The 57671-nt window shown below is 39.1% G+C and carries 48 protein-coding genes and 1 tRNA gene (1 of these 49 running past the window's edge); 21 read left to right on the forward strand and 28 right to left on the reverse strand.

All coding sequences use genetic code 11. From position 1 onward, the window contains the following. The first annotated feature begins 18 nt into the window (after positions 1–18). Together M2R48_RS14925 and nth are read left to right on the forward strand one after the other, a co-directional pair. Positions 19–819 (forward strand): RnfABCDGE type electron transport complex subunit B, encoded by an 801-nt coding sequence (locus M2R48_RS14925; RefSeq protein WP_262086605.1) that lies wholly within the window; start codon positions 19–21, stop codon positions 817–819. Next, positions 819–1496, forward strand: a complete 678-nt coding sequence (nth, locus tag M2R48_RS14930; RefSeq protein ID WP_034612511.1) for an endonuclease III — start codon at positions 819–821, stop codon at positions 1494–1496. Before M2R48_RS14925 ends, nth begins: the two co-directional genes overlap by 1 nt. A 118-nt stretch (positions 1497–1614) precedes the next feature. Here the strand turns inward: nth and M2R48_RS14935 are convergent, their stop codons facing one another. From M2R48_RS14935 to M2R48_RS14955, 5 genes are all read right to left on the reverse strand, one after another. After that, the gene (locus tag M2R48_RS14935) at positions 1615–1965 is read right to left on the reverse strand and encodes an SH3 domain-containing protein (protein ID WP_262086606.1); all 351 of its coding nucleotides are present in this window, start codon (positions 1963–1965) and stop codon (positions 1615–1617) included. A 186-nt stretch (positions 1966–2151) separates the two neighbouring features. Further along, positions 2152–2367 carry a hypothetical protein gene (locus M2R48_RS14940; RefSeq protein WP_004823188.1) on the reverse strand — a complete coding sequence of 72 codons (216 nt, stop codon included), beginning with the start codon at positions 2365–2367 and terminating at the stop codon, positions 2152–2154. Positions 2368–2458: 91 nt separating this feature from the next. Then, positions 2459–3112 (reverse strand): adenylate kinase, encoded by a 654-nt coding sequence (adk, locus tag M2R48_RS14945; RefSeq protein WP_004717260.1) that lies wholly within the window; start codon positions 3110–3112, stop codon positions 2459–2461. An 83-nt stretch (positions 3113–3195) separates the two neighbouring features. After that, on the reverse strand, positions 3196–4512 hold the full coding sequence (locus M2R48_RS14950; RefSeq protein ID WP_004717262.1) for a hypothetical protein: 1317 nt from the start codon (positions 4510–4512) through the stop codon (positions 3196–3198). A gap of 61 nt (positions 4513–4573) precedes the next feature. Beyond that, the gene (locus M2R48_RS14955) at positions 4574–5113 is read right to left on the reverse strand and encodes a hypothetical protein (protein ID WP_004823189.1); all 540 of its coding nucleotides are present in this window, start codon (positions 5111–5113) and stop codon (positions 4574–4576) included. Positions 5114–5460: 347 nt separating this feature from the next. On the opposite strand from M2R48_RS14955, the gene mrdA reads away from it, so the two are divergent. Then, positions 5461–7530 carry a penicillin-binding protein 2 gene (gene mrdA / locus M2R48_RS14960; protein ID WP_262086607.1) on the forward strand — a complete coding sequence of 690 codons (2070 nt, stop codon included), beginning with the start codon at positions 5461–5463 and terminating at the stop codon, positions 7528–7530. A gap of 4 nt (positions 7531–7534) precedes the next feature. Then, positions 7535–8083, forward strand: a complete 549-nt coding sequence (gene rsmD, locus M2R48_RS14965) for a 16S rRNA (guanine(966)-N(2))-methyltransferase RsmD (protein ID WP_035371214.1) — start codon at positions 7535–7537, stop codon at positions 8081–8083. Between the two features lie 159 nt (positions 8084–8242). On the opposite strand, the gene M2R48_RS14970 is transcribed toward rsmD, so the two are convergent. Continuing rightward, the gene (locus M2R48_RS14970; protein ID WP_004823192.1) at positions 8243–8443 is read right to left on the reverse strand and encodes a hypothetical protein; all 201 of its coding nucleotides are present in this window, start codon (positions 8441–8443) and stop codon (positions 8243–8245) included. A 138-nt stretch (positions 8444–8581) separates the two neighbouring features. Continuing rightward, positions 8582–9061, reverse strand: coding sequence for a hypothetical protein (locus tag M2R48_RS14975; protein ID WP_262086608.1), 480 nt, complete (start codon positions 9059–9061; stop codon positions 8582–8584). 516 nt (positions 9062–9577) lie between these two features. Here M2R48_RS14975 and M2R48_RS14980 point away from each other — a divergent pair. Then, positions 9578–10339 (forward strand): 3-oxoacyl-ACP reductase, encoded by a 762-nt coding sequence (locus M2R48_RS14980; protein WP_004717273.1) that lies wholly within the window; start codon positions 9578–9580, stop codon positions 10337–10339. A 149-nt stretch (positions 10340–10488) separates the two neighbouring features. On the opposite strand, the gene sucD is transcribed toward M2R48_RS14980, so the two are convergent. The 9 genes from sucD to sdhC all read right to left on the reverse strand — a co-directional run bounded on the left by sucD (position 10489) and on the right by sdhC (position 22283). Continuing rightward, positions 10489–11379: a succinate--CoA ligase subunit alpha gene (gene sucD, locus M2R48_RS14985; RefSeq protein ID WP_004717274.1), complete on the reverse strand. Its 891-nt coding sequence runs from the start codon at positions 11377–11379 to the stop codon at positions 10489–10491. Between the two features lie 12 nt (positions 11380–11391). Beyond that, positions 11392–12558 (reverse strand): ADP-forming succinate--CoA ligase subunit beta, encoded by a 1167-nt coding sequence (sucC, locus tag M2R48_RS14990; RefSeq protein WP_004717276.1) that lies wholly within the window; start codon positions 12556–12558, stop codon positions 11392–11394. A 168-nt stretch (positions 12559–12726) separates the two neighbouring features. Then, entirely contained in the window at positions 12727–14160 is a 1434-nt protein-coding gene (gene lpdA, locus M2R48_RS14995; RefSeq protein ID WP_004717278.1) for a dihydrolipoyl dehydrogenase, read from the reverse strand. Between the two features lie 60 nt (positions 14161–14220). Further along, positions 14221–15435 (reverse strand): 2-oxoglutarate dehydrogenase complex dihydrolipoyllysine-residue succinyltransferase, encoded by a 1215-nt coding sequence (gene odhB / locus M2R48_RS15000; protein WP_004717280.1) that lies wholly within the window; start codon positions 15433–15435, stop codon positions 14221–14223. After that, positions 15435–18272, reverse strand: a complete 2838-nt coding sequence (locus tag M2R48_RS15005) for a 2-oxoglutarate dehydrogenase E1 component (protein WP_004717282.1) — start codon at positions 18270–18272, stop codon at positions 15435–15437. The genes odhB and M2R48_RS15005 overlap by 1 nt, the downstream gene beginning before the upstream one ends. Before the next feature lie 611 nt (positions 18273–18883). Further along, positions 18884–19594 carry a succinate dehydrogenase iron-sulfur subunit gene (locus M2R48_RS15015; protein ID WP_004717284.1) on the reverse strand — a complete coding sequence of 237 codons (711 nt, stop codon included), beginning with the start codon at positions 19592–19594 and terminating at the stop codon, positions 18884–18886. A gap of 14 nt (positions 19595–19608) precedes the next feature. After that, the gene (locus M2R48_RS15020; protein ID WP_004717286.1) at positions 19609–21507 is read right to left on the reverse strand and encodes an FAD-dependent oxidoreductase; all 1899 of its coding nucleotides are present in this window, start codon (positions 21505–21507) and stop codon (positions 19609–19611) included. A 12-nt stretch (positions 21508–21519) separates the two neighbouring features. Next, positions 21520–21885: a succinate dehydrogenase, hydrophobic membrane anchor protein gene (sdhD, locus tag M2R48_RS15025; protein ID WP_004717289.1), complete on the reverse strand. Its 366-nt coding sequence runs from the start codon at positions 21883–21885 to the stop codon at positions 21520–21522. Then, a complete protein-coding gene (gene sdhC, locus M2R48_RS15030) occupies positions 21885–22283 on the reverse strand; it encodes a succinate dehydrogenase, cytochrome b556 subunit (protein WP_126606943.1) in 399 nt (132 codons plus the stop codon). The genes sdhD and sdhC overlap by 1 nt, the downstream gene beginning before the upstream one ends. A gap of 1070 nt (positions 22284–23353) precedes the next feature. Between sdhC and gltA the strand changes: the two genes are divergently transcribed. The 3 genes from gltA (at position 23354) to M2R48_RS15045 (ending at position 28257) form a co-directional block, all read left to right on the forward strand. Beyond that, positions 23354–24628, forward strand: a complete 1275-nt coding sequence (gene gltA, locus M2R48_RS15035) for a citrate synthase (protein ID WP_004717293.1) — start codon at positions 23354–23356, stop codon at positions 24626–24628. Between the two features lie 261 nt (positions 24629–24889). Continuing rightward, on the forward strand, positions 24890–26458 hold the full coding sequence (locus M2R48_RS15040) for a peptide MFS transporter (RefSeq protein WP_262086609.1): 1569 nt from the start codon (positions 24890–24892) through the stop codon (positions 26456–26458). Further along, positions 26455–28257 (forward strand): aminopeptidase P family protein, encoded by a 1803-nt coding sequence (locus M2R48_RS15045; protein ID WP_262086610.1) that lies wholly within the window; start codon positions 26455–26457, stop codon positions 28255–28257. The genes M2R48_RS15040 and M2R48_RS15045 overlap by 4 nt, the downstream gene beginning before the upstream one ends. Before the next feature lie 131 nt (positions 28258–28388). On the opposite strand, the gene M2R48_RS15050 is transcribed toward M2R48_RS15045, so the two are convergent. Then, positions 28389–29057 carry a YARHG domain-containing protein gene (locus tag M2R48_RS15050; protein WP_034612492.1) on the reverse strand — a complete coding sequence of 223 codons (669 nt, stop codon included), beginning with the start codon at positions 29055–29057 and terminating at the stop codon, positions 28389–28391. A gap of 206 nt (positions 29058–29263) precedes the next feature. Between M2R48_RS15050 and M2R48_RS15055 the strand changes: the two genes are divergently transcribed. Next, complete coding sequence (locus tag M2R48_RS15055) at positions 29264–29953, forward strand: DUF2306 domain-containing protein (protein ID WP_262086611.1); 690 nt, start codon at positions 29264–29266, stop codon at positions 29951–29953. A gap of 38 nt (positions 29954–29991) precedes the next feature. On the opposite strand, the gene M2R48_RS15060 is transcribed toward M2R48_RS15055, so the two are convergent. The 4 genes from M2R48_RS15060 to M2R48_RS15075 form a co-directional block, all read right to left on the reverse strand. Then, positions 29992–31518 (reverse strand): flavin-containing monooxygenase, encoded by a 1527-nt coding sequence (locus M2R48_RS15060; protein ID WP_262087505.1) that lies wholly within the window; start codon positions 31516–31518, stop codon positions 29992–29994. 293 nt (positions 31519–31811) lie between these two features. Then, positions 31812–32657 (reverse strand): SDR family NAD(P)-dependent oxidoreductase, encoded by an 846-nt coding sequence (locus M2R48_RS15065; protein ID WP_154129208.1) that lies wholly within the window; start codon positions 32655–32657, stop codon positions 31812–31814. Positions 32658–32685: 28 nt separating this feature from the next. After that, positions 32686–33639, reverse strand: a complete 954-nt coding sequence (locus tag M2R48_RS15070) for a metal-dependent hydrolase (RefSeq protein ID WP_034612487.1) — start codon at positions 33637–33639, stop codon at positions 32686–32688. 375 nt (positions 33640–34014) lie between these two features. Beyond that, on the reverse strand, positions 34015–34971 hold the full coding sequence (locus M2R48_RS15075) for a metal-dependent hydrolase (RefSeq protein ID WP_262086612.1): 957 nt from the start codon (positions 34969–34971) through the stop codon (positions 34015–34017). A 456-nt stretch (positions 34972–35427) separates the two neighbouring features. Between M2R48_RS15075 and M2R48_RS15080 the strand changes: the two genes are divergently transcribed. From M2R48_RS15080 to M2R48_RS15090, 3 genes are all read left to right on the forward strand, one after another. Continuing rightward, the gene (locus tag M2R48_RS15080) at positions 35428–35937 is read left to right on the forward strand and encodes a hypothetical protein (protein ID WP_262086613.1); all 510 of its coding nucleotides are present in this window, start codon (positions 35428–35430) and stop codon (positions 35935–35937) included. 386 nt (positions 35938–36323) lie between these two features. Then, the gene (locus M2R48_RS15085) at positions 36324–37949 is read left to right on the forward strand and encodes an NAD+ synthase (RefSeq protein WP_262086614.1); all 1626 of its coding nucleotides are present in this window, start codon (positions 36324–36326) and stop codon (positions 37947–37949) included. A 5-nt stretch (positions 37950–37954) separates the two neighbouring features. After that, positions 37955–38998 carry a hypothetical protein gene (locus tag M2R48_RS15090; RefSeq protein ID WP_262086615.1) on the forward strand — a complete coding sequence of 348 codons (1044 nt, stop codon included), beginning with the start codon at positions 37955–37957 and terminating at the stop codon, positions 38996–38998. Between the two features lie 129 nt (positions 38999–39127). Here the strand turns inward: M2R48_RS15090 and M2R48_RS15095 are convergent. The 5 genes from M2R48_RS15095 to rlmE form a co-directional block, all read right to left on the reverse strand. Then, a tRNA-Met gene (locus M2R48_RS15095) sits at positions 39128–39204 on the reverse strand. Positions 39205–39424: 220 nt separating this feature from the next. Next, positions 39425–39739: a DUF5713 family protein gene (locus tag M2R48_RS15100; protein ID WP_004717317.1), complete on the reverse strand. Its 315-nt coding sequence runs from the start codon at positions 39737–39739 to the stop codon at positions 39425–39427. A 158-nt stretch (positions 39740–39897) separates the two neighbouring features. Further along, positions 39898–40752 (reverse strand): dihydropteroate synthase, encoded by an 855-nt coding sequence (gene folP, locus M2R48_RS15105; RefSeq protein WP_262086616.1) that lies wholly within the window; start codon positions 40750–40752, stop codon positions 39898–39900. A 131-nt stretch (positions 40753–40883) separates the two neighbouring features. Then, positions 40884–42773, reverse strand: a complete 1890-nt coding sequence (ftsH, locus tag M2R48_RS15110; RefSeq protein ID WP_004823226.1) for an ATP-dependent zinc metalloprotease FtsH — start codon at positions 42771–42773, stop codon at positions 40884–40886. A 179-nt stretch (positions 42774–42952) separates the two neighbouring features. Next, complete coding sequence (rlmE, locus tag M2R48_RS15115; RefSeq protein ID WP_004717323.1) at positions 42953–43603, reverse strand: 23S rRNA (uridine(2552)-2'-O)-methyltransferase RlmE; 651 nt, start codon at positions 43601–43603, stop codon at positions 42953–42955. Between the two features lie 198 nt (positions 43604–43801). Between rlmE and yhbY the strand changes: the two genes are divergently transcribed. Both yhbY and M2R48_RS15125 read left to right on the forward strand, forming a co-directional pair. After that, positions 43802–44125 (forward strand): ribosome assembly RNA-binding protein YhbY, encoded by a 324-nt coding sequence (gene yhbY, locus M2R48_RS15120; protein WP_004717326.1) that lies wholly within the window; start codon positions 43802–43804, stop codon positions 44123–44125. 11 nt (positions 44126–44136) lie between these two features. Next, complete coding sequence (locus M2R48_RS15125; protein WP_262086617.1) at positions 44137–44676, forward strand: DOMON-like domain-containing protein; 540 nt, start codon at positions 44137–44139, stop codon at positions 44674–44676. 113 nt (positions 44677–44789) lie between these two features. Here the strand turns inward: M2R48_RS15125 and M2R48_RS15130 are convergent, their stop codons facing one another. Further along, entirely contained in the window at positions 44790–45254 is a 465-nt protein-coding gene (locus tag M2R48_RS15130) for a hypothetical protein (RefSeq protein ID WP_004823229.1), read from the reverse strand. A gap of 319 nt (positions 45255–45573) precedes the next feature. On the opposite strand from M2R48_RS15130, the gene carA reads away from it, so the two are divergent. The 6 genes from carA to M2R48_RS15160 all read left to right on the forward strand — a co-directional run bounded on the left by carA (position 45574) and on the right by M2R48_RS15160 (position 55093). Then, on the forward strand, positions 45574–46713 hold the full coding sequence (gene carA, locus M2R48_RS15135) for a glutamine-hydrolyzing carbamoyl-phosphate synthase small subunit (protein ID WP_004823230.1): 1140 nt from the start codon (positions 45574–45576) through the stop codon (positions 46711–46713). 14 nt (positions 46714–46727) lie between these two features. After that, positions 46728–49961, forward strand: coding sequence for a carbamoyl-phosphate synthase large subunit (carB, locus tag M2R48_RS15140; RefSeq protein ID WP_262086618.1), 3234 nt, complete (start codon positions 46728–46730; stop codon positions 49959–49961). Positions 49962–50053: 92 nt separating this feature from the next. Then, positions 50054–50530, forward strand: coding sequence for a transcription elongation factor GreA (gene greA / locus M2R48_RS15145; RefSeq protein ID WP_004717337.1), 477 nt, complete (start codon positions 50054–50056; stop codon positions 50528–50530). 241 nt (positions 50531–50771) lie between these two features. After that, a complete protein-coding gene (locus tag M2R48_RS15150) occupies positions 50772–53009 on the forward strand; it encodes a TonB-dependent siderophore receptor (RefSeq protein ID WP_262086619.1) in 2238 nt (745 codons plus the stop codon). Positions 53010–53439: 430 nt separating this feature from the next. Then, positions 53440–54324, forward strand: coding sequence for a class I SAM-dependent methyltransferase (locus M2R48_RS15155; RefSeq protein WP_262086620.1), 885 nt, complete (start codon positions 53440–53442; stop codon positions 54322–54324). Between the two features lie 145 nt (positions 54325–54469). Beyond that, positions 54470–55093 carry a CatB-related O-acetyltransferase gene (locus M2R48_RS15160; protein WP_262086621.1) on the forward strand — a complete coding sequence of 208 codons (624 nt, stop codon included), beginning with the start codon at positions 54470–54472 and terminating at the stop codon, positions 55091–55093. 86 nt (positions 55094–55179) lie between these two features. On the opposite strand, the gene M2R48_RS15165 is transcribed toward M2R48_RS15160, so the two are convergent. Next, positions 55180–56568, reverse strand: coding sequence for an amino acid permease (locus M2R48_RS15165; RefSeq protein WP_004823234.1), 1389 nt, complete (start codon positions 56566–56568; stop codon positions 55180–55182). A gap of 353 nt (positions 56569–56921) precedes the next feature. On the opposite strand from M2R48_RS15165, the gene fahA reads away from it, so the two are divergent. Beyond that, a protein-coding gene (fahA, locus tag M2R48_RS15170; RefSeq protein ID WP_262086622.1) for a fumarylacetoacetase crosses the window boundary here: on the forward strand, positions 56922–57671 show its 5' portion. 558 nt of this gene lie beyond the right edge of the window; the window shows 750 of its 1308 coding nt (coding positions 1–750); it begins with the start codon at positions 56922–56924; the stop codon falls past the right edge of the window.

Raw genomic sequence — 57671 nt, forward strand, 5'->3', positions numbered from 1 at the left:
CTTTAAAGTTTTATTCACATGAATTCATCGCTTTCCTTCATTCAGCAAATAGATGCCATTTTGCCACAAACACAATGTGGACTCTGTGGTCACCGTGATGGGTGTCTACCTTATGCAAAATCTATTGTAGAAAAAGGCGAAGAAGCCAATAAATGTGTGCCAGGTGGGCAACCTGTTGCAGATGCGCTTGCGGATATACTCAATCGTAATAAACTCATTGCTGAACCAAGTGTCTGGCCAATTCAAAGCGATGGCCGTCCACAACGCATGAAAGCCATTATTCGTGAAGATGAATGTATTGGTTGTACCAAATGCATCAGTGCTTGCCCTGTAGATGCCATTATTGGTTCTGGTAAACTGATGCATACCGTACTTACAGATCTATGCACTGGCTGTGAACTATGCATTGCTCCCTGTCCAGTAGATTGCATTGATTTAGTTGAAGACATTCAGCCAATTCCAAATGACGAACAACGTCTCTTAGAACAAAATGACTTACGTGGTCGTTACTATGCACATATTCAACGTGAAGAAAAGCAACGCATCCATCGTAAAGGTCCTGTGGTTCGTGCAGAAATTGACACTGAACTCTTTGCACAAATAACACAGCAAAGTCAGGCTTTACCTACCATTGAAATCAACCAACCCACAATAAAAAATCCAATTGTTACAGATGCGAAAACCACCATTGAATTGGCTAAACTACGGACTCAAATTAAAAAACTAGAGAAACAATTGAGTGTTCGAGCAGATGAAAATAAGCAACATCAATTAAATGAATTGATTCAACAGTTATCTGTTTTGCAAGAGGATGCATAATGACTGTAAAGAATATGACCAAAAAGCAGATTCAGATTTTCTTTGAACGATTACGTGAGCAACGCCCAAATCCTAAAACAGAACTCAATTACTCAAACCCATTTGAGTTGCTTGTCGCCGTTACCTTATCTGCTCAAGCCACAGATGTAAGTGTCAACAAAGCCACTGATAAGTTATTCCCTGTCGCCAATACTCCTGAACAGATTTATGCATTGGGTGTAGACGGTTTAAAGCAATATATTAAAACCATCGGTTTATATAATGCCAAAGCTGAAAATGTGATTAAAGCTTGTAAGATTTTAATTGAGAAGCACAATAGCCAAGTTCCAGACAATCGTGCTGATTTAGAAGCTTTACCTGGCGTAGGTCGTAAAACTGCCAATGTTGTACTGAATACCGCCTTTGGTCAGCCTACAATGGCTGTAGATACCCATATCTTCCGTCTTGGCAATCGTACTGGACTGGCTGTAGGTAAAAACGTGCTTGAGGTCGAACATCGTTTAATTAAAGTGATTCCAAAAGAATTTATTATAGACTCGCATCATTGGTTAATTTTACATGGCCGCTACTGCTGTATTGCACGTAAACCCAAATGCAATGAATGTATTGTGTCAGATGTTTGTAATTGGCCTGATAAATATGAGTTTGGCGCTGCACGCGAAGTCAAAACAAAGTAACGAATAAACGAGAGATTTTAGCAAAGCATAATCATCGTTTAATTAAGATCATGCTTTGTCATTTTTCTGAGGAAGTTATTTTCTGAAGAAACAGCTAGCATCTTAAAATAGTTCTCAATCAAATCTGACTTAACACCTCTAAGGGCACCCAACCAGACTGATCATCAGATAATCTGCTACACCAAATCCAGCCATTTAGTTGTTCTTCTCCAAGTAATAGATCGCCATGATCTACATTAAGTTCTTTCGCGGTGTAATCTGCGATTGCATAGCCTTGATGCTTATTGATCCATTCAATGATTTGAGTAGGAACCCACCCCTCTAATCCATTGTCGACTGTGCAGAAATACCAATTGTCCCAATTCTCCGAGCCTTGATACTTTTCGCCTATGTTTAGCAAAGTCCCTTTTGAAAAATGAATAGGCTCTAAATATTCGCTACGATGTGCTGCTATGGCAATCAATTTCATTTAGACAGTCTTCTTATAATATGAATGCTGTGAATTTAACATGTAGATGGAAACAAAACACTTAGAATTAATTGCTTACAAATCTCAATCATACAAATTCATCAGTTAAATTCATCAATTTGGAAGAATAAATCACGATGATAGATAAGGATTAATTTATCCTCAGCATGAATCTCCCTGTTTATTTTACTTTTTATTTTCCAAATCTTTCTTTAACTTCTCAAGCCGCTTCCACTCTTCAGCCACCTGTGGATGCACTTGGTAATTGCCTGATTTTCTCATTTCACGGCGTTGCTGAAGCTCTTCTTTTTGTGCTTTGCGTAGCAATTTAAAGCTCATATACAATAAGCCCAAAAGAAGCAATATACTCAAAATGACCAAGGCAATTAATACAAACTTCACTCTCTACGCCACTCTTGCAAAAAAAAAGAGACCTAATATGAATCAGGTCTCTGTTATTGTCAAAGCTTAAAAAAATGCTCTGAATGCGGTCTTATTTATCTAAAATCGCAAATAAATCTTTTTGGACATCTTCTATTGGACGTAAACCGTTCAATTTATTATAAGTCGGTGCATTTTCCCCAGAAGCTGCACGTCCTTGATAGAAACCAACAAGCTGTTCAGTTTCATTATGATAAGAGCCTAAACGCTTACGAATCGTTGCTTCTTCGTCATCTGGACGTTGTACAAGATCTTCACCAGTTTCATCATCTTTACCTTCCACTTTCGGTGGGTTATAAATCGTGTGATAAACACGACCAGATGCTGGATGCTGACGACGACCAGAAAGACGTTTTACGATTTCTTCGTCTGGTACTTCAATTTCGATCACATGGTCAATGCTAATCCCTTCGTTCTCTAAAGCCTCAGCTTGAGGAATCGTACGTGGGAAACCATCGAAAATACAACCATTTACACAATCAGGTTGTGCAATACGTTCTTTCACTAAACCGATAATAAGCTCATCAGATACTAAACCACCTGATTCCATTACACTTTTAGCTTTAAGACCTAATTCAGTACCTTCACGAATTGCAGCACGGAGCATATCACCGGTTGAAATTTGTGGGACATTGTAGCGCTTACAGATCAACTGAGCTTGTGTACCTTTACCTGCTCCAGGTGGTCCGAGTAATATAATGCGCATAAAAAAACATCCTCATTTAAAACAATATGTATGATACCGTTTGCCATGACAAATTAAAACTTATCATCGTAATGGCATCAAATTTATAAGAAAGCCACAAATAAATGTATTAGACCAGCAAAAAATCCAGTCACACCACCGAGTACAATCAAAATCCATTCGTCTTCCTGAAATGCAGGACGTAACAGGTTTTGAAACTCTTTTGGGGTTAACTCTCTAATCCGCTCTTTAAACATCTGAAAAATTTTCTGTGCACGGCTCGCATTAAACGCAGGGTCGCAAACAGGCACCATCGTAATTTCAATTGACCGATCAATCAAGTCTGTCTTGAGTTTTGCATACTCTTTTAGTCCTAAAGACAATTGTAAAGAGGTCCGAACCAATGGAGTTTCCATAATTTCGTTAATATGACGCTTTACAATACGACGGGTTTTTTCTTTCTTAGGACCATACATCATTTCAGTCATGATTGATTTTAACGTAATCAAATCTTCAGTCACGACGCTTGCAAAAACATCTGACACTTCTTCTTGGCGTTTCATAAACGCACCCTGAACATTATAAGTGCCAATTCTTGGAATAACAGGTTTAATCCATGGAAATTTTCGATCTTTTGTCCGTTCAAAAAATTGTGGATAGCGTACGTAATGTGGCTCTACTGGGTTGAAAACCATCCAGATTGCAATCCAGTTGGTTAAAAAGCCCCAAACTGCTGCAAAGAACGGTACCGTCCAATGTTGTGGTACAAAGACATACACAAACATTTGGAAAATACCAAAGAAACTCCCGATTACAGCACTAATATGCCAAATAAAGTTAATTTCTTTTTGCCCAACTTTTAAAAACATACGGACCATCAAACGGCGATCGCCTTCCATTTGGGTCACGACCATATCCCGCATATTGACCAGTGACTCGACGTTCATGGTCAGTTCGGTCACGAGTTCTCTTAAGACACCCGGCAATTGTTTATGCGCTTGACCATAAATTCGTCGTTTAATCGAATAAGGTAAGTTTTCCCACAAAACAGCATTACGATCTAACATCACCTCATCAATCAAATGCTCAAGCTCAAAACCAACTTGTTCACCGATAATCCGAGCCATATCTTCAGGGTCCATTGCATCTAAAAATTCACGCAAAGAACCCAGTTTGGATAATGTATTGTCTGTGATGATGCCTGAAATTCGCCCAGCTTTGCGTGGCACAATCCCTTGCCAACCCACGGGTAAGGGACCAATATGAAATCCCCAAAACGTGATTGGATAAAATACCATTTTCAGTGCCATCCAAACGTGTGCCCACGTTACAAAGGCTGTCACTGGGATGATACTTAAAATGGCAAGATGATCAGGTCGAGCTGTAAAAGCGTGCCACAAACCATTAACGTATTCCAACATGCATGACTCTCGTATTTATTTCTATTTGCGGTCGAAGGATATGGATAAAATCATAAAAACTTTAGAACCCGACACTTAAGGTATAAGCAAATTGTATTTGTGGACGAGTTTCCAGGACCATATCTCCATTTTTATTATGAAGTTCACTGCCTGCACCCATCCCCACACTAAATGTACTTATACGCTCTTTATTCAATAAAACATAAGATAAATCGGCACCACCACCATATTGGACTTCATCACTTCCGTCCACTTTTTTACTTTTAAGTGTTCCGCCATAGACCCCGAGATAGAATCCATTTTTATCTTTACCATTTAATACTACAGGAATTCTATAGCCGACTTGACCAGCAAATTCATGGTCGCCATTATAAAAAACACCTAATTTAGTATACGCAATTCCATAAGGATTTACCCATTCGCCATTCGCATGGACCATCTGCTGCGTTACACCCGCACCGATATTCCATTTAGAAGCATCTTCAGGCTTAAACTTTGCCTCTGGTAAAATTCCCTTCATATCTGGCAAATAATCTTTAACATCAGCATGCGCGAAATTTCCGACAGCTACTAACATTAATAAGGGAAAGATTTTTTTCATTATTTTCTCCATTATCCCTAATCTTAACTTAGGTCGAATCTATTTATCCTTAAGGCTCGACTTTAACAGAATTATTTTGGCACTCATATACAAAACGCTATAAATTTAATGTCGCTAAGGTCAAATCCATATAGGCTCTGTTGACAATTCCTCTATGTTTACAACGATGCGTATTTTTCAGGTGAAATGTCAACGGACCTGTATAAGGCATAACAAATTTGTTGCAGAGACTGAGTTAAAATATATTTTGATGAGTTATTTGTGTTTTTTAATTTTTAAGACTCAATCTGGGGTAAAATGTTTGACCCCTAAATTCACCCATCTTTAAGTACTAAAGCCGACGACGTATGAAGCAGCAGTTTCCTCTAAAAAATGTCCAACAAGAAAAACGCATCTTTCGTAGTCGTGTCTTTTTTGCAATTGGTATTGTTTCATTTTTTATGTGCCTTCTGGTTGCACGTTATGCTTATCTGCAAATTTTCCATCACCAAGAATTTAGTGAAGCATCAGATAAAAACCGTATTCGACTCCAGCCTATCGCACCAGCACGTGGCTATATTTATGATCGTAATGGGATTTTACTGGCAGATAACTACCCTGTTTTTACTGCAACCCTCAGCAAAGCCGATGTCGAAGATATAGATGATACAGTTAAACGTTTAATTCCAATTTTAAATCTGAGTCAAGAAGATATTGACCGTTTTAACAGTCGGATTAAAGCCTCTAAAAAAACAGAACGAGTCACCTTAAAGCTTAACCTAACAGAACAAGATATTGCGCGCTTTAGTGAAGTCAAGTTTCAATTTCCGGGTGTTGATATCGAAACACAAATGACCCGCTATTATCCACATGGTGAGCTATTTGCCCATGTTATTGGCTATGTGGGTCGTATTAACGATAAAGAACTCAAGGCAATTGATAAAGATAGTTATGCTGGAACCAACCTGATCGGGAAAATTGGTGTAGAAAAATCCTATGAAGATTTACTGCATGGTGTTCCTGGTTATGAATCGATTGAAGCCGATGCACATGGTAATGTCTTACGTCATTTAGGCCGTAAAGAGTCAACTCGAGGCAATGATTTATATCTTTCACTCGATTATGGTCTGCAAACCATTGCAGCAGAACAGCTTAAAGATCGTCGTGGTGCAATCGTCGCAATTGACCCACGTACTGGTGAAATATTAGCACTGGTGTCAAGCCCAAGTTTTAACCCGAACTTATTTGTAACAGGTATTGGACATGCAGACTATACAGCCTTGCGTGACAACCTAGATCAACCGCTCTATAACCGTGCGGTCCAAGGAACTTACCCTCCCGGCTCTACCATTAAGCCGATGGAAGGCTTAGGCGGTATTCACTTTAAAACGGTGGATTGGGGAACTGCTATTTCCGATCCTGGCTATTTCCATTTACCCGGTGATTCACATAAATTCCGTGACTGGAAAAAGACTGGACATGGCTCAGTCAACTTACATAAATCCATTGTGGTTTCTTGTGATACTTACTTCTATATCTTGTCTTACCAGATGGGTATAGATCGCATGAATGAATGGATGCGCCAATTTGGTTTCGGTGAAAAAACCGGAGTAGATTTACCAAGCGAAAGTACAGGCCTATATCCAAGTCCTGAATGGAAAATGCGTACCCGAAAAAGCAAATGGCTCAAAGGTGAAACCATTTCTGTCAGTATTGGTCAAGGTGCGTTTACTGCGACTCCATTACAACTTGCGATGGCAACAGCAATTACCGCCAACCACGGTGCACATGTCACACCGCATGTATTACGTGAATCCAAAGGGGCGAAAAAGCATGAAGTACTCAATGCCCCGACAGGAAAAATCAACTTCAGTGGTACAGATGAAGACTGGATTAAAATGCGTGATGCAATGGTTGATGTTATTCAAACAGGTACAGGTCGTGGTATCCGTACACCAATGTACCAAATCGCAGGTAAAACCGGTACAGCACAGGTCAAGAGTATTGCCCAAGGCAAACGCTATAATGAAGCTGCACTTTCAGCACGCCAGTTAGACCACGGTTTATTTGTTGGCTTTGCACCTGCTGAAAACCCTGAAATTGCCATTGCCGTGATTTGGGAAAATGGTAAGCATGGTGGTTCTGCCGCTAAGATTGCTCGTCCTGTGTTTGATTACTGGTTGCTGACTCGCAAAAAGAATCCAATTGTACCGCTTAACCATCAAGTCAGTGGTGGCTTAATGACAGCAGGCATCAAACCGGGTGAACTGCCAAGTGGTGATGTTTCACTTGCAGCAGATCCAAATGCCTTGCCTAAACCTAAGCCAAATACACAGTCCAATACGGCTAGCCAAAACCGTATACCAGCTCAAGGTCATAATACGACCACAGCTCAACCCACTCCTCCACCTGTACCTGAGGCTGATATCAGTGAATAATAAAGTGAAAAACCAATTACGTATTATTGGTGGAGAATGGAAACGTCGAGTTCTTCCTTTTGCTGATATCGATGGTTTACGTCCTACCCCTGATCGAGTACGTGAAACATTGTTTAACTGGCTAATGTGGGATATTCAAAATGCCAAAGTCTTAGATCTTTGTGCTGGTTCAGGTGCTTTAGGATTTGAAGCACTTTCACGTGGTGCACGTCATGTCATCATGATTGAACCCAATGCCACGCAAGCTAAATTTTTAAAAGACAATATTCAGTTGCTTAAAGCTGAAAACTGTCAGCTGAAAATTCAAACAGCACAACAAGCCTTATCTAATTTAAATGAACAGTTTGATTTAATGTTTTTAGATCCACCCTATAGTTTGAATTTATGGGATGAATTGGCTCAAAAAGCGGATCAATACTTATCTGATCAAGCATTGATTTATGTAGAAGCGGATCGTGGCTTAAATCAACTGAATTTACCTTCAACATGGCAATTACAGAAACAAACCAAAGCTGGTGTAGTACAAGCAGGTTTATTTAAAAAAATAATCTAGGGTATTGCTCTCGTGTGGCATCCCCCTACAAAAAAGGATAGTATTGCCTACACAAATATATTTAAACTTTCAATGTAAAGTGCAACAGTGCCACCCTACAAAAAAAAATTAATTAAAAAATGGGCATAGATTGCCCATTTTCATATTTAAGATAAAGAATTAACGCCCTTTCCAATTCCAGTCACGATCATTGCGATCTCGGTCATAACGACCATCACGACGCTGATCCCAGCGATGATCCGAATCATGTCGCTGATCATAACGACCATGACCACCTCGATGACCATCATCAAATGGTGCAACAATACAGCCAGTTAATGAAATAGCAACTACACCCAACACAATAACTTTATTTAACATGATGACTCACCTCTTCATCTCATTTTGTTTAAGTTAATCTTTTAATGTGTAGTGCTAAACAAGCTTATGTTTCAAGTTGTAGTATTTCCACCATGATTTCTTCATGGTAATAAAAAATGATCGATAAGATATTTATGATTAATAGGTCAGCGTTCTAATCCAAAATAGACGCAATAATTGACCACGATCATAAGGAAAACTAGAGATGTATTCATAACCCACTTTGTTTAAAGCATTGATCTTAAATTCAATACCATAACCAAAAGAAAGATAAAGCTCACTTGACGCAGGATTATCATTTGAAGGATTGAGCAATGAGGTCTTTAATTGTTGTACATTATAAGCAGTATAATTAAACACCCGAATACGCTCATTTTCATAAAATTTATTGGTTAAAATTGAATAATCTGCCAATTCATGCTCATGCTGTTCTGCTAACTTTTTTTGCAATTGATCTTGTTCAAAAAAAATATCATTTCGCTCAGTGGTCATTTCAGTATTACTTAGGCTATTTTCTTGATTTTCAATTTTAAATAATTGCTCATCTTGCAATTGATCTGGTTGTCCTAATAATTCATCTTGATATTCTACAACTTGATTTTGTGCCTCTTCTGGCATAAGTGCCAGATCATCAAAAGCATAAACATTTGAGTTTATAAAAAATATATACATGACCATTAAATTGAACAGGTAAATAGGTCGCATGGTTGGTCTAATCAATTCATCATTTTTATCGGAGTTATACCAATCAAAAAACAAGATGGTTGTCTCCTCTATTTATTTATAAATAACTTAAATGATCAACCTAATTGTAGCCTACATATAGATCAAAATGGCTGAAGCACATCCAATATCAAATGTGCTTTGTTTGAATTATAAATAATATGATCAATATGTTAAACCAATCCACTATCATTCTTAGCCATCATTTCATCGATAGGATTTAAAAAGTTTAATTATTTGAATATTCATATGTAATTAATGCACTAAGATGCTTAAATTCCTCTAGATATTTTTTATATTTTTAATTTTGCATCGGTGCAATTGATAAACTTTGTAACTCATCTCTCAATCGAAGAGTCTGATCGATAAAAGTGCTAAAATTAAATTGATATCAAATGAGTTGATTTGAACATGGAAATACGAGATCAAATTATTCTAGTGACTGGTGGCGCACGTGGTTTAGGACTTGCAATTACCCATGCTTTGATTCGTGAAGGCGCAAGAGTTGTGGTGAATTATTTCAATAGTGAAGAATCCGCTCAACAACTTGCCAAGGAACATGCCGAACAGGTTTTTATTTACAAAGCAGATGTAACTGATGCAGATCAAGTCAACACGATGTTTAAAAAAGCAAAACTGCATTATGGACATGCAATCACCTCAGTGATTAATAATGCGCTATTGGCATTTAAATTTGATGGTGATCTACGTCCAAAAGTTGAAACACTGAGCTGGCATAGTATGCAACAACAATTGGACAGTGCGGTAAAAGCGGCTTTAAACACCACCCAAGCTGCATTAGAAGATATGAAAAAAGATCATTTTGGTCGAATCATCAATATTGGAACCAATCTTGTGCAGAATCCTGTGGTTCCCTATCATGATTATACTGCGGCTAAAGCAGCACTTTTGGCCTTTACCCGCACAACGTCACACGATTTAGGTCAGTATGGCATTAATGTAAATATGCTTTCAGGTGGTCTATTACGTAAGACTGATGCCAGCAGTGCAACACCTGATCAAGTGTTTGATTTGATCGCTGCTTCTACGCCCTTACAAGAAGTCACCACCCCTGAGCAGTTTGCAGATGCCGTGCTGATGTTTTTATCACCGTGGTCTCGCGCCGTAACAGGACAAAATTTGATTGTGGATGGTGGTTTAGTCAAAGGCTAATCACAGATCCCCCATCTTATATAAATCTCCTTTATCTTGATCACAAGATTAAACGCTAACCATCAATAAGCGACAACCAATACTCTACAACCAATAAAAATGGGAGCCGATTGGCTCCCATTTTTTAGCTTAAAAATTTAAACTTTGAATTAAACTAAGCCTTTCTTTTTTAAGACATCAAACATAGTTGAACCAAGTTCAGCTGGGCTACGCGTATATGCCATACCCGCTTTTTCAAATGCAGCAAACTTCTCTTCAGCAGTACCTTTACCACCAGAGATAATCGCTCCTGCGTGACCCATACGCTTACCTTTAGGCGCTGTTACACCCGCAATATAACCAACAACAGGTTTAGTCACATTAGATTGAATATACTCAGCAGCTTCTTCTTCCGCACTACCACCAATTTCACCAATCATGATGATTGCTTCTGTTTGTGGATCTTCTTGGAAAAGTTTTAAGCAGTCAATTTGGTTCATACCTGGAATCGGATCACCACCGATACCAATACAAGTAGACTGACCTAAACCAAGCTTAGTGGTTTGAGCAACTGCTTCATAAGTCAATGTACCAGAACGAGAAATGATCCCGATTTTACCTGGTTGATGAATATGGCCTGGCATAATCCCAATTTTACATTCACCTGGTGTGATAATACCTGGACAGTTTGGACCGATTAAACGTGCATTATTACCATAAGTTTCAAGGTAACGTTTCGCTTTTAACATGTCTAAGGTTGGAACACCTTCGGTGATCACCACGATTAACTCAATACCAGAATCTACTGCTTCAACAATTGAATCCAGTACAAATGGAGCAGGTACATAAATTGATGTTGCATTTGCACCCGTTTCTTTTACCGCTTCACGCATTGTATTGAAAACAGGTAGACCAATATGAGTTTGACCACCTTTACCCGGTGTTACGCCACCAACTACTTTTGTACCGTATGCAATTGATTGCTCAGAATGGAATGTACCATTCTTACCTGTAAAGCCTTGTACCAATACTTTTGTGTCTTTATTAACTAATACGCTCATGATTGATACTCCTTACGCTTTCACAGCAGCAACAACTTTTTCTGCGGCATCAGCTAAACCGTTCGCAGAAATTAATTTTAGACCTGATTCATCAAGTAATTTAGCACCTAATTCTGCATTGTTCCCTTCTAAACGAACAACCACAGGTACGGTTACATTTACTTCTTGAACCGCTGCAATAATCGCTTCAGCAATCATGTCACAACGTACGATACCACCAAAAATATTGATCAACACACCTTGTACAGATGAGTCCGAAAGAATAATTTTAAATGCTTCAATGACGCGATCTTTGGTCGCACCGCCACCAACATCAAGGAAGTTTGCTGGCTGACCACCATACAGTTTGATGATATCCATTGTTGCCATCGCAAGACCAGCACCATTCACCATACAACCGATATTGCCTTCTAAAGCAACATAGTTAAGGTCAAATTCAGATGCTTTTAACTCACGCTCATTTTCTTGAGATTTATCACGCATCGCAGCAATTTCAGGCAAACGATAAAGTGCATTTGAGTCGATACCGACTTTGGCATCTACACATAAGATTTCGCCATTTTCACGAACTGAAAGTGGGTTAATTTCAAATAGTGCAAAGTCATTTTCAACAAATGCCTTGTATGCACCTGTCATGATGGTTACAAATTGGCTGATTTGTTTATCTTTTAAACCCAATTGGAAGCCAACATCACGCGCTTGGAATGGCAGTAAACCAACCAATGGATCTACTTCGACTTTAATAATTTTTTCAGGTGTTTCTTCAGCAACTTTTTCAATTTCTACGCCACCCTCTGTAGACGCCATGAATGTCACACGACGACTAGAACGGTCAACCACTGCACCTAAATACAATTCACGTTCTACAGGATAAACATCTTCACAAACAAGGATACTATTTACCGGCTGACCATTGGCATCTGTTTGATACGTGACTAAACGAGTACCTAACAGGCTTTTTGCATATTCAGCTGCTTCTTCTTTTGACTTAACAACTTTTACGCCACCCGCTTTACCACGACCACCTGCATGGACTTGGGCCTTCATCACAGCGAATTTGCCACTAATTTGCTCAAAGGCAGCAGATGCTTCTTCAGGCGTAGTGATTAAAATGCCTTCTTGAACTGGCATACCATATTTTTTTAACAGCGTTTTCGCTTGATACTCATGTAGATTCATGTTTTACCTTTTACTACTTTTCACATTGTTATGACACACCAATAATTAGACTTCCATCGCAATAACTATCGGCATTTATTAAAGTTTGTTCTTTTATTTTTAGATGATTATTCAATTAAAAACAACCATCAAAAGTAAAAAGAGCGGTCGAAACCGCTCTTTTTTGTGTTATTTACGTTTACGCTGAATCGCGTGAATCGCACGCCCATCAACAGCAAGCGCTGCTTCATGAACGACTTCAGAATAAGTTGGGTGACCAAAAGTCATCAATTGTAAATCTTCAACAGAAGATACAAATTCAAGTGCAATCATACCTTGGTGAACAATGTCAGAAGCACCAGGACCAATGATATGCATACCCAATAAACGATCCGTTTTTGCATCTGCAACAAACTTCACAAATCCAGCAGATTCATTGGCAGCTAAAGCACGACCATTCACAGCAAATGGGAATTGACCAGTTTTAACGTCATGGCCTTTCTCTTTAGCTTGCTCTTCAGTCAAACCTACCCACGCAGCTTCAGGGTGTGTATAAATCACTGAAATAATGGTGTCATAATTCACTTGAGCAGCATGACCATGCATACGCTCAACTGCCATTACACCTTCTTCCATTGCTTTATGCGCAAGCATTGGACCACGTACCAAGTCACCAATTGCATATACACCGTCAACAGACGTTGCACACCAATCGTTCACTTCAACCAAACCACGTTCTGTTAATTTAATGCCTGAATCTTCAGCCAATAAACCTTCTGCATAGGCTTTACGACCAACACAAACGATTAATTTATCAAAAGTTTGAGTTTTATCTTCGCCTGCTTGGTTATATTGAACAGTCACTTCACGACCATTCACTTCAGTACCTGAAACTTTAGCGCCAATACGAATATCTAAACCTTGTTTTGTTAAAAGTTTTTGATAATCTTTTGCCAACGCTTTATCCGCCATTGGTAAGAATGCATCTAATGCTTCAAACACAACAACTTCAGAGCCAAGACGACGCCATACTGAACCAAGTTCTAGTCCGATTACACCTGCACCAATTACACCTAAACGTTTAGGCACTTCTTGGAATTCTAAAGCACCTGTTGAATCAACGATAAGGTCTTCATCAACTTTTGCTACAGGAATATTGACAGGTACAGAACCAGTTGCAAGAATTACGAATTTAGGTTCTAAAACTTGAACATCACCACCTTCTAATGGTGTGAATTCAACTTTTTTACCAGCAAGTAATTTACCCGTACCTTGTAACCACTCGATACCATTGCCTTTCAGCAATTGAGCAACACCGCCAGTTAAGTTATCTACAACTTTGTCTTTACGAGCAAGAAGCTTTTGAAGATCAAGTTGGACATTTTCAACTGTAATACCGTGAACATCTAAGCCATGAAGAGTGTCTTCATAGTGATGAGAAGAATCTAAAAGTGCTTTAGAAGGAATACAACCTACGTTTAAGCAAGTACCACCTAAAGATGGCTTACCTTTGTGTACACGTTTTTCGATACACGCAACTTTGAAACCAAGTTGAGCAGCACGGATTGCCGCTTCATAACCACCTGGTCCACCGCCGATTACCACTAAATCAAACTGAGACATGCTTATCTCCAAAAACGAGTTTAAAGGATCACTCTAAACTCGTGTTGTTATTCTAAAGAATTAAAGGTCAAGGATTAGTTTAGCTGGCTCTTCAAGTAACTCTTTAACAGTTACCAAGAAGCCTACAGCTTCTTTACCATCAATCATACGATGGTCATAAGAAAGCGCTAAGTACATCATTGGAAGAATTTCAACTTGACCATTTACAGCCATAGGACGCTCTTGGATTTTGTGCATACCTAAAATAGCAGTTTGTGGTTGGTTCAAAATAGGTGTTGAAAGTAATGAACCGAAAGTACCACCGTTGGTAATTGTGAAAGTACCACCAGTCATATCTTCAATTGCTAATTTACCTTCACGTGCTTTTGCAGCATACGCACCAATACCTGATTCAACTTCAGCATAGTTCATACGGTCAGTATTACGTAATACTGGAACCACTAAACCACGATCGGAAGAAACCGCAACACCGATATCATAGTAACCATGATAAACAATATCATCACCGTCGATTGAAGCATTTACCGCAGGATAGCGTTTAAGTGCTTCAGTTACAGCTTTAACAAAGAATGACATAAAGCCTAAACGTGCACCATGACGTTTTTCGAAAGCATCTTTATATTGCTTACGCATTTCCATCACAGGTTTCATGTTAACTTCGTTAAACGTAGTCAACATCGCAGTTTGTTGTGTAGCAGCAAGAAGACGTTCAGCAACACGCTTACGTAAACGTGTCATTGGAACACGTTTCTCGATACGCTCACCAACAGCAACGCTTAATGGTGTTACAGCTGCAGCAGCTGGTTTAGTTTGATGATTTGCAACATCTTCTTTGGTGATACGACCACCACGACCAGTACCATCTACATCCGCAGCAGCAATACCTGTTTCAGTTAAAGCTTTACGTACTGCAGGTGCTTGATCTTGTACTTGAGCACGTTCAACAACAGGTGCATTACCCGCTTGAGTTTGTGCCGCAGCTTGTTCTACTTTCTCTTCAGATTGAACTGCTTGAGTTTGAGTAGCGCCAGAAACAGCACCTTCTTCAAATGTCGCAATAACTTCAGAAGAAAGAACAGTGTCACCTTCATTTTTGATGATCGCAGAGATAGTACCATCAGCAGGAGCAACAACTTCTAAAACAACTTTATCCGTTTCAATATCACAGATGACTTCATCACGTGATACCGCTTCACCTGGTTGTTTGTGCCAAGTTGCAATTGTTCCGTCAGCAACTGACTCTGGGAACACCGGTGCTTTAATTTCGGTTGCCATTATTTAGATTCTCCTGATTGTTCAGCTACGATCGCAAGTGCGTCATTCACGAGCTGAGCTTGTTGTTTTGCATGCAAATATGGTGAGCCACATGCAGGTGCAGCTGAAGCTTCACGTCCTGCATAGCTAATTTGAACTTGTAGAGCAGACTTCATTACACCTTCGTATAAACGAGGAGCAATGAATAACCATGCGCCTTGGTTCTTCGGTTCTTCTTGACACCAAACAAGTTCTTTTATGTTTGGATATGTCGCAAGCACTTCAGCAAGACGTTTTTCTGGGTATGGGTACAATTGTTCAACACGTACCACCGCAATGTTCAAGTTTTCTTCACGACGTTTTTCAAGTAAGTCGTAATAAACTTTACCACCACAAAGTACAACACGTGTTACATCTTGTTTATTGATTTGATCCACTTCATCAATCACAGTCTGGAATGTACCAGTTGCAAGCTCTTCCAAAGTTGAGGTTGCAAGTTTATGACGAAGCAATGACTTCGGTGAAGTCACGATCATTGGCTTACGAATTGGGCGAATTGCCTGACGACGCATTGCATGGAAAATCTGTGCAGGTGTCGTTGGTGTAATCACTTGCATGTTTTCTTCAGCACATAACTGTAAGAAACGCTCAAGACGTGCAGATGAATGCTCAGGACCTTGACCTTCATAACCATGTGGAAGAAGCAATGTTAAACCACACACACGTTCCCATTTGGTTTCACCCGATGAGATGAACTGATCAATAACCACTTGGGCACAGTTTGCAAAGTCACCGAACTGAGCTTCCCAGATTACCAAGCTTTTTGGCAATGTTGTTGCATAACCATATTCAAATGCAAGCACAGCCATTTCTGACAATAATGAGTCATAAATTGCAGTACGTGGCTGGTTTTCTTTGATATGACACAGTGGAATATAAACCGAACCATCAACTTGGTTATGTAGCTTAGCATGACGGTGTGAGAATGTACCACGACCAACATCTTCACCAGTCAAACGCACCAAGAAACCATCATCAAGGATAGAAGCATAAGCTAAAGTTTCTGCTGCACCCCAGTTTAATGGCATTTCACCAGTTTGCATTTTCAAGCGTTCATCGATCACTTTAGACACTTGGCGTTGCATCACGAAACCTTCCGGTAATTCGCGCATTTTTGTACCAATTTCTTTTAAGCGTTCGATTGGGAAAGTCGTATCCCAAACATCTGTATATTCATGGCCTAGATACGGTTTCCAGTCCACAAACATTTTATCATTTGGTTCAAGCACCAGAGCATTCGCAACATGGTTACCTGCTTCAAGATCTTCACGATATTTTTCAACTAAAGCATCTGCATCAGAACGATCTAATACTTTTTCTTGTACCAATTGATCCGCATAAAGCGTACGTGTAGTCGCTTTTTTATTGATCACTTGATACATCATTGGTTGTGTTGCTGCTGGCTCATCTGCTTCGTTATGACCACGACGACGATAACAGAACATGTCAATCACAACATCTTTACGGAATGTATGACGGAAATCATGTGCCAATTGCGCAACAAACAATACAGATTCTGGGTCATCACCATTTACATGGAAAATTGGCGCCTGAATCATTTTTGCAATGTCAGTACAGTATTCTGTAGAACGTGCATCACGTGGATCAGATGTAGTAAAACCAACTTGGTTGTTGACTACGATATGAACCGTACCACCTACGGTATAACCACGCGTTTGTGACATTTGGAAGGTTTCTTGGTTGACACCTTGACCAGCAAATGCAGCATCACCATGTACGATTACAGGCAATACGTCATCACCACCAATGTCTTTACGACGTACTTGGCGTGCACGAACTGAACCTTCAACCACAGGACCAACAATTTCTAAATGCGATGGGTTAAATGCCAAAGCCAAGTGAACTTCACCACCAGGTGTCATCACATTTGATGAGAAACCTTGGTGATACTTAACGTCACCTGAACCTTTTTTAGCTAAAGTTTTACCTTCAAACTCACCAAACAAATCAGCTGGGTTTTTACCCATGATGTTCACAAGTAAGTTTAAACGACCACGGTGTGGCATCCCAATTACGACTTCTTTACAACCTACAGAACCTGCACGTTGAATAAGTTCGTTTACCATTGGAATGAAAGATTCACCACCCTCTACACCAAAACGCTTCGCACCAACATACTTATTGCCGAGGAATTTTTCTAAGCCTTCAGCAGCAGTTAAACGTTCAAGTACGTGTTTCTTTTGATCTGCCGAGAAACCGAACTGACCGCGTGCACCTTCAAGACGTTGTTGAATCCAGCGTTTTTCTTTGGTGTCAACAATGTGCATATATTCAGCACCAATAGAAGCACAGTATGTTGCCTCCATTGCGCTAACCATCTCACCTAAAGTTGCTTCAGTTTTACCAATCGCCAAATTTCCAGCATTGAAAACTGTATCTAGGTCAGACTTGGTTAAACCATGTGCAGCAAGATCTAAATCTGGCACATCTTCACGTTTAGCCAAACCTAGTGGATCAAGCTTCGCTTTTTGATGACCACGGTTACGGTATGCTGCAATCAGTTGCAAAACACCGATTTGACGACGTTCATGCTCAGTACTTACTTCACTTTGCACAACAGGCTGAACACGACTTGAATTACGACCTAATAATAAGAATTGCTCACGAATGTTTCCGTGTGGTTGGTCACCTTTAGGGAATTTATCGAAATATTGACGCCAATCCTCACCTACTGAGGTTGGAGAAGAAAGGTACTGTTCGTAAAGCTCTTCAATATACGCTGCACTATCAGCGGAAAGTTCAGTATCAAGACGCAATGCGTCAGCAACTTCTTGCATTTGTGGACCCATTTCCTATTGCAAAAACATTAGAGGGTGCTTTTTAAGCACTCCCATGATTGATAATGCCAAATCGGTAAATTGACATTCACCCATCAGATACTCATGACCAAGGGGCGTTATAAACATTAGCTTTTACTAATGCATACAATGAATCATAACGCCCTCAATGGCATCATCACTCACTTATATACTCAACCGAAGCTGAGCAATTTTTTGCAAATCGACTTAGAAAAAACAAAGGCTTTTTTGCTTTTTCTAAAGCGGTTCTAATCTTTGCTTATAAAATTATTTATAAACTGATCTGGATCACACTTATGTAGAAAAAATGTACCAAAAACATGGTGTGTTTTTCACATATAGTGGTTTGTTAAATCGTAACATGATCTGTCACTTCAATTGATTTTTTTGACACATACCACCTATAAATTAGCGAAATACATACAAGAAATAATCTATTATTATCCATCCATTTATATCGGGTCTGTTGATACTTTTTCAATGCTTAAAGCTTAGATCCCATTTGCTCGAACAAAAAACAACCATCTCATTAAAAATCCAATAAAAAAAGAGCGTACATCCCAAGATGTACGCCCTTTTTTCACATCGTATTAACCCGCTTGATCGAGCAACATGCTACGGATATGACCGATCGCTTTTGTTGGATTCAAGCCTTTCGGACATACAGACACACAGTTCATAATCCCTTTACAACGGAATAATGAGAATGGGTCATCAAGACGTGATAAACGATCTTGTGTCGCAGTATCACGAGAATCAATAATGAAACGGTATGCATTCAACAATGCTGAAGGACCCAAGAATTTATCCGGGTTCCACCAGAATGATGGGCATGATGTTGAACAACATGCACAAAGAATACATTCATACAAACCATTTAAGTGCTCACGCTCTTCTGGTGATTGTAAACGCTCTTTTGGTGGTGCAGGTTGATTATTGATTAAGAATGGATGAATTTTGTCATACTGATCGTAGAACTGATTCATATCCACAACTAAATCTTTCACTACTGGCAGACCAGGTAATGGACGAATGACGATTTTTTCAGGCAAATCGTTCAAATTCCATAAACACGCAAGACCATTTTTACCATTGATATTCACACCATCTGAACCGCAAATACCTTCACGGCAAGAACGACGGAATGTTAATGATTCGTCTTGAACTTTTAATGCTAAAAGCGCGTCAAGCAACATACGATGCTTATCCGTCAACTCTAGTTTAAAAGTCTGCATATACGGTGCTTTATCCTTATCAGGATCATAGCGGTAGATTTCGAATGTACGTGTACCTCTACTCATCTTATTTCTCCCGATTAGAATGTACGTGGTTTAGGTTCAATTGGGTCTACAGACAATGGGCTGTAACGTACTGGCTTGTATTCAAGATGGTTATCCGCTGAATACCATAAAGTATGTTTCATCCACTCATCGTCACGACGACCATATGAATAGTGCTCATCATCAGCAGGCAATTCATAATCTACAACAGTATGTGCACCACGACATTCTTTACGTGCAGCAGCAGAAATCAATGTTGCTTTCGCTACTTCGTATAAGTTTTCAACTTCCAAAGCTTCAATACGTGCAGTATTAAATACTTTAGATTTGTCTTTTAAATGAATGTTACGTACACGTGGTTCAATCGCAAGAATCTGCTTAACACCCTCATCAAGCAAGGCTTGAGTACGGAATACACCCGCGTGGTCTTGAACGATATCACGAATCGCATCCGCAACTTCTTGTGCATTTTCACCAGAAGTAGAATCATCTAAATGATTGATACGTTTCAACGTGTTCACAAGTACATCATTTGGAAGTGGTTGGTATTCATCACCGTGATGTTTAGTCACGTAATCGATGATGTGTTCACCAGCAGCTTTACCAAATACAACCAAGTCAAGTAATGAGTTTGTACCTAAACGGTTTGCACCATGTACAGACACGCAAGAACACTCACCAATTGCATAGAACCCTTTTACAGGCACTGTGTAATTCATTGTACCGTTGGTTGTGTATTCGTTTGCAGCTTTATCAAAACCTGCATAGAAATCTGCTGCATTTTTCGCTGTTTCAGGAATAACCACTTGACCATGAATATTGGTCGGAATACCACCCATTTGATAATGGATTGTTGGTACAACTGGAATTGGTTCTTTGGTGATATCCACGTTTGCGAATTTCTTACCAATCTCAAATACAGATGGTAAACGCTTCATGATGGTATCTGCACCCAAGTGAGTCATATCAAGTAGGATATAATCACCTTTAGGACCACAACCACGACCTTCTTTGATCTCTTGGTCCATAGAACGTGATACGAAGTCACGCGGAGCCAAATCTTTCAAAGTTGGAGCATAACGTTCCATGAACGGTTCGCCATCTTTGTTACGAAGGATTGCACCTTCACCACGACAACCTTCCGTTAACAATACGCCTGCGCCAGCAACACCCGTTGGGTGGAATTGCCAGAATTCCATATCTTGTAATGGAATACCCGCACGAGCAGCCATACCAAGACCATCACCAGTATTGATATAAGCATTGGTAGATGCACGGTAAACACGACCAGCACCACCTGTAGCAAACAATGTTGCTTTGGCTTGGAATACAGCAATTTTGCCTGTTTCTTGGTCAATTGCTGTTACACCGAGTACATCACCTGCTTCGTTACGGATTAAGTCTAATGCAATCCATTCAACGAAGAATTGAGTACCCATTTTCACGTTACTTTGATAAAGCGTATGAAGAAGCGCATGACCTGTACGGTCGGCAGCAGCACAAGCACGTGGAACTGGTTTTTCACCATAGTTCGCAGAGTGACCACCAAATGGACGTTGGTAAATTGTACCGTCAGCATTACGGTCAAATGGCATACCTAAGTGTTCAAGTTCATAAACAACTTTAGGCGCCTCACGACACATAAATTCGATTGCATCTTGGTCACCTAACCAGTCAGAACCTTTTACCGTGTCATAGAAATGATAGTGCCAGTTATCGTCTTGCATGTTACCAAGCGATGCACCAATACCACCTTGAGCCGCAACAGTGTGAGAACGTGTTGGGAATACTTTAGTTAGCACTGCAACTTTCAAACCTGCTTGAGCAAGTTGATATGAAGCACGCATACCTGAACCACCACCACCAACGATGACTGCATCGAAGAACTGGCTTGGAATATTTGAATAATCTTCTTTAGGGGTTAAAGCGCCCATGACATTTTCCTATCAATTCGCCCAAAAAATCTGGATTGCCCAGATCGCATATGCAATAACAGCAATAATCACTGCTGAAGTTAACACGATGCGTAAACCTGAAGCTGAAGGACCCATCTGACGAGTAGTCACATAGTCAGTGAATACTTGCCACATACCAATCCAAGCATGCGCAACAAGAGATAAGACTGCCAATAAAGATAAAATCTTCATCGGAAGTGTCATCATAAAGCCAAACCATTGCTCATAGTTAAATCCGCCATTGCACAGAATCCAACCTAATACCACAACAGTATAAACAGCTAGAACTACAGCACTTACGCGTTGGATATACCAATCACGAGAACCTGAACCCGTTAAACCTGTAGCACTTTTCATTAGAGAACGATCCATACAAATGAAGCGATAACTGATATCGCAGCCAAGATTAATGCAATAGTTGCTGCTACGCGACCGCTTTGCAACTCTTCAGCAAAGCCTAGGTCAGCAAGTAAGTGCTTAATACCCATAATGAAATGGAATAATAAACCAGCGACAAATACCCATACGATAAAACGTACAATGAAGCCACCAAAGATTGCTTGAACTTGAGCAAAGCCTTCAGGCGAAGACAAAGACTTGTCTAAAAGCCACAAAAGTACCGGTACGAGTAAAAATACGATGACACCTGATAGACGGTGTAGAATTGATGCAATAGCCACAGGGGATTTTAAGTTTACATCTAAAACTTGACCCATGGACAAATTGACAGGTCTGTTGCTTTTCACAGCGGGCATCCTGTAAGTAAAAACTCCATCCGGAGTTTGTTGGAATTAATTCGAAGGAAAGCTAGCATTGTCAGACAAATTTAATTGCCTGAACTTTAAACGACACTGAATTATAAAACGTGCACTGTCAAAATACAAACCATCGAAATTGGCTTTTTCTTTAAAAATCACTCAAATAAGAATCATTTACACCCATTTGAAAAATAAAGCAGATCCCCCACCTCTGTTTTTCAAGGCTATCTCGTTATTTTTTATGACATTTAAACATATTACTTTTACACATAATTACGACTTATATTATTTTTATAAATTTAGACTAAAGCACAACATTACGGACAAAATCGTCCTGTGGTTGATTTCTCCCTGCTGTTTTATTTTTCATCAGCTGGTTAAGCTTTAGTAGATACCCAACATGTTATTTTAAAATAGTCCTTTATTCCTATTTTAAATGGGTGCCATTTAATTCAGTGATTTGACTGAAAGCTTTATAATAAGAAAGAAAGACTTAGTTTGTGAATAATTCATAATTTAGCTGCAAGATTTTATGGTATTTGATTATTCCTAAGGCAACTAAATGCCTATTTTTATACTGATTCGATTATTTTTTATCCTTTAAAAGCTTCAATAAAAACTATTTTTTAATCAATTAAGCATTAAAATGAAAATAAATATTTCATCAACTCATTTGGGTGTTTTTTACACAAAAATAATGGCAAAAGCTATGTAAGTCGTGAAATTCAGATGGTTTTAAAACAGCAACAATGCATTTCGCAACTTACAAAAGCCACAAAATATTGGTCAAAAATGCCATTTCCTGTCTAGCAATCACAATTATTTTTCTGCACCTTCTTTAGAATTTACCTTATTATACTGACCGACTCTGAAATTTAATGATCAATCTTACTGGTTAAAGTTAGACTAACTACTGATGAAAACATTGTTTTTTCATCCATAAGTATAATTGACAAAATTTCAGTACTCACTAAGCTAAATAGCAATTTTTGATCCGTCTGACTTGTACATTACAAGATGACTCAGCAAGTTAGATAAAATATCCACCAGGACAGGAGATCTATTGAATGTCTGCAGCAACTGGCAAGAAAGCCGTTCTAGAGCTTGATGGCAAAAAAATTGAATTACCAATTTACAGCGGCACATTGGGCCCAGATGTAATCGACGTTAAGGATGTGTTGGCTTCAGGTCACTTTACTTTTGATCCTGGTTTTATGGCGACAGCTTCTTGCGAGTCTAAAATCACTTTCATTGATGGTGATAAAGGCGTTCTTTTACACCGTGGTTATCCGATTGCTCAACTTGCAACTCAAGCTTCTTACTTAGAAACTTGCTATTTATTGTTAAGCGGTGAGCTTCCAACTGCTGAGCAAAAAACAGACTTCGAAAACAAAGTCCGCAACCACACAATGGTTCACGATCAAGTTAGCCGTTTCTTCAATGGTTTCCGTCGTGATGCTCATCCTATGGCTGTTATGTGTGGTGTAGTGGGTGCGTTATCTGCGTTCTATCACAACGGTTTTGACGTTGAAAACGTAGACCACCGTGAAATCACTGCAGTTCGTTTAGTTGCTAAAATTCCTACTCTAGCTGCTTGGACTTACAAATATACAATCGGTCAACCGTTCGTATATCCACGTAACGATTTAAGCTATGCTGAAAACTTCTTGTACATGATGTTTGCTACTCCAGCAGATCGTGATTACAAAGTTAACCCTATTCTTGCTAAAGCAATGGATCGTATCTTTACGCTTCATGCTGACCATGAACAAAATGCATCAACGTCTACAGTACGTTTAGCTGGTTCTACAGGCGCTAACCCTTATGCATGTATTGCTGCGGGTATTGCTGCACTTTGGGGACCTGCGCATGGTGGTGCAAACGAAGCTGTTCTTAAGATGCTCGATGAAATCGGCTCTGTAGAAAATGTTGCACCGTTCATGGAAAAAGTAAAAACTAAAGAAGTTAAACTTATGGGCTTCGGTCACCGAGTTTATAAAAACTTCGATCCACGTGCAAAAGTAATGAAAGAGACTTGTGACGAAGTGTTAAGTGCACTTGGTATCAATGATCCACAACTTGCGCTTGCAATGGAACTTGAACGTATTGCATTAAGCGATCCGTACTTCATCGAACGTAAACTTTATCCTAACGTAGATTTCTATTCAGGTATCATCCTTAAAGCGATTGGTATCCCAACAGAAATGTTTACGGTAATCTTTGCGCTTGCACGTACAGTTGGTTGGATCAGCCACTGGTTAGAAATGCACAGCGGTCCGTACAAAATCGGCCGTCCTCGTCAGCTTTATACTGGCGAAACTCAACGCGATATCAAACGTTAATTCGTTACGCGTTCAGATCGAAAAAGAGACCACCCTTTGGGGTGGTTTTTTATTACATATTCATACCAATTGGTATAATCTATTTATTTTAAAATTCATTTAAAATCAAAACATAACAATACCAATATAAGCATAGAAAACTGAAATTTATATTTTTACTATAAAACTTACAAATCACTACTTTAAAAAACACCCAACAAATAACTTTATTTTATATATTGTTTAAAAATTTTTAATCATACATTTTCAAAGGACTTGAAGATGCCTCAATATTTATCCAAACAAGTACACGACCCAGATCAAGCTTTTTTTGGTCATCCCCAACCATTAAAAGGCTTATTTTTTACCGAGCTTTGGGAACGTTTTTCCTATTATGGTATTCGCCCTTTATTAATCCTCTATATGGCGGCTTTAGTTGCTGATGGCGGTCTCGGTTTAGATCGCCCAACAGCATCTGCAATTGTCGGCTTATTTGCAGGCAGTATGTATTTAATGACCGTATTGGGTGGATGGGTTGCTGACAATTATCTCGGTCAGGAGCGCGCTGTGTGGTACGGCTCACTGATCATCGCACTCGGACATTTATCCATTGCATTGGCAGCTTTATTTGGACATTTCTTTTTTTATTTTGGTTTAGTTTTGATTGTGATCGGTTCTGGTTTATTTAAAACCTGTATTTCCGTCATTGTTGGCACTTTATATCAGGCTCAAGATTCACGGCGTGATGCAGGATTTTCCATTTTTTATATGGGAATTAATCTAGGTTCGTTAATTGCCCCACTATTGACTGGTTTATTGGTTAAAGAACATGGTTGGCACTGGGGATTCGGAATCGGTGGCGTTGGAATGTTAATCGCCTTACTGATTTTTAAGTTAATAACTGTGCCTCAATTAAAACAATTTAATCATGTGCAAGGCAATGAAAATAACTGGGCTCGTCCTGTACATTACAATCCTAAAGCACCTCAAATGATCATAGGTTTTATTGCCGTTGTTGGCCTGATTATCGGTCTAGTTTCTCTTGGCATAATTAACATCAATCCAATTCAGATCGCCACATATTTCACGATCACAATCTGTATTTGTATTGCCTTATATTTCAGCTATCTATTGCTCTTTGCTGGTTTGAATAATACTGAGAAAAAACAAATCATCATCTGTTTTATTTTACTCATCACCGCTGCACTTTTTTGGTCAGCATTTGAACAAAAACCAACATCTTTCAATCTTTTCGCCCAAGACTTTACAGATCGCCAATTCTTTGGCTTTGAAATACCCGCAGTTTGGTTTCAATCGATTAACCCGCTTTTCATTATTATTTTCGCACCGATCATCGCATGGCTTTGGGTTAAATTAGGCAAACAAAATCGTGACCCTAGCTATATCACCAAATTCATTATTGCTTTACTTCTCGCTGCGGGTGGTTTTCTCGTGATGAGCATTGCCAGTTACTTGATCACCCAAAATGGTGGAACTGTTTCTGCATTGTGGATCGCATCAAGCCTCCTACTTTTAACACTAGGTGAATTATGCTTAAGCCCTGTTGGTCTTTCAACCATGACTAAACTTGCTCCAACCATCATTCGTGGACAAGTGATGGGGCTTTGGTTTACAGCATCTGCTTTAGGAAACTTAATGGCAGGTTTAATCGGTGGTCATGTTTCTATCCATGAAGTTGACCAATTACCCTTGCTATTTGTGCGATGTGTCATCGCTTTACTTCTTGGCGCACTCGTTCTATGGTTAATGAGAAAACCGATTCGTAAATTACTCAATCAAACATCGACCCCCTCTCAAAAATCTATTGATATGCAATTGGAAAAAGTATGAACAGTTTGTCACCTGCCAACAAATTAGAAAACCTTCGTACAATTATGAAGAAATATCAGCAGGATGCTTTTATCGCCATGAGTGCAGATCCACATATGTCAGAATATTTACCTGATTATTGGAAAATACGTCAATGGCTAACAGGCTTTACAGGTTCAGTCGGCACAATTGTAGTTACTCAAGACTTCGCAGGTTTATGGGTAGATGGTCGATATTGGGTACAAGCTGAACAGCAACTGGAAAATACAGGTTACGTTTTACAAAAGCAGACACCTGATGAATCATCAACACATTTGGCTTGGCTTTTACAACATCTACCCAAAAACACAAAAATTTCAGTCAATGGGCACACCATTTCTGCCCTACAATTTGATGCGCTAAGTCAAGTTGCTCAATCCCAGCAATTTGAAATCCGAACAGATTTAGATTTGATTGATGAAATTTGGACTAAACGCCCCACACTGCCCCTAGAACCCATTTGGCAAATGGCAGATGATTTAAATGCGCAAACACGCTTAGAAAAAATAACTGCGATCCGTCACAAACTTATTCAGAAAAAAGCAACGGGGCATTTTATTTCTGCACTCGATGATATTGCTTGGATTTTGAATTGTAGGGGGCGTGATGTTGAATATAATCCCGTGTTCTTAGCACACTTATATATTGACCATTCTCGAACTGTGCTTTTTATTGATGATGCAAAACTTTCAACTGAAATGCAGCAAAGATTTGCTTTGGATAACATTGAAATCTTAGCTTATAACGCAAGCATCGAGTTTTTGGTCGAACTTAAACAACAAAATATTTTAATTGATCCTACTAAAGTCTCAATTTCATATGCACAGGCCATTGAGCAGCAAAGTCATTTAGTCCAAGACATTAATCCAAGCAGTTTATTTAAATCACGTAAACATCCTTCAGAAATTGCACATGTGCGCAGTGCAATGACCAAAGATGGTGTTGCCCTATGTCATTTCTTTCATTGGCTAGATAACGCATTGGCTGATAAAGAATCGATCAATGAACTCACCATCGACGAAAAAATTTCAGGCTTTCGCGCACAACAAGCAGGTTTTATTGGATTAAGCTTCTCGACAATTGCAGGCTTTAATGCCAACGGTGCATTACCCCACTATCGCGCTACAGAAGAAAGCTTTAGCGAGATTAGTGGTGATGGTTTGCTGCTGATTGATTCAGGCGCACAATATGATGAAGGAACCACAGATATTACCCGTGTTGTTCCCATAGGCACCGCAAGCGCGGAACAAAAGCGCGATTATACACTTGTATTAAAATGTCATATTGCGCTTGCTCAAACTGTTTTCCCAGAAGGCATTGCATCACCTCTTTTAGATTCGATCACACGTCAAACCCTGTGGAAATATGGTTTGGATTATCGTCATGGTACAGGTCACGGTGTCGGCTATGCATTGAATGTTCATGAAGGCCCACAAGTGATTTCATATTATGCCCCAGTCACACCATCCACCAAGATGCGTGAAGGGATGATTACCTCTAATGAACCAGGCTTATACCATCAAAGCAAGTACGGCATTCGGATTGAGAATCTTGTCGTCAACAAAATTAAGCATTTTGAAGATACGACCTATGGTCAATTTTTAGAATTCGAAACACTAACACTGTGCCCGATTAACCTGACGTGTATCGTTTTAGACCTACTCAGTCATGATGAAAAAGCATGGTTGAATCAGTACCATCAAACAGTCAGAGAACGATTAGCACCTCACTTAGAAGGTGATGTTTTAAACTGGCTAAATGAAAATACCCAAGCTATTTAACATTTTCCGTAAAATTTAAAAAGCTCAAAGCACCTGACTTTGAGCTTTTTAAAGCAAAAATAATGATATAAATCAAATTAAAATGCTTTTGCTTTAGCTATCATTTAAACCAGATATGATCAAAACATTGATCAACGACCCCATTCCATTTTCGCCATATACGGACGAATTTTTTTAATACGTTGGATATTGGTCTTTTCAATCTGAGTTAATTGATTTTCAACATTGGTACTGCATGGCATATACCAATTATCGTTAGCAAATTGAGAGGCAATCTCTTTATTGGCAAATGAATAACCATGACGCGCATAAATTTCATTACGCATCCAGTCCAGTTCTTCAGGAGGAATTTGTAGATCCTCATCTTTTAATAAACGTTGTGATGCAACTGGATAATCACCGACATCTTTTTGATAGCGACACTGTTGCGGCTTTAAATCAAAATATTTTGGTTTAACCTTAGCCGTTGTAGATTCCCAACTAGACTCCAACACATTCGGCTGATTTTGTTTTACAGTAAACGTAAACACACCACTACTTGCTTTAGCACCGCTTTCTGTTGCGGTAATTTTATAGCCTTGTGAAGTCGTCTGTACTTTTCCTGAGAAATTTTGTTTATTTTTACCGAGAACACTATAGCCTTTGACCTGATTACGATCGATAGATTGGATGAAAACAGCAATTTTCTGCTCATCATATTTTCCAGACCAAGATTTTTGCAACTGTTGAATATCCAGTGCATAACTATTCTGGAAACCAATCATTCCTAATCCGACGAGTGCGATTAAACTTTTATTCATTGTTATACCTATTTGTTATGAAGATATTGGATGCATTTTCACATTGATTTTAGATTAAATTGTTTGCTTTGTGATCTACTTTAAGATAAATAAATCAGGATTCTCTGTGGTTTATTTTAAAATCTATGCCATACCCAAACATAAATATGCTGTTTCAACCTATCTTCCACTATAATTTCTCAATCACCATTCCATTATAAGCAGTGATGAACAAAACAAAAACTAACTTGGCATATTCAAGCTTGAGTCTAATTTCACTCGTGATCTATGCTTATTTATGCTATCTCATGGTCGCGATATGTCTACAATATTTCCCATGGCAAACTGATCAGTATTTTCTCTTGTTAAAGCAAGATGTAGTCAATACTCAACCTTGGCAGGCGGCTTTTAAAATCCATGTGATCAGCAGTAGTTTTGTACTCATCGCTGGATTTACACAGTTTTTCCGTGTCTTTCGCACGCGTTATCCCCGAATTCATCGCTGGAGTGGTTGGCTGTATCTGATCACCATTTTGGGGCTGTCTTTACCTAGTGGCTTAATTTTAGCTTTTTCAGCGGCTGGAGGGTTATCTACTCAAATCAGCTTTGTCTTACTAAGTTCACTCTGGGCGATCACCACCCTATCCGCTTTGTACTTTTTATTGAAAAAGCGCTGGATTTTACATCGTGACTGGATGATCCGTAGTTTTGCACTCAGTCTTTCAGCGCTGAGCTTAAGGACATGGAAAATCGTGCTTTATCAGTTACAACCTTATTTTGATTGGTTAACCCCAATTCACATCTATCAACTAGAATCTTGGTTAGGTTGGGTGGTCAATTTAATCCTAGCTGAAATCATTATTTTTGGATTATATCGTCGCACAAGACAAAAAAATAAAAGCCCTAAATTAATTTAGGGCTCTCATAAAAAGTGTTCAGCAATTGAATACTAAGCTTATTTTTTACTCACGCTATAATGGTTTAAATCTAGTTGTTTTAATTGGTTGCGTAATTGTTGCAATGACCATGGCCATGCTGCAAAGTTACGACCATTTTCGTCCAGATAATAAGACTTACACCCACCCGCATTAAATACAGTGGTTTTTAAATGTTTCTGCAGACGTTTGTTATGCTGGGCAAGCACATCCGCTTTGATTTCAAAGCGAGTGAATTTTTGCTCACGCATTTTTAACAAGCCATCAACAATATAGCCGACTTGTGCTTCCGCGATACCAATAAATGAATCATAGACTAGAATGTTTGGACCGAGGACTAAAAACGCATTCGGTACATGTTCAATACTGGCGCCCAAATATGCTTCAGGTGAACTATTTTTCCAACGCTCAGCAAGGACTTGACCATTGCTGTCATAAACTCGTTTACCAATTGGAGGATGTGAAACTTCAAAGCCTGTTCCCCAAATAATCACATCCACTTCATGACGTTCACCATTTGCTGCAACCACTGTATTTCCATCAATTTCAACCAAACCATGTGCAATCAGATTCACATTATCTTGTTGTAGTGCTGGATAATAATTGTTTGCAAACAATAAGCGCTTACATCCAATAGTAAAGTTCGGTGTCACTGCTTTACGCAAAGTTTCATCTTTAATTTGTAGTTTGAGTAATTGCTTACTTAGGAAATTAACAGGTTCCAATACTTTAGGATTACGCAATCCAAAGTTAATCCCATTTAAAATCTGTGCAATGCTATTACGCCAAGTTTGTTGAATGATTGGGAATCGAGAAATGATCCCTTTAGCCGTTTCGTTTAACTCCATATCCGCCTTGGGTAGTACCCACGGTGCTGTACGCTGGAATACGATCAGCTGTTTCGCTAAAGGTTGTACTTGTGGGATAAACTGAATTGCAGAAGCCCCTGTACCAATCACTGCAACACGCTTACCCGTTAAATCATAATCATGATTCCAACGTGCTGAATGGAACATTTCACCTTTAAAACTTTCAATTCCTTTTAATTTCGGCAAAGCAGGTTCAGTAATCGGTCCTGTCGTAAAGATCACCGTCTTGGCTTGATATTGACCTTTTGATGTTTCTAAGTGCCAAATATGTTGTGCTTCATCCCATTTGGCACTGATCAATTCATTATTAAATTCAATTTTCTCACCAAGGTCATATTTTTCCACCACTTCTTCTAAATAGCTTAGAATTTCTGGCTGCTTGGCAAATAAATGGCTCCATTTATGGCTTGGTGAGAAAGAAAATGAATAAAGTGCTGAGGGTACATCACAACCGCAGCCCGGATAATTATTGTCGCGCCATGTTCCTCCCACACGACTGGCTTTTTCAAGGACCACATAATCGTTATAGCCTGCTTGATTCATTTTATAAGCAGCAGCAATCCCTGAAATACCCGCACCAACCACGATGGTGTCATAGATGTGCACAGCTTCTTTGTGCTGAGTCTTTGGCGCTTTTTCTTCAGCCGATTGTTCAAGCTTTTTAGATTGAGCGCTTATTTGTGTTTCAACTTTTACCTCAGGCTTATTTTTAGCTTTAGCTGGAGTTTGGACTTCAGCTTTAGGGTGATTTGCTTTCGCTGGCTTTGTAACAGTCTTTGCCTCAACTTGCTTCTCTACAGGCACTTTTTCTTTAAGCTGTTTTGCTTCAAGCGATTTGTCTTGTGCTGTATTCGATTGAGTCACCTGTTTAATGTCTTCAACTGTAGTTTGGGTTGAGTTTTGCTCTACGCTTTTCTCTTTAGGCAGCGTAGCTAAAGTTGTTTCTGTTGTCATCTTGATTTACTCGCAGCTTATTTGATGTATTTATTAAATAATGGATATCCGATACCCAGCGCTTTGGCATATAAGGTGGGTGATACACGTTTTAATATCCAAAACAGTTTTGCATCTGGCTGAGGAATGGTGTACAGCTTGCCTGCATCCAAATTATTTAAGGTTTTAATCACCACCTGATCACTGGTGGTAAATGCATGATTCATCAGTAAATCATCTGCTAACCCCGCATAATGACCAGGTAAACGACCATTTTTCATAATATTTGTAGGCACTAATGTTGGACACAGCACATTCACTCGAATGTTGTCACCACGAAGCTCTGCTGAAAGGGTTTCTGACAATGCCAACACACTGGATTTGGTCACATTATAAGCGGTCATTTCGGGAGCTGCTGTATAGCCCGCAGCTGAAGCAACATTGATAATTGCCCCATAACCTTGTTGCTTAAACTGAGGAACAAAATAATGACAACCATGAATAACCCCCCAGAGGTTGACATGCATACACCATTGCCAATCTTCCAGTGACACTTCATCAAACTTACCGCCCAGCCCTACACCCGCATTATTAATAATCAGGCTTACAGGATGATTCATTAATTTTTCGGCTTGTTCTGAAAGTGCTTTTACTTGCTCTTTCACACCCACATCACATTGCACAGCAAATGCTTTAGCTGAAGTTTGTGATTCAATCAAACTGACCGTTTCTTTGGCTGCATCCAGATTTATGTCAGCACAAACAATTGTTCCTCCGCGTTTTGCAAGTTCCATTGCAAAACTACGTCCAATGCCACTGCCTGCGCCAGTCACGACCGCATAAGCATTTTGGCTCGGCTTAACTTTTTTAGAAAAAATACCCATAAACTTTAAATCCATCTCTTTTAGGTTTTTATGAACGCAATGCAGGATAAAATTCTTTCGTCAAATATGGCGTAAGAAGACCTGTCTTTGGATTCAGTAGTTTCTCTTTGTAATAGTCCAAAAATTCAGATGTATCATGATCATTTGGATGAAAATCGGGACGCAGATAATCAAAAATATGTTTAAAGCTACTGCCGTAAACACCATCTTTTAAGCCAAAGATCAGGCGAAAATTATATGGAATCTCCTTCCAATAACGTAAGCTAATCAGGTTCTTAGGATTGCGATAAAAAGGCACTAAAAATGATGCAGCTGAAATCAGCACCAAAATCGTGATCAATGCGGGAAAGAATCCAGCAATACGTAATAAATAGTTATTGGATAATTCTTGAAACACATCGAAAGCAATATCCTTATGCTCCGATTCTTCAAGCATATGCCACATCCAGATTGCCCGTTGTTTTTCATCTTGCGAACGGAAGAACACTTCTTCATGATTCATCATGTATTCTGCAAGTACCGCAGTAAAATGTTCGATACCAGCCATCAATGACAATTTCATCGGTTGTGGAAGACGCTCAAAACCATATTCAAACGCCCAGCCAGCCCAAGTACGAAACAGCTTTACTGGCAAATCACGAATTAAATAAGCGTCATTTAACTCTTCATGCATTTTTGAATGAATCGCCTCTTGACCAATCAATGAAGTAACACGTTGCTTCAATAATGGATCGGTAATGAAATCACGATGATAACGAGCAGTATCAATCACAAGATCTTCACCACGAGTTAAGAAAATCGACAATGACGCAAAATATGCACTTGCCAATTCTGCATCCATATAAAATCGGTGATCTACTTGCTCTGGATCAAAATCAAACTTCATATGACGAATTGGAATAATCGGCGTTTGATTTTCCAGACTGAATGGTGCCGCAGCAAAAACTTTAGCAACGGCTTTCTTAATTGGCTTAGCGAACATAGCTGGTACTCTTTATTCATTTAATATGGCAATCCATTTCATCGTCTTTACGCTGATGAGCTACAGATCGCCTTTTGAGTAAAAACTCTACTTTGATGGCTAAAAATTACGACATGCTTTGTCAATTACCATTGGCACATGCATTCATTCGGTTTGCAAATTATGACAACCTTAGATAATTGTCAGACAATCACTTTTAAGAGTTGCCTCCACTGATAAAGAATGTCCCTTAAAAACAATTTTTATAAAGTGCTTGGTTAAAATCACAGCTTTAAAAAAAACTTTTCCTTCAAAAATTGATGGAAAAGCTCAGTATCGATCTACAACATCGTTTTTATATTGAATAGAAAATTTGAATGCTAAGATTGAATAAAATTACATCCGTAAAGCAGGGGTAAACGCTTTAACAAAATAAGGGGTGAGTGTGCCTGTTTCAGGATCAAGTAATTCTTTTTTGAAATATTCTAAAAGCTCAGTTGTATCATGATCATTAGGATGAAAGTCTGGACGCAAATAATCAAAAATATGGCCTAAACTGCTACCAAAAACACCATTGTCTCGACTAAATAATAAATCCCAACTGCCCTTTGCCTCTTTCCAAAAACTTAGACTAAAGCTATTCATTGGACGTCGTAAAAATGGCAACATCAATGCGCCAGCACCTACGCCTAGACCCAAAGTAATCAACGCAATAAAGAATCCTGAAATTCGTAATGGATAATTTGCAGAAAGCACTTGATAAGTATCATAAGCAATATCTTTATGCTCAGACTCTTCCAGCATATGCCATAACCATAAAGCACGTGTTTTTTCATCAAGAGAATGATTAAAGATGTCTTGATGCATCATGGCATATTGAGCAAAAACAGCGGTGAAATGCTCAATCCCAGCCATCATTGAAAGCTTTAAAGGTTGTGGGAATTTTAAAAAAGTATGATTAAAAACCTGTTCTGCTAAAAACCGATATAACTGCACAGGCAAATTATTTGGAATCATGGTTTCATTATATTCTTCATGGACTTTAGAGTGAATTGCCTCTTGTCCAATCAAACTGGTTAGACGCTGTTTTAAAACTGGGTCTTGTATTTGATCACGATGATGTCGTGCAGTTTCGATCACCAACTCTTCACCATAAGTTAAAAAAATTGACAATGCGGCAAAATAGGCAGTCGCCCACTCTTTTTGCATAAAAAATTTAACATCCAACTCATCTGGGCTAAATTTAAAATTGAAGTGACGAATCGGGATATTCGCAATCTGATCTTTTAAATTAGGCAATCGACTTGGAAAAGCTTTTGCAAACACTTTTTTGACAGGCTTAGCAAGTAACATATGAAGCACCTATTGTTTATTTAGGGATCAAGGATTTGACTGAAAACCAGTTCAAATTCACATTTCAAGTAAAAAATCCTATTTATGTTGGAAAAATAAGTCATCTGGATTCAAATACCACTGACATTTCAGGTCAATCCATTGGCAATTTATGACTATTCAATAAAGTGTCTGACAAATAAGGGCTGAGCTTGCCTCTACTGATAAATAATGACCTTTGCGGATAAGTCATCAGCTTTGGCTTACTTAAATCATGATTTAATTTTTGGGTGTACTGAACCCTAACTACGGATACGCTACATAACTGAAATCAGGCAACAAGAAAAGTTTCATGTCAGCATATATACAATAGACAGTTTTTTATCGTGGTGTATCTGGGCCACAGTTAATCTTTGGGTCACACTGAATCAGTGCTAAACTTATGGATGTACTTTTTACACAGCACAAAATAAAACAATGTTCAATTTCATTTGGCGCTTTGTACAACTTCTTCAATTGGATCAATTCAAATATCGTAAATTGACAGACGGCGAAATTCGTATTAGCCAAAGTGTATTTGGAGAATTAATTGACTACAGCCAAGTCAAGGTGATGAATCATCCTTATTTACCGTGGCAGCCTGTTGGTATTTTGATGGCGCCCAATGGTTATATTCACTTAAAAGATGCAGACTATTGTGAAGACTTCTCCTGTATGAGCTTGGGTTATCAAGCTGTTTTTATTCATGAAATGGCTCATGTTTATCAATATCAGCGCCATGAGAATGTATTACTTAAGGGGGCGATTTTACAGTCCGCACTTTACCTAAGTTTTGGTAAATATAACCCTTATCGCTACACTCTCATTCAAGGAAAAGCTTATTTCGATTACAATATTGAGCAACAAGGTGATATCGCCAAAGATATTTATTTAAATCGAATTGAAAATATTATTCTGGATAAAAATTCAGTCAATCCTTCAATTTAAGCGCTTTATTTTGATGCTAATTTATACAAATTAAGTGATACATTTCACAAAAAATATTTAAAGCTGATTTTTTCCAATATAAAATCCAAAAAATAATGAAAAATCACTAGTTTCTATAAAAAAAATACACTAAATTCATGAGGTCATTGATGGTGTACTGAATAAACTTAATGAATCACTAGCTTCTGACGTTTTTTTAGTTAAAATACTCAATGTCTGAAATTTTTGCCTTGCAAGAAAATAAAGATTTTTGATGATTTTTAATGATTTTATAGTTTCGCCCTTTGGCAATTTCTGTGATATCTATATACATATGTTGAATAACTACATTTTAAAAATCAACAATTTGTATATAAATTACCCTATTGGAATAGGATTTGGTTTAAATGAAAAGTTTTAAAATTGCTCTCGCGCAATTCTCTCCATTCATTGGTGATATTGAGTCGAACGTTCAAAAAATGATTGAACAAGCCAATGATGCAAAAAAACAGAATGCTGAAATTGTTGTTTTCCCTGAACTTTCTATAATCGGTTACCCTGCCGAAGATTTGCTTTTACGCCCAAGCCTAGCAAAGCGTACTGCACAAGCTTTCGAGAAACTGTCTACTGTTAAAGACATCGTGATGGTATTTGGTTTTGCCAATCTTACTGACGATGGTCAACGCTACAATGCTGCTGCGGTGATGAAAGATGGACAAGTTCTAGGGGTTTACAACAAACAAAATCTTCCTAATTACAGCGTTTTTGATGAAAAGCGTTATTTTAATGAAGGACATCAACATCTTGTATTTGAGTACTTAGGTCATAAGTTCGGGGTACTGATTTGCGAAGATGTATGGTCTTTAAATACAGTTCAACAGCTTGCTCAACTCAATGTGGAAAGTGTTTTGGTCTTGAATGCTTCACCTTATGAAGTCGGCAAACCGCAACATCGTATCGAAACATTAAAAGAGTTGGCAAAACAGCTCCACCTCAATGTGGTTTATATCAACCAAGTGGGCGGTCAAGATGATCTCATTTTTGATGGGACCAGTTTTGTCATTAACCATTCAGGTGAAGTTGCGTTACAAGCACCAAGCTTTAAAGAAGATCTCTACTTTGCTGACTACCAAATAGAAAACAAAGCCTATCAAGTCGTTGAAGCTACGCCAGCATTAAATACCATGGCTGAAATCTATCAAGCTTTGGTTTTAGCAACACGCGACTATGTACAACGCTCTGGTTTCCCTGGTGTGATTTTAGGACTATCAGGTGGTATCGACTCAGCTTTAACCTTGGCAATTGCAGTTGATGCGATTGGCGCAGATAAAGTTCAAGCCGTGATGATGCCTTATACGTACACATCACAAATTAGTGTGGAAGATGCCACTGAACAAGCAAAACGTATGGGTGTTACTTTTGGTATTGCCGAAATTCATCCTATCGTAAATAGCTTTATGCAGACCTTATTCCCATTCTTTGGTAACTCACCTGCGGATACAACTGAAGAAAACCTTCAAGCGCGTGCACGTGGTACATTGCTTATGGGCTTGTCCAATAAGTTTGGTAACCTTGTGCTTGCAACAGGCAATAAGTCTGAACTTTCTGTCGGTTATTGCACACTATATGGCGATATGGTAGGTGGTTTTGCTGTACTCAAAGATGTTTATAAAACCATTGTTTTTGAATTGGCTAAGTACCGTAACAGTATTTCTGAAACGCCTGTGATTCCTGAACGTGTTATTTCTCGTCCACCATCAGCAGAACTTCGTCCTGATCAAAAAGACCAAGACTCTTTACCTGCTTATGATGTACTTGATGCCATTCTATATGCATATATTGAGGAAGAACAAAGCCAAGAAGACATCATTGCCAAAGGTTTTGAACGTGCAATCGTGGAAAAAGTCATTCAGCTTGTCGACCGCAACGAATACAAACGTCGTCAAGGTTCAATTGGACCACGTATCAGCTCACGCGCATTTAGCCGCGAACGCCGTTATCCGATTGTAAATGGCTGGAAAGCAGGTGTATAAGCCTCGTGAATGTGAATAATTCACCTCCACCTTCGAGCTTTGCTCAGGAACTTGCTCAAGCACTTTTGCTTGAGCAAGTTCGCTTTATTAAAAAACAACTCTTAGATCAGAAAAATCCGCAATTTATTCAGAATTTTATTTCCCAAACCTACCAAAATGCAGACAAAATTCTTTTAAAAAATGTGATTCAACTTGAGCAACTGCAGTCTGTAGTGCAAAAATATGCTTTTGAATTGAATTTAGGCGCAGATATTCTTGAATTTATCGGTGTCGTCGCTCAAAAAATTCATCAATATGCCATTCATAGTCAAACCATTTTCAATGATCTACTCTCAGATGAATCTTTTGAACTGTGGATGTTTAAAATCTTAGAATTAGAACAATTAAGAGACTATATTCAAGAAAACTTACAGCACAACCCGCAGATTCAACAGGTTAGCCTACAGCTTGCCAACCAGATTTTAGAAAGCAACACCCCTTGGCTCAACCAGCTACGTCAATACACCGTTAAACATAACCGTATTGGCGCGAAAGTCATCAGCTTTATTCAAGATCAGCAACACAATATTGAGCTTAAATTAGAACAGCAACTCGCAACTGCTATCCGTAGTCAACTCAGCAATATCATTCTACTACCAAATGAAGACTTAGCAGATATCGCTACACATGTTTGGAATGAAGTTAAGCAACGCTCATTAAAAGAGGCTTTCTCTCAAGTTCAATCCATTGATTTTGAGGAATTCTTTATTCTTGTTTATGAAACTTGGAAAGAATTACGTCAAACAGAATATATGCAACAGGTTATTTTAAATGTAGTCGAAGCATTTTATGAATACTTTGGCGAATATAGCTTACAAGAATTACTACACTCGGTTGGGTTAGATCAAAACGATTTATTTATCGAAGCAGATCGCTTTGTTCCACATACACTAGGTGCTTTGGATCAACATGGCTTATTGGATGAGATCATTCAATCCTTGATTGCGCCATTCTACATTGACACGCAAACACAAAGATTTATAGAAAATTATTTAGCAGAAAAAGCTTAATCAAACATTCAACTGGATTTTTTCAGTATTCTAAATATTCATAGCACGATGATAATTTTTATCTATATCTAGTGATCTTTTGATGATGCACAAAAAAAGAGACCATGCAGTGAGCATGGTCTATAAAAATGGTGGCTATGACGGGACTTGAACCTGTGACCCCCGCATTATGAGTGCGGTGCTCTAACCAACTGAGCTACATAGCCATAAACTGTGTGCGCATTATCTAAAGTTATCTACCCTACGTCAAGCATTCAAACACACCAATGCTCATACTTTAAGCAATTGATATTTAAATGTTTAAATTTAATACATATTTATGTTTTTATCGAAAAAATCAGCTTAATAAGCAGCGTAAATAATTAAGGAATTAAGCTCTCTCCCCTATTTATCTCTAAAAATCTATAGCAAAAAAAAGAGAGTGGCTTACCACTCTCTATTTGCAACAAGTTCTTCCATTTCAATATCGAGATATCCTTGGTCTTGTACCACCATCATCATTGCTTCAGCAATATAATCAGCTGCAGTACCATCCAAAGAAGAATCAAGATCCTCAAACTGTGGCTTCATTTCATTAATTTCAGTCACAGTTAGTTTTGCCATAGAATAAATTTCTGCATCACTAAAGCTGGTTTTTGCCACTTTTTTAGCAAAATTTTCAATAAGTTGCTTAACCTCAGCAACTAGAATATCTGGATAATATTCATCATCGAACATTGGGAGAAGTAGATCGTTAAACATTGCAACCTAAAATAAAACAGCAATTCACGCGCTTATATAACACAAACCATACAATTCACCAAATTGATCGGGCAATTTAACTGATTAATTTTTCAGATGTAGATGATCTTAATTTTAAAAAAGATCAAACAATATCAGGGACTATTGATCATTCATCATTAAATTGCAGAGCGCATGGCTTGCCATACTTTAATTGCATCCGACATTGCTTTGACATCATGTGCACGCACCATACACGCGCCTTGTTGAATACTGAGCAAGTGTGCAGTAACACTACCTACAGCACGATGATTGGCATCTGCACCATCTAAAGCGTCACCAATGAAGCGCTTACGTGATAAGGCTGATAAAATTGGATAACCCATGTTGTTCAGTTGATAAAACTCATTGAGAAGCTTTAAATTTTGTTGCGCATTTTTAGCAAAACCAAAACCAGGATCTATCATAATATTTTTAGGCTGAATTCCTGCCTGTAGTGCATCATCTACGCGTTGCTGTAATTCAGCAATTACCTCTTGAGTAACATCGTCATACTGGTCAAGATGATTCATTGTGGTTGGCTCGCCTCGCATATGCATAATAATCACAGGGATATTAAGCTCTGCAGCAGTCTCTAAGGCATGTGGACGAGTTAAGGCACGGACATCATTCCAAATATGTGCACCAGCCTTAACCGCCTCACGAATGACTTCTGGCTGTGAGGTATCTATTGAAATAATGACATCCAATTTGGCTAATTCAGCAACCACAGGAACAACACGACGTATTTCTTCGGCAATCTCGACTACAGATGCACCCGGGCGTGTAGATTCACCGCCAACATCTATTACTGTCGCACCATCAGCAATCATTTGCTTGGCATAAGCAACAGCTTGATCTTTTTGATCATGCTTCCCACCATCGCTAAATGAATCTGGAGTGACATTCAAAATACCCATGACATTTGCTTGCGATAAATCCAGACTCAAACGCCCACATTGTAAAATTTGCTTGGGCAGTGGCATCAGTTGCATGTCAATTCTCCTTATTCAATTCAGGCTAGTTTAGCAATTCAAATCAATAGCACAGTGATTTTTTTTCATCTGTGAATTTTTTCGTATAAAAAAAGAGCCTCGATTGAGGCTCTTGTTTATTCACTGACTGATCAGGTCGCTGGTAATGGTGGTGGTGTTGATGGACCATCTGTAGGTGTTACATCAAGCACTGGATTTTCAGCCACATAAACCTTAGGTGGCTGAGGATCACGACCTTCCATGATGTCACGGATTTGATCACGATCAATCGTTTCCCACTCCATCAAGGCTTTTACCATTGCATGCGCAATATCTTTGTTATTTTCAAGGATATCACGCGCAACACGATACTGTTCATCTAGGATACGACGTACTTCTTGATCAACCTGTTGTTGTGTTGCTTCAGAAATCGTACGGCTACCGACATTTCCGAAGAAACCATTTTGGTTTTCATCTTCATAGACCATCACGCCCATTTTGTCTGACATACCGTACTTGGTCACCATTGCGCGTGCCATTTTGGTTGCACGTTCAAAGTCGTTAGAAGCACCCGTTGACATTTGATCAATGAAAACTTCTTCTGCAATACGACCACCGAATAAGATTGAAAGTTCATTCAACATCTTAGACTTGTAATGGCTGGTTTGATCATGTTCTGGCAACTGCCAAGTTACACCCAAAGCCCAACCACGTGGCATAATTGTTACTTTATGCACAGGGTCAGTCCCTGGAAGAATTTCTGCAACAATGGCATGGCCTGCTTCATGATAAGCAGTCGCACGACGTTCTTCTTCACGGATCACCATCGACTTACGCTCAGGGCCCATGTAGATCTTATCTTTTGCATCTTCAAAGTCATGCATATCGACGGTGTTCTTGTTACGACGAGCAGCAAACAATGCAGCTTCATTGACAAGATTCGCCAATTGCGCACCAGAGAAACCAGGTGTACCACGTGCCAATACTTTAAGATCAACACCTGTTACCGAAGGAAGTTTCTTCAAATGCACTGCCAAGATCTGTTCACGACCTTTAATATCTGGCAGACCCACCATCACTTGACGGTCGAAACGCCCCGGACGAAGTAATGCTTTATCTAGTACATCCGCACGGTTTGTTGCAGCAATGACGATAATCCCTTCATTCCCTTCAAAACCATCCATTTCAACAAGCATTTGGTTGAGTGTTTGTTCACGTTCATCATGACCACCACCTGTACCTGAACCACGATGACGACCAACTGCATCAATCTCATCAATAAAGATGATACATGGTGCATGGCGTTTCGCCTGTTCGAACATGTCACGCACACGAGATGCACCCACACCAACGAACATTTCAACGAAGTCAGAACCTGAAATACTAAAGAATGGAACTTTGGCTTCACCAGCAATCGCTTTCGCAAGTAAAGTTTTACCTGTACCTGGAGGACCAACCATCAATACGCCTTTAGGAATTGTTGCACCTAAGCGTTTGAATTTTGCAGGGTCTTTCAAGAAATCAACGATTTCCACAACTTCTTGTTTTGCTTCATCACAACCAGCAACATCGGTAAAGGTCACTTTGATTTGGTCTTCTGAAAGCATTTTTGCTTTAGATTTACCAAAACTCATTGGACCATTTTTACCGCCTGCACCACCACCCATGTTACGCATAAAGAACATGAACAATAAAATAATTAAAAGCACAGGAAAGCTTGCGATGAGAAGTTGCATCAATAAACCTTGACGTTGAGGTGCAGTACCTTCAACTACAACGTTATTTTTGATGAGTGTAGGCATCAATTCAGGATCTTGAACTGCTGGGCGAATACTTTCAAAGTTCGAACCGTTCTTTTTTTCGCCGCTTATTCTTTCACCATCAATTGTGACTTTACTAATTTGACCAGCATTCACCGCTGTGACGAATTCTGAATAATTCATCGCAGAAGGCTTACTGCGGTCACTGAGATTGCTGAAGATTAAGATCAGCACACCCAGTATGACCAGCCACAATACGGCATTTTTGAAGTAATCGCTCAAAGCTTTATTCCCATATATAACTATTTTGATCAGGCTCAATCTTGCTTGATCGTAACAAAAAGCGAGTAATGAATTTCGCAATAAAGGTTAAAAAGGTACAAAATGCACAATTTTTAACAACTTGGCAAGCATTTGTTGGCAATTCATTACGAAGAATGAACATACCTCAAAAACACCAGCTATTGCGAAACTTTTTTACGGCCCTGTCCAATTAAAAAAACTTCTTTTGAACGTGCACGTGAAGCAGCTGGTTTTGCTGTTTTTAACACATCAAAACTATCCACGACTTGCTTTCGGAACTCATCAAAACCAGTTCCTTGGAAAACTTTAACTAAAAACTGCCCTTTTGGTCCAAGAACCTTGTTGGCAAAATCTAATGCAAGTTCACACAAGTAAATCTGGCGAGGTTGATCTACAGCCCTATTACCTGATGTATTGGGGGCCATATCTGAAATTACAACGTCTACAGTGCGTCCATTTAAAATATTTAACAATTTTTCGAAAACTTCTTCTTCTCTAAAGTCACCTTGTAAGAAGGTAACATCAGGTAAAGCATCCATTTCTAAAATATCTGAAGCAATCACTAAACCTTTATCACCGACCAGTTTACCTGCGATTTGCGACCAACTTCCTGGTGCAGCACCCAAGTCCACCACGGTCATCCCTGGTTTAATCATTTTGTGTTTTTCTTGAATTTCAAGAAGTTTATATGCAGCACGAGCGCGGTAACCTTCTTTTTGTGCTTTTTTCACAAAAGGGTCATCTAAATGCTCTCTCATCCACGCACGACTACTTTTGGATAACTTCTGGTTGGTAATGCGTGTAGCCATAACTCTCTTGATCTAAACCGATAACTAACTTCTGATTGTACGTGAAAAAAATTCTCATTGCAGTATTCATATTGATTTAAATCGACAGATATTGATATGTTTTTTTGAATAAGCTTCATCGATTATTTCTACAGAATTTACAGCGTAGTGATATGGCTTTTGTTATACTAAGTCGTTTCTAAAATTAGGTTATCTTTTATGGCGGCTCTATCTATCCAAGAACGTAAACGTTTACGTCAAATCGGACATGCGTTAAACCCTGTTGTAATGCTTGGCGATAAAGGCTTGACTGAAAGTGTCGTTGAAGAATTAAACCGTGCTTTAAATGATCACGAGTTAATTAAAGTCAAGGTTACAGGTGAAGACCGCGAAGCACGTGCTGCAACGATTACTGAAATTGCCAATGTCACTGGTGCGGAAGTTGTTCAAACAATTGGTAAAATTGCATTGCTTTATAAAAAGGCTGCGAAACAAAATCCAAAATTGTCTAATTTAGTTCGCCACGCTCATCTTTCAAATTAAGATTTATTTTCATGGCAAGTTTCGAACTGAATGCATTTGATCGTCGTTTTCAAAGTATCTCCCTAGTTGGTGCGATTGAACAAATTAGCCCATATACACTCAATGTCGGTTATTGGTTAAGAGATCCCAATCAATTCATAATTTTTCCTGAACTGGTTACAGCAAATCCACGTCAGGATTTCCTTTGGGAAAATACCTGTTTTGAGATTTTTATTGGTGTGCAAGGTGAAGATTATTATCGTGAAATTAATCTATCCCCTTCTCAAGCTTGGCAAGCTTACCAATTTGAAGAATATCGTTATCCTGAAAATATGCCACCAGTCGCTGCTTATGACATTGAATTAAACCAGTTAAAGCGCACGCATTATGGATTAAATGTCAGCATAGATCTTAGCGAGTTCATGCTTGCCAATAAATTAAAATGGTCAGACTTATTTTTGGGTTTAAGCGCTGTTTTAAATACCACGCAAGGTCAACATTTCTTTGCCATGCAACACAGTGGCCAACAAGCCGACTTTCACAATAAACGTGATTGGTTACATACATTTTAAAATACGCTTATGTAAACTGTGCTTGAAAATAAAAAAGTGAGGCAACTAGCCTCACTTTTTTTTTGCCATTTCTCTTAAAAATGGCCTTCCTCAAAATATAAGCTTTACATATCTTATTGTTTTGTAGTTACTTTATTCCAAACTTCTAAAGTATGATCTTTTGAACGCTTTAAAGTTTCAGTTAACTGTACTTTATGTTTGCTCGAAATTTGTGAAACATCTTCACGAATTTCTTTACCAACTTCAGTTAACTCTTTCACTAAAATGCTTAATTCTGCTTTTAAGAAATCAGCCAATTCAACCAAATCTTTTTGTGAAGTTGAAAATTGTGATTTGATCACATCAAGACGTTGTACCAAATCTTGTTTAAAGTTTTGTACTTGATCTTGAACTTGCTCAGTTAATTGCTCTGATTCTGCTTCAAGTTTAGTTTTAGTTTCGGTAACCGCTTCAGCAACTTTTTGCTGTGCTTCTTTACCTAACTTCTCTAAATTTTCTGTAGTTTCAGTCACAACTTCTTTCAAAGCCGCAGTCTCTTTTGTTACTTTATTTGTAACAGTTTCTTTAGATATAGTCATATTGATTCCCCCTGGAATGTGAGTCAATAAGATACATTGAAAGGATAAATTTTAGATTTTGATTTGTCTGACAATATTTAAATACTTACAATTTCAAACAATTCACTTTAAAAGCAGAATTAATGCTAAATAGCAAGGTATTTATCTTAGATTATCCCTCGAAATAAAATAGACTTTCGAGAGGCTCATGCGTATAATGCGCTGTTAAGTTACAAGCGAGCAGACAAGAGGAGGGTAGGATTTAGTAAGCCTTCCTTTTTTTTCGTCTACTCGCTTTTTTACAGCCCTATTTTTGTGGTTTTAGTTCAGGAGCTATGGTTTGAGCACCCCCGCCATTTTAGCCCTTGCTGACGGTACTGTTTTTAAAGGTACATCGATCGGCGCTACGGGAAGTACGACTGGTGAAGTCGTTTTTAACACTGCCATGACTGGTTATCAAGAAATTTTGACCGACCCTAGTTATGCACAGCAACTTGTAACTTTAACTTATCCTCATATCGGTAATACTGGTTGTAATGAAGAAGACGCTGAATCAGGTCGAATTCATAAAGTTTGGGCGAATGGTTTAATCATTCGTGACCTACCGTTATTACACAGCAATTTCCGAGCTACTCAGTCTCTTGGCGAATATTTACAACAACATAATGTCGTTGCCATTGCAGATATCGATACTCGTAAACTGACACGTATTTTACGTGACAAAGGCGCACAAAACGGATGCATTCTTGCCGGCGATAATATTACTGAAGAAGAAGCTATTGCAAAAGCACGTGCCTTTGGTGGTCTAGATGGTTTAGACCTTGCGAAAGAATGTTGTGACCCAGAAGGTTTTGAATGGACCGAAGGCTCATGGACATTGGGCCAAGGCTTTTCTCAACCAGAAGCAAAATTTCATGTTGTTGCATACGATTATGGTGTCAAAACCAACATCTTACGTATGCTTGCAGACCGCGGATGTAAATTAACTGTTGTTCCAGCACAAACACCTGCTGAAAAAGTATTGGCGTTAAATCCAGATGGCGTATTTTTGTCAAATGGACCTGGCGATCCAGCAGCATGTGATTATGCAATTGCAGCAGTAAAAACCATTGTTGAAACTACAAATCTACCTGTTTTCGGTATTTGTTTGGGTCATCAAATTCTAGCTTTAGCTTCTGGCGCTAGAACTGTGAAAATGCCACATGGTCACCACGGTGCAAACCATCCTGTACAAAACCTTGAAAATGGTACAGTGATGATTACTTCTCAAAACCATGGCTTCGCAGTAGATGCAGAAACTTTACCTGCAAACCTCAAAGCTACGCATAAATCTTTGTTCGATCAAACCCTACAAGGTATTCATCGTACAGATAAACCTGCGTTTAGCTTCCAAGGTCACCCTGAAGCAAGCCCTGGTCCACATGACTGTGCCCCATTGTTCGATCATTTCATCGAACTTATTGAAGCATCTAAGAAGTAATTAAGGAAGCGATCATGGCTAAACGTACAGACATTAAAAGCATCTTAATTATTGGTGCGGGTCCGATTGTCATCGGGCAAGCATGTGAGTTCGATTACTCAGGTGCGCAAGCATGTAAAGCCCTTCGTGAAGAAGGCTACCGTGTTATTTTGGTGAACTCTAACCCAGCCACCATTATGACTGACCCGACTATGGCAGATGCAACGTATATCGAACCGATTACGTGGCAAACTGTTGCACAAATTATTGAAAAAGAACGCCCAGATGCGGTTCTTCCAACAATGGGTGGTCAAACGGCATTAAACTGTGCATTGGCACTAGATGCCAACGGTATTTTAGAAAAATACAATGTTGAATTGATTGGTGCGACCAAAGAAGCCATCGAAAAAGCGGAAGATCGCAAACTTTTCGATATCGCAATGCGCAAAATTGGTTTGGAATGCCCACGTGCTGATGTTGCAGAAAGCATGGAACATGCGCTTGAAATTCAAGCCCGTTTCGGCTTCCCTGTGATTATCCGCCCATCATTTACGATGGGTGGTTCAGGTGGTGGTATCGCCTATAACAAAGAAGAATTCATTGAAATCTGTGAACGCGGTTTTGATCTTTCTCCAACCAAACAATTATTGATTGATGAATCATTAATTGGCTGGAAAGAATATGAAATGGAAGTTGTTCGTGATAAAAACGACAACTGTATCATTGTATGTACCATTGAAAACTTCGATCCAATGGGTGTCCATACAGGTGACTCCATTACTGTTGCACCTGCACAGACACTAACAGATAAAGAGTTCCAATTACTGCGTAATGCTTCATTAGCGGTACTACGTGAAATTGGTGTAGAGACAGGCGGATCAAACGTTCAGTTCGGTATCAACCCGAAAGATGGCCGTATGGTTGTGATCGAGATGAACCCTCGTGTATCTCGTTCTTCTGCGCTTGCGTCTAAAGCAACAGGTTTCCCTATTGCCAAAATTGCAGCAAAACTTGCAGTGGGTTATACCCTTGATGAATTGAAAAATGACATCACTGGTGGAACAACACCTGCATCGTTTGAACCTGCAATCGACTATGTTGTAACCAAGATTCCTCGTTTTAACTTCGAGAAATTCCCACAAGCTGATGCAACACTCACGACACAGATGAAATCTGTGGGTGAAGTCATGGCAATTGGTCGTAACTTCCAAGAATCTGTACAAAAGGCACTTCGTGGTCTTGAAGTCGGTGCTTGTGGTTTCGATGAGAAAATTGCGGTGGGTACTGAAGGCGCGAAAGATAAAATCTTGGTAGAGCTTAAAGTGCCAGGTCCTGAACGTATTTGGTATGTTGCTGACGCATTCCGTCATGGCTTCACATTAGATGAAGTATTTGCTGCAACCAATATCGATCGTTGGTTCTTGATTCAAATCCAAGACATCATTCAGTCTGAAGAACAAATCAAAACTTTAGGTTTTGGTGATTTGAACGCTGACAATATCCGTGCATTTAAGCGTAAAGGCTTATCTGATTTACGTATTGCAGACTTGATGGGCATTTCGCAAAAGCAATTCCGTAAGCACCGTTGGAACTTGGGTGTATACCCTGTTTACAAACGTGTAGATACTTGTGCAGCTGAGTTCGAGTCAGATACTGCTTACATGTACTCAACTTATGATGACGAATGTGAAGCGAATCCATCTAACCGTGACAAGATCATGGTAATCGGTGGTGGTCCTAACCGTATTGGTCAAGGGATCGAGTTCGATTATTGCTGTGTTCACGCTGCCCTTGCAATGCGTGAAGATGGTTATGAAACCATTATGGTCAACTGTAACCCTGAAACGGTTTCAACTGACTATGACACATCTGATCGTTTGTACTTTGAGCCGATCACTTTAGAAGATGTTTTAGAAATCGTACGTACAGAAAAACCAAAAGGTATTATCGTACAGTACGGCGGTCAAACACCTTTGAAATTGGCTCGTGCTTTAGAAGAAGCAGGTGCACCAATTATCGGTACGTCTCCAGATGCGATTGACCGTGCAGAAGATCGTGAACGTTTCCAACAGATGATTCAACGTTTAAATCTTCGTCAACCAAGCAACAGCATTGTTAAATCTGCTGAAGAAGGTATGGCTGAAGCATCTAAAGTGGGTTATCCGTTGGTTGTACGTCCATCTTATGTCCTTGGTGGTCGTGCGATGGAAATCGTATACAATGACGACGAACTTAAACGTTACTTACGTGATGCTGTACAAGCGTCTAACGAAGCACCTGTACTGCTTGACCATTTCCTTGATGATGCAACAGAAGTCGATGTTGACTGTGTATCTGACGGCAAAGATGTGGTGATCGGCGGTATTATGCAGCATATCGAACAAGCGGGTATTCACTCTGGTGACTCAGCATGTTCAATTCCGCCTTACTCTCTTTCTACAGAGATTCAGGATGAAATGCGTCGTCAAACCGTTGCTATGGCGAAAGAGCTTGGTGTGATTGGCTTGATGAACGTACAGTTTGCTGTTAAAGGCAATGACGTTTATATTCTTGAAGTGAACCCACGTGCGTCTCGTACAGTACCGTTCGTTTCTAAATGTATCGGCGAATCATTAGCAAAAGTTGCAGCACGTTGTATGGCGGGTCAATCTTTAGAATCTCAAGGATTCACAAAAGAAATTATCCCAACGCATTTTGCTGTGAAAGAAGCAGTATTCCCGTTCAACAAATTCCCAGGTGTAGACCCGATCCTTGGACCAGAAATGAAATCTACTGGTGAAGTGATGGGTGTTGGTACAACTTTTGGTGAAGCTTTCTATAAAGCTGTGTTAGGCTCTAATGATCGCTTACCAGGTAAACCAACTGAAGGTGAAGTGAAGCACGTATTTATTTCAGTACGTCATTCAGATAAACCTCGTGCCGCGGGTATTGCGAAACAATTGGTTGATTTAGGCTTCAAAATTATCGCAACTGGCGGTACTTATGATGTCATTAAAGAAGCTGGTATTGAATGTGAACGTGTGAATAAAGTAACAGAAGGTCGCCCAAATATTGTCGACCGCTTGAAAAATGGCGAGATTCACCTCATTATCAATACTACAGAAGGTAAACAAGCTCAGCAGGATTCATTCTCAATCCGTCGCTCTGCGCTTCAAGGTAAAGTGTATTACACAACAACCTTGAATGGTGCTGATGCTGTATGCCAAGCTTTAGCAATTAAATTGCCAATGGATGTATATCGCTTGCAAGATTTGCAAACACTAGGTTAATTCGTTTCCGATAAGTCCCGCCATCTTATCGGTGGCGGGCTTTTTTCATTTTATAAACCTGTATTTTTAAAATACTGAACTGAGGGACAACAATGCAACGTTATCCTATGACTCCTGAAGGCAAGGTCGCCTTAGAGAAAGAATTGCAACAGCTAAAATCTGTTGATCGTCCACGTATTATTGCTGCAATTGCAGAAGCACGTGAACATGGGGATTTAAAAGAAAACGCAGAATACCATGCAGCGCGCGAGCAACAAGGTTTTTGTGAAGGTCGTATTCAAGACATCGAAGGTAAACTTGGTGCTTGCCAAGTAATTGATGTTAAAGGACTTGAACAAACAGGTCGTGTGGTTTTTGGTGTGACAGTAACCATTGAGAATTTGGATACTGAAGAAAAGAAAACCTATAAAATTGTAGGTGATGATGAAGCTGACTTTAAGATCAATAAGATCTCAGTGAACTCACCTATTGCGCGTGGTCTTCTTGGTAAGAATGAAGGCGACGAAGCCAAAATCACCACACCACAGGGTGAAGTGGAATATGAAGTGGTGAGTGTGGAATACATCTAATTCACCTGAGTGAATTGCCACAGAACTCTTCATAAATTGAAGAGTTCTTTTGTTTCAAGCATATGATTTATAAATAGAATAAAAATCAGTAATTAAAGCTCTCCCCCTCTTATTTAAAAACGTATTAAACAACCATTGATCATAAAAACGAAATTTAAGTTAAGAATCATTTGATAATGCTATTGATTATAATTATCATTAACAAAAATAAACATTATGCATATTTAATAGGTATTCCCTTATGCAGCAAGTTGTACGATTCACAAAGCATCCACTCTCCCTTGCCTTACACTTGATGCTAAGAGGTACTAAAATTGCCTTACCCGTATTATTACTCTCGGGGCAAGTTGCTCAGGTCATGGCTGAACCAATTGCATCAAGTCATAACGATGTCATAAATGAACAAGTAGAAAAAAGCACCTTACCTACCATTACCGTGATCGCCAATGACGATAAATCGACCTCCTATATAACAAAAAAAGTAGCAATCGGAAAAACACCACAATCCCTAAAAGAAACACCGCAGTCAGTTTCAGTAGTTACTCGTCAACGTCTAGATGACCAAAATATTTCCACCATTGATAATGCTATGAAATATGTCACTGGCATCACTGTTGCACGCTATGATGCAGCAGGAAATTACAATGATTTTTATGCCCGTGGTTATGGCAGTGATACCTACCAAATGGATGGCACAACCTTAAGAACCGATTCTAATGGGACTTATCTAGATCTGTCTGTATTTGACCGTATCGAAGTATTACGCGGCGCTTCTGGTATGTTCAGTGGCGCAGGTGAACCAGGGGTTTCTATTAACTTAGTGCGAAAACGGGCGCTGGCTGATTTTGCTTTAACAGGTAAAGTAAGTGCAGGTTCATGGGAAAATTATCGTGGCGAGGCTGATATTACAGGGAAGCTCACTCAAGACGGCGCATTACGTGGCAGATTGGTCACTGCAGTACAAGACTACGATACCTTTATGAATGGGATTGATGGTAATAAAAAACTCGTCTACAGCACATTGGAATATGACATTCAGGACAATACCACGCTTTCCCTAGGTGCAACATATCAAGATATTAATACCGTATTGTCACGTGGTTTACCGTATGGTCCTGATGGAAAGCTACTGAATATTTCACGCAAAACCAGCTTTGTACAGGACTGGAATAAGCAGGACTTGACCAATACAGAATTATTTGCAGAACTGGAACACCATCTCAACAATGATGGACTGATTAAAGCCACTGTTCGTCAAAGCATACGTGACAATCATGCTAAATATAGCGACCCATCTCAGCCAGATGCCAATGGAGACATGTCCAAATTTAGCGCACTGGCATTTAAGCGACAAGATAAAGACTTAAGTGCAGACATATTTTTCAATACCCCTTTCCTGTTTGCTGGACAGACCCATAATTTCCTGATCGGGGCAGATTACCTGAAAGGTCATTCCAAAACCAATTATTCATCTTGGGGAACACCTCTCACAGGTACCATCAATATTTATCATGACAACCAACATCAGTTCGCTGAACCTGATTTTGACTACGATACCAATGTGAGCAAAGATAAAATAGAAAACTATGGTATTTATAGTCAACTCAGAATCAAACCCTTTGAGCATTGGACACTGGTCGGAGGTGGTCGTGTCAGCTGGTGGAAATCGATATCAACCACCTTGCGTGATAATGGTGTAGATAGCACCAATCCTGCAGCTAAATATGATGCAAAAGCAGAGTTTACCCCTTATGCCGCAGTGCTTTTCGACCTAAATCCGAATCTATCTTTCTACACTAGCTATTCGGAAATCTTTAAACCGCAAAATAACTTTACTTATGATCCTGTGACAGGTGGTAAAGGTAAACAAATTGATCCACGTACAGGCGCTCAAATTGAAGCTGGGATGAAAGCGGCTTTCTTCGATGAGCGTTTAAACCTTTCTTCGGCTATCTATCAAATCGAAGATAAAAACCGTGCAATAACCGATCTTTCCGCGCCTGAAGGATATTCCGTAGCAGCAGGTAAAGCGCGTAGCCGTGGTTTTGAGATCGAAGCGAATGGGCAGATTACCGATAATTGGCAAATTACAACGGGCTATAGTTTTAATCAAAACAAATACTTAGAGGAACCGGATCTAGAAGATCAACCTGTTAGTACATTCACGCCGAAGCATACTTTTAATTTATGGACCACCTATAAGCTGCCTGCATCTTTAGTCGAGGGTGTAAATGTTGGGCTTGGGGTACGAGCAGTGAGTAGTTACTACGATGGCTCTGGTGCAGAACGTGTGCAACAAAATGGTTATACTTTGGCTTCTGCAAGTCTAGGCTATCAAATCAACCCACGTTATAAGTTTGCAATTAATGTGGATAACCTATTTGATAAAAAATATTATGAGAAGGTTAACTATTGGATTCGTCAGAATATGTATGGTTCACCACGTAGTGTGACTGCCAGTTTAAGCTTTAAATATTAATTGCTTTAGAAATAGACTCAACCAAGGTGAAGTGGAATACGACGTGGTCAATGTTAAATATATAAAACGAATAACATGAAACGAATCACTTTTATATTCAGTCATCAATCATTGACTAAGACTAGCAGACTCAAAATATTTTTTGTCAAAACTCAAGATAAAACAGCCAAAGATAGAAAAATTTAAAAACAGTCAGATCAGAATAATCCTGCATTCACCTAGAAAATAACACTGCTCGCATATCCATTTAATCAACATCAAGCATCATCCATACATCGCTCAGATCTTGCGCCAAGCTAAATAAGATACCTCGGCCATATAGACACCAAGAAAACTAGCAATTTTCACCAACTGCTCAAAGTAAATTGCCATTGTTAAATATTTTCTATGCATTACATTGAGGAAAAATTAAAATTCATTGAGGACGAGGATGAAAGCAGGACGAGCAAGTAAAACTGCTGAAGCGGCAGCAGCAATTAGGGCCAATCACCATTTAAATGCCAACGATCCCGTATTCTCTGACCCTTATGCATTTGAAATGACCAATTCACAATGGCGCTTACTTTTAAATAACGCCCTTCTACGTAAAGCGTTAAATTCCAATTTGATGAATCAAACTTTTGGTAAATTGACTGGACAAGTGGTTGGACGTTCTCGCTATACAGAAGATCTTTTAAAGCAAGCGATTGAACATGATCATATTCAACAGTATGTATTGGTTGGCGCTGGTCTAGACTCTTTTGTATTACGCTTGGCCCAGCAATACCCTCAACTCAAAATATTTGAAATTGATCATCCTGATACACAAAGAACCAAATTAGAAAAATTAAAAAAGCTCAGTAATACAGCTGAGCTCCCAAGCAATGTGGAATTTGTAGGGATTGATTTTGAAAAAGAAAAACTGTCTGATGCTTTGGCGCGTAGTGGATTTCAAAATACCCAAGCTGCATTTTTTTCATGGCTGGGCACAACCCATTATTTAACCCCACAAGCAACCCTAGCAACCTTACACAACATTGCAGCCTTTACTGGCAAAAATAGCCAAGTCGTGATGGATTATTCGATTGATTATAGAGCCTTACAAGGTATTGAGCGTTTGGGTAGCTTCGCAGTGTCACAGTTTACCCGTTTCTTAAAAGAGCCGTTGATTGGTGCGTTTTCTTCGCAAGCATTGCATCATGCAGTTGCAATGATGGGTTATCAGGTGGTTGAAGATTTATCAGGTAAAGACATTACCCATCGTTACTTTAACCATCGAGCTGATCATATTCGTCATACCCATGCCACCCATTTGATCCATTTAAAAATAGGTTAATACTTGAATACCAGCCAAGGCATCGCTGAAGAATTGATGTTTAAACCCAATGCACTGAATATTTTTTAATTGCTGATCAAGATCTAAGTTCAATCTAAGGTTACAATACGCGCTCTAGCCTTTGCACTTAAGCTTTTGTACTCCCATGACTGACGCTATTCACTCCCCCGTAAAACACTGGTGCGAATTTGAGTTTATTTCTAAGACTGTGAAAAATCCCAATATTCATATTAAAGGAAATTATTCTTATTATTCGGCATATTGGGATCAGGGATTTGAACGTTGCGTGGTGCGTTATTTGCATGATAAGTCATCAACTGTAGAGAAACCAATTGACCAGTTATATATTGGTAACTTTGTTTGTTTTGGGGCGGAATGTGTGATCATGATGGGTGGCAATCAATTACATCGCCCTGACTGGATTTCTACATTTCCTTTTGATACCCGTAGCTTTTTACCCGCTGGGGATACGGTGATTGGCGATGGTTGTTGGATTGGCAGTCGTGCCATGATTATGCAAGGGGTAACGCTAGGTGAAGGTGCCATCGTTGCTACAGGTGCAGTCGTCACTCAAGACGTGCCAGCGTATGCAATTGTCGGTGGTGTACCGGCAAAAATCATTAAATATCGGTTTTCTCAAGATCAGATTGAAAAATTACAGTCAGTTAAATTGTATGATTTAGATGAGAAGCAAATTCTAAAAATTCGAGAGCGATTACAAAGCGATGATATCAATCAATTGATTGAGTTTTTAAAAGCAGCAGAATAATTTCCTCGGTATAGGTTAATAATCACACAGAAAGAAAAAAGGGCTAAATATCAATTTAGCCCTTTTGCAAAGATTAAAATCTTTTGCTATACATCAGAATTTAACACAACATTTTGCTGTGCATTTTTTAACTTTCGTTGTTTCAGATAATAAGCAAGCATCAAACAAAGAATCCATGCTGGAATCATCATTACCGCAATACGCATATTCTCGGTGAATGACATTACCACCAGAATACCCAACATAAAGATAATGCAAAGATAATTACTGAATGGATAAGCAATACTTGGAAACTTGGTGGTCTGCCCTTGTGTTTGCATGGCTTTACGGAACTTTAAATGCGTCCATGAAATAACCACCCAGTTAATCACAATTGCAGCAACCACCAACATCATCAATAAACCAAATGCTTTTTCTGGAAATGCGTAATTGAGTAGTACACATAAAACTGTGACAAAAGCTGAAACATAAACCGCATTGGTTGGAATACCACGCTTATTAATATGCTTAAGGAACTTCGGTGCATTACCCTGTTGCGCCAAACCAAGTAACATCCGACTACTACAATAACTGGTCCCGTTATACACCGAAACAGCTGCGGTAAGGATGACAAAATTCAGTAAGGTCGCAACACCATGACTATCCAGTGAAGCAAATACCATTACAAATGGGCTACCGCCTTCTGCCATTTGGTTCCATGGGAAAAGTGCAAATAAGATAAACAGTGTTGCAATATAGAAAATCAAAATACGATAAATAATTTGATTGACTGCTTTAGGCAGAGTTTTATCAGGATCACGCGCTTCTGCTGCAGTAATACCAAATAGCTCAATCCCACCAAAGGCAAAAATAATCACAGCCATTGCCATGACTAAACCTTCCACACCAAATGGGAAAAAACCGCCCAATGCCCAAAGGTTACTAATGCTTGCCTGTGGCCCTGCTGTACCTGTTGCAAGTAGATAGGAACCAAAGCCGATCATGGCTAGGATTGCCAAAATTTTGACGATAGAGAACCAAAACTCCATTTCACCAAAAAATTTTACATGCAATAAGTTGATACCGTTGATTAAAACAAAAAACACCAATGCTGAAATCCAAGTTGGGATTTCAGGCCACCAATATTGAATATAAAGACCAATTGCGCTCAGCTCTGCCATACATACCAAAACATTGAGTACCCAATAATTCCAGCCAGACATAAAACCTGCAAATGAGCCCCAGTATTTGTAGGCAAAGTGACTAAATGAACCACTGACGGGTTCTTGAACCACCATTTCACCTAACTGTCGCATCATTAAAAACGCAATAAATCCAGCAATCGCATAACCAAGTATGACTGAAGGGCCTGCAAGCTTAATCGATTGCGAAATACCCAGAAACAATCCTGTACCAATAGCACCACCTAGCGCGATAAGCTGGATGTGCCGATTGCTTAAACCATGTTTCAGGTTTCCTTGCTCATGTTTTGACATATGATTATTCTCATCCTTGTCTCGTAATTTTTGTATTCAAAATTACGTATATCATAAGTTAATCAAAAATGCCTATATCTAATCGAAAAATAATTGATTTACTTTTCTCATAACCGCGCATATAAGCAGAAAATTCAACAAATAACAATTATTATGAATTATGTAATCAAATTATGTATTGCGTAATTAAATATTTTCAGTATGATAGAAATCATAAGACACTAACAACTTGCTTGAGTCATTTGAACAAGGCATCTAAATAGCTTTATATTTACCTGTTTTTCAAATACTTAAGAAAAAATATCAAAGATTTTGATCACCCCTAACAAAATTAAAGACAAGGAAAGCAAATCATGAGCTCACATTTAACTTGTTTTCTTGAAATTGACTCACAATCAGATTTCACAATACATAATTTGCCCTACGGTATTTTTAGTGAAACACCCCAAGGCACAAAACGAGTAGGTGTCGCCATTGGAGATTGGGTCATAGACCTTGCCTACTTAGAGGTACATGGACTATTAGTGATCAATGGACATCAAGATTGTTTTAATCAAGCGACACTGAATAAATTTATAGAAACGGGTAAACACAACTGGCAAAAGGTTCGTACAACATTACAAAGTCTACTCTCTGCTGAAAATCCAACACTTCGTGATGATGTGGTTTTACGCCAAAACGCATTGTTTAAGCAAAATACAGTCACTTTGCACTTACCTATTCAAGTCTCTGGCTATACAGATTTCTACTCGTCCAAAGAACATGCCACCAATGTCGGAACCATGTTTAGAGATCCAAAGAATGCATTGCTTCCAAACTGGAGCGAACTTCCTGTGGGATATAATGGTCGTGCCAGCTCTGTGATTGTCAGTGGCAAAGATATTGTTCGCCCTTCTGGGCAAATCAAATTACCAGATCAAGAACGCCCTGTTTTCTCTGCAACACGTAAACTCGATTTTGAATTAGAAACTGCCTTTATCGTTGGTAAAGCGACTGAATTGGGTGAGCCTATCGCGATTGCAGATGCTTGGGAGCATATTTTTGGTATGGTTTTGCTCAATGATTGGTCGGCACGTGATATTCAACAATGGGAATACGTACCA

The organism is Acinetobacter sp. I-MWF (assembly GCF_025433935.1).
GTDB classification, from domain to species: Bacteria; Pseudomonadota; Gammaproteobacteria; order Pseudomonadales; family Moraxellaceae; genus Acinetobacter; species Acinetobacter guillouiae.

Coding starts and splice junctions, on each gene's coding strand:
- M2R48_RS14925 (WP_262086605.1), top strand. CDS start 19: ATGAATTCATCGCTTTCCTTCATTCAGCAAATAGATGCCATTTTGCCA.
- nth (WP_034612511.1), top strand. CDS start 819: ATGACTGTAAAGAATATGACCAAAAAGCAGATTCAGATTTTCTTTGAA.
- M2R48_RS14935 (WP_262086606.1), bottom strand. CDS start 1,965: ATGAAATTGATTGCCATAGCAGCACATCGTAGCGAATATTTAGAGCCT.
- adk (WP_004717260.1), bottom strand. CDS start 3,112: ATGCGCATTATATTACTCGGACCACCTGGAGCAGGTAAAGGTACACAA.
- M2R48_RS14950 (WP_004717262.1), bottom strand. CDS start 4,512: ATGTTGGAATACGTTAATGGTTTGTGGCACGCTTTTACAGCTCGACCT.
- M2R48_RS14955 (WP_004823189.1), bottom strand. CDS start 5,113: ATGAAAAAAATCTTTCCCTTATTAATGTTAGTAGCTGTCGGAAATTTC.
- mrdA (WP_262086607.1), top strand. CDS start 5,461: ATGAAGCAGCAGTTTCCTCTAAAAAATGTCCAACAAGAAAAACGCATC.
- M2R48_RS14970 (WP_004823192.1), bottom strand. CDS start 8,443: ATGTTAAATAAAGTTATTGTGTTGGGTGTAGTTGCTATTTCATTAACT.
- M2R48_RS14975 (WP_262086608.1), bottom strand. CDS start 9,061: ATGCCAGAAGAGGCACAAAATCAAGTTGTAGAATATCAAGATGAATTA.
- M2R48_RS14980 (WP_004717273.1), top strand. CDS start 9,578: ATGGAAATACGAGATCAAATTATTCTAGTGACTGGTGGCGCACGTGGT.
- sucD (WP_004717274.1), bottom strand. CDS start 11,379: ATGAGCGTATTAGTTAATAAAGACACAAAAGTATTGGTACAAGGCTTT.
- sucC (WP_004717276.1), bottom strand. CDS start 12,558: ATGAATCTACATGAGTATCAAGCGAAAACGCTGTTAAAAAAATATGGT.
- lpdA (WP_004717278.1), bottom strand. CDS start 14,160: ATGTCTCAGTTTGATTTAGTGGTAATCGGCGGTGGACCAGGTGGTTAT.
- odhB (WP_004717280.1), bottom strand. CDS start 15,435: ATGGCAACCGAAATTAAAGCACCGGTGTTCCCAGAGTCAGTTGCTGAC.
- M2R48_RS15005 (WP_004717282.1), bottom strand. CDS start 18,272: ATGCAAGAAGTTGCTGACGCATTGCGTCTTGATACTGAACTTTCCGCT.
- M2R48_RS15015 (WP_004717284.1), bottom strand. CDS start 19,594: ATGAGTAGAGGTACACGTACATTCGAAATCTACCGCTATGATCCTGAT.
- M2R48_RS15020 (WP_004717286.1), bottom strand. CDS start 21,507: ATGGGCGCTTTAACCCCTAAAGAAGATTATTCAAATATTCCAAGCCAG.
- sdhD (WP_004717289.1), bottom strand. CDS start 21,885: ATGAAAAGTGCTACAGGTTTAACGGGTTCAGGTTCTCGTGATTGGTAT.
- sdhC (WP_126606943.1), bottom strand. CDS start 22,283: ATGCCCGCTGTGAAAAGCAACAGACCTGTCAATTTGTCCATGGGTCAA.
- gltA (WP_004717293.1), top strand. CDS start 23,354: ATGTCTGCAGCAACTGGCAAGAAAGCCGTTCTAGAGCTTGATGGCAAA.
- M2R48_RS15040 (WP_262086609.1), top strand. CDS start 24,890: ATGCCTCAATATTTATCCAAACAAGTACACGACCCAGATCAAGCTTTT.
- M2R48_RS15045 (WP_262086610.1), top strand. CDS start 26,455: ATGAACAGTTTGTCACCTGCCAACAAATTAGAAAACCTTCGTACAATT.
- M2R48_RS15050 (WP_034612492.1), bottom strand. CDS start 29,057: ATGAATAAAAGTTTAATCGCACTCGTCGGATTAGGAATGATTGGTTTC.
- M2R48_RS15055 (WP_262086611.1), top strand. CDS start 29,264: ATGAACAAAACAAAAACTAACTTGGCATATTCAAGCTTGAGTCTAATT.
- M2R48_RS15065 (WP_154129208.1), bottom strand. CDS start 32,657: ATGGGTATTTTTTCTAAAAAAGTTAAGCCGAGCCAAAATGCTTATGCG.
- M2R48_RS15070 (WP_034612487.1), bottom strand. CDS start 33,639: ATGTTCGCTAAGCCAATTAAGAAAGCCGTTGCTAAAGTTTTTGCTGCG.
- M2R48_RS15075 (WP_262086612.1), bottom strand. CDS start 34,971: ATGTTACTTGCTAAGCCTGTCAAAAAAGTGTTTGCAAAAGCTTTTCCA.
- M2R48_RS15080 (WP_262086613.1), top strand. CDS start 35,428: ATGTTCAATTTCATTTGGCGCTTTGTACAACTTCTTCAATTGGATCAA.
- M2R48_RS15085 (WP_262086614.1), top strand. CDS start 36,324: ATGAAAAGTTTTAAAATTGCTCTCGCGCAATTCTCTCCATTCATTGGT.
- M2R48_RS15100 (WP_004717317.1), bottom strand. CDS start 39,739: ATGTTTAACGATCTACTTCTCCCAATGTTCGATGATGAATATTATCCA.
- folP (WP_262086616.1), bottom strand. CDS start 40,752: ATGCAACTGATGCCACTGCCCAAGCAAATTTTACAATGTGGGCGTTTG.
- rlmE (WP_004717323.1), bottom strand. CDS start 43,603: ATGGCTACACGCATTACCAACCAGAAGTTATCCAAAAGTAGTCGTGCG.
- yhbY (WP_004717326.1), top strand. CDS start 43,802: ATGGCGGCTCTATCTATCCAAGAACGTAAACGTTTACGTCAAATCGGA.
- M2R48_RS15125 (WP_262086617.1), top strand. CDS start 44,137: ATGGCAAGTTTCGAACTGAATGCATTTGATCGTCGTTTTCAAAGTATC.
- M2R48_RS15130 (WP_004823229.1), bottom strand. CDS start 45,254: ATGACTATATCTAAAGAAACTGTTACAAATAAAGTAACAAAAGAGACT.
- carB (WP_262086618.1), top strand. CDS start 46,728: ATGGCTAAACGTACAGACATTAAAAGCATCTTAATTATTGGTGCGGGT.
- greA (WP_004717337.1), top strand. CDS start 50,054: ATGCAACGTTATCCTATGACTCCTGAAGGCAAGGTCGCCTTAGAGAAA.
- M2R48_RS15150 (WP_262086619.1), top strand. CDS start 50,772: ATGCAGCAAGTTGTACGATTCACAAAGCATCCACTCTCCCTTGCCTTA.
- M2R48_RS15155 (WP_262086620.1), top strand. CDS start 53,440: ATGAAAGCAGGACGAGCAAGTAAAACTGCTGAAGCGGCAGCAGCAATT.
- M2R48_RS15160 (WP_262086621.1), top strand. CDS start 54,470: ATGACTGACGCTATTCACTCCCCCGTAAAACACTGGTGCGAATTTGAG.
- M2R48_RS15165 (WP_004823234.1), bottom strand. CDS start 56,568: ATGTCAAAACATGAGCAAGGAAACCTGAAACATGGTTTAAGCAATCGG.